The sequence below is a fragment of the Flavobacterium sp. NPDC079362 genome (assembly GCF_050267765.1).
Classification (GTDB): Bacteria; Bacteroidota; Bacteroidia; order Flavobacteriales; family Flavobacteriaceae; genus Flavobacterium; species Flavobacterium azizsancarii.
In genome coordinates this window covers 1-56,678 of the sequence record NZ_JBNNFM010000031.1, presented here as the reverse complement: position 1 = coordinate 56,678, position 56,678 = coordinate 1, and the positions used below count along the sequence as shown (strand labels likewise).

Genomic DNA, 56,678 nt, shown 5'->3' with positions numbered 1-56,678 from the left:
ACTTCCGTTGTTTTGCGGGGTGCAAATGTAACATCTGTTTTCAAATCTCACAAGCTTTTCAGAATCTTTTTTAGAAAATAAATTTTCGTTTTGATCAGTAAGGCTTGTCAGTATTTCAGTGAACGTCTGTCGTTGTTGCGGGTGCAAAAGTAGGTGGTTTGTTTACATTTACAAGCCTTTTTGTTGTATAATTTCAATGTTTTTACAAACTTTTTCTTAACACTCTGATAACACCAACCTTAACCATTGTCCTTTTTTTGACTTTATCGGAATTTTCGTAAGCACATTCTGCTTTTCATAATAACAACACTTGAAGAACTGCCATTTTTATGAACTTTACAGACTTATCGAGGTTTTTCTATTACTTTATAATAGCTACCTACCATTCATTTCAGCTCCTTTTAACAGATATACCTCATTATGCCACGAAGACACGAAGGTTCTTTTGCTTTGCCTTTTGAATAAGACACTAGGATTTGCTCCCCATACCTATATACACTACTTCTAATAAGAACAACTGCCCTAGCCCCGATAGAAATGGAAATCCTTTTGCTTTTTTCTTTAAAAAGCAAAAGATTAAAATGCATAGCGAGATGAAGCTCCTAATTCATATTTCAAAACCAGAATCTCACTTACTACAACTAAATAAGACACTCCTCATATACACCTAAAATTCATCCCGTATATTAAACACAAAGACAACAAGCCTGACAGTTTCCTAACACTATCAGGCTCACCCTAAAACCACTCTTATATATAGGTAAAAAAATCACAATACAAATACACATAAACCTAAACTCACACAACCGGGCTTCATTTTTACTGAGAAAAAATTAAGCGCACAAAAAAAGCCTTGAATTTCTTCAAGGCTTTAAATTTCTGGGTGGCTGACCGGGTTCGAACCGGCGACCCTCGGCACCACAAACCAATACTCTAACCAGCTGAGCTACAACCACCATTTTTCTTTGCGGTTGCAAATATACAATAAAGGTTTACTTCTACAAAGAAAAAAGATTTAAAACCGCAAATACAAAATACGAAAATGATTTTTCCGAAATAAAATGACACATAAACCAAACCATAACAACCAATAAACCTATACTTAAACGCCATCCTTTTTCAACTTACAAAAAAGCATATATATAATTATTGCAGGGATTTAGAATTTAGATCTATTAAAACCTAAAATTATAGGCACAAAAAAAGCCCTGAATTTCTTCAAGGCTTTAAATTTCTGGGTGGCTGACCGGGTTCGAACCGGCGACCCTCGGCACCACAAACCAATACTCTAACCAGCTGAGCTACAACCACCATTTTTCTTTGCGGTTGCAAATATACGACAAAGGTTTACTTCTCCAAAGAAAAAAATGAAAAATTTTCATCAAAATTACATCAAATTTCCTAAGCTATTGACTGCCAAACACCTTTCAACAGTGAACCCTTCAGCAAAATCTTTACCAACTAGTCTCCCTAAGTCTTGGGCACGATAATTTAGACTTTCAAAAAAGTTCTTACTCGTAATTGGCGTTACAGGTTCTTTTGAATTTGGGTCATAAAACTGGGTTTTATACGCCATAATTGCTTCTACTTTTTTCTCTTCAAAACCAGTAATATCAACTACAAAGTCAGGTTGGATATTTTTCCACTGAATATAATGATACACTACTCTTGGTCTCCAGGCTTCTTGGTTTTCTCCATCAACCGAAGTTTCAATTTTCATCAAACCTGATAAAAAGCAAGCATCAGAAACTAATTTACTTCCTTTACCGTGATCAATATGGCGGTCATCAATTGCATTACACAATACAATTTCAGGCTTATACTTTCGAATCATTTTAATAACTTCCAACTGATGTTTTTCGTCGTTCACAAAAAAACCATCTCTTAAACCTAGATTCTCACGTACTAAAACCCCTAAAATTGCAGCTGCATCATTCGCTTCCTTATCTCTGGTTTCTGCCGTTCCGCGCGTTCCTAATTCGCCACGTGTTAAATCAACGATACCTACTTTTTTGCCAAGAGATATTTCTTTTAAAATTGTTCCCGCACAACCCAATTCTACATCATCCGGATGTGCCCCAAAGGCTAATATATCTAATTTCATGTTTTTTGTTTGTTTTGTTTCAAGTTTTAGGTTTCACGTTCTGTCGGCAACTTGAAACCTAAAACTTAAAACCTTTTTTTAACTATTTTGAGTTCAACACTCTTTTCATCGTCATTGATTTATTGACGCTTTCCTCCCATTCGTTTTCAGGTATGCTTTCTTTTGTAATGCCACAACCCATATATAGAATGGCTTTGTTTTCCTGAATTTGCATACTGCGTAAATTTACAAATAAATCAGAACTAATGTCATTATTCGCAAAACTGCTGTTTAATTCACCGAGAAAACCAGAATAAAAAGTCCTGTCGTAATTTTCGTTTTCTATAATAAATGCTTTCGCCTTTTTCTTTGGCAAACCACAAACTGCAGGCGTTGGATGCAAAGTATCAATCACCTCTTCAAGCGTAGAATTGCCATTCAATACTCCTGAAATATCCGTTTTAATATGCCAGATTGATCCTGCCCTCAGACTATAAGGTTCTGTAACATTAACCGAAGCGGCAACTTCACGTAATCTTTTTACAATAAAATCAGTTACATATTGCTGTTCGTCTTTTTCTTTTTGCTGCCAGAGAATTTCAGTTTCAGTAGTTGCTTTTTGAGTTCCTGCCAAAGCCGTAGTTTCAAAAACATTTCCGTTCGCTTTTAATAATTGTTCCGGTGTTGCCCCCATCCAAAATCCAATTTCAGGATGAAAAAAGCAATATGTAAAAGTCGTTGGATACAATTCGATCAAATGCTGAAAAGTTTCGACAAAATCAAATGCTACCAAATCAACCTTTTCGCTTCTGGACAAAACTACTTTCTTGAATTCTTCGTTTTTGATCGCTGCAATTCCTTTCGAAACTAAATCTTCATATTGGGTTTTAGCATCCTCATCAAAGCTTAAATCTTCAATTTCGATAGCTTCAAAAGAAAGATCTTCCTGTTCTGCTGTTATAATTTCAGATTCATTCTCCGGAATCAAAACCAATTGTTTTTCATCAAAAGAAGCAAAAACAAAACCTTTTTCTTTATAATTGGAGATTTTATGTAAAGTATCATTTTGCTGTAAAAGCCCAAAAACACTTCTAGAATTAGGTTTAGAATACATCACAAAAGGCAAATGCTTGTTGTAATGATTTTTTATTTTAGAAAAAAAGTCATTCATGATCTATTCTGTTTTCTTTTTTTCCAAAACCATATTTGTTAGTTTGCAAAGCGAAATAAGATTTCCGGCTTCATCCGTGATTTTAATTTCCCAAAGATGAATACTTCTTCCCTTATGAATAATTCTTGCTGTACCAAAAACCCAGCCTTCACGAATACTTTTTAAGTGATTTGCCGAAATTTCAATTCCGCGCACTTCTTGTTCCTTTGGATCAATAAAAAAAAACGATGCCGCACTTCCTACACTTTCTGCCAAAGCTACAGAAGCACCTCCGTGCAAAAGCCCCATTGGTTGGTGAACAGACGGATTTACCGGCATTTTAGCGGTTAGAAAATCTTCACCAGCATCAATATATTCTATTTTTAGCGTTTCCATTAGCGTGTTTTTCGAAAATTCATTGCAACGCGCCAAGATTTGCTCCTTTGTATAATTCATTAAAATGGAATTTAAAATCGTAAAATTAAAGAAAAGAAGAGATACAAATTGGAAAATGCAATTCTAAATTAAAAATCAACTTTAATCATGTAAGTTTTTTGTTATTTTTACACAAACAATCAAGATCAATCTAAGGCTGAAATGCAATATCTTTTTACTACAGATTATACACATAGCTACGGATTAAATTTACATAGAAAGTGTAAAAAAACTATTTTAAATGCGTCAATACTTTATATTTTTCATTTTCGGAATACTTTTAACAACCAGCTCTTGCAGAACTGATTTTTATACTGTTGCCAGTTCCGGAAATTTAAAGTTTTCAAAAGATACTGTTTATTTAGATACTATTTTTAAAAATATTGGCTCGGCTACGTATCAACTTAAAGTATACAATAAAAGCAAAGATGACATTTCGATTCCAACGATTCAGCTTAAAAATGGTTTAAACTCTAAATACCGAATGACGGTTGACGGAATGAGCGGAAACAACGGTAAAATTTTTAAAGATGTAACACTTTTAGCTAAAGACAGTTTGTACATTTTTATAGAAACCACCGCCGATATTACAGATGCCAACCCAACTGATTTTTTATACACAGATCAGATTCAATTTGATAGCGGAGCTAATCTTCAGGAAGTTGCTTTAGTAACTTTAATTCAGGATGCTGTTTTCCTTTATCCAAAAATTAACTCTGATGGAACTAAAGAAAAAATTCAAATCGACGGTAAAAGTTTTGATGGTTTTTACCTGGATGAAAACGATCCTATTAACGGCAATGAATTACTATTTACAAATAAGAAACCTTATGTAATTTATGGATTCGCAGGAGTTCCCGTAGACAAAACAGTTACTTTTCAAGCAGGAACACGCATATTTTTCCATGCTAATTCCGGACTTTATGTAGATAATAAGGCATCCCTACAAATTAACGGAACTATATCTACAACAGATAAATTAGAAAATGAAATTATTTTTGAGGGAGATCGGCTAGAATCTCTTTATGCCAATATTCCCGGACAATGGAATTCTGTTATTCTCGCAAATGGAAGCAAAAATCATTCAATCAACCATCTTACTTTAAAAAATGCCATTACGGGTTTAAACATAAAAAGCCCTGACAACGCCACGATTCAAATCAAAAATACACAAATTTACAATTGTGCCGAATATGGAATCTTAGCTAAAAATGCGAATATTAACGGAGAGAACATAGTAATAAACTATGCCGGCTTATCAAGTTTATCCTGCATTTATGGCGGAAATTATGTTTTCACACATTGTACTTTCAATAATAACTGGCAGAACACTTCTCATTTCGCCGTTAATCTAAGCAACATTTTAGTCGGTGCTAATCCTGAAACTAACCCGCTAACACAAGCAACTTTTAACAATTGTATTATTTACGGATCCAGTACAAACGAATTCAATTTGAATAAAAGCACAAATGCTGAGTTTGTTTACCAGCTGAATAATTGCTTATTGAAATTTAGCAATTCTACTACCAATCCAGATTATCAGTTTAAAACTGATGCGGTTCATTATAATCAGATTATTCTAAATGAAAACCCTAAGTTCTTTAATGTTTCACAGAACAAGTTTAACATTGACAATGCTTCTGCTGCTTTCGCGAAAGGAAATCAGATATATGTTATTCCGATAGATATTATCGGAAAAAACAGAACTTCCCATCCGGATCTAGGAGCCTATCAGAGTGCAGCTTTCACTAAATAACTTTGTTTTTCCATCATATAAGTAATATAGTTAATTTAAGTTTTTTTGAACGCAGATTACGTGCTATTTGTAATTTCAACGAAGGAGAAATCACACTAGTTGATCTATAACGATTGTCGATATTCTTTGATGAGTTTCGTGTGCGATTTCTTGTTCCTCAAAATGATAAACTTAGCAGTAAAAAACCTTTGCGTCTTAGTGCCTTTGTGGCAAAAACCACCCGTAAGAAAATTTTTCCAAAATTAAACATCACTTAACGTAGCATATCCCTAAAAGTAGTATTTTTGATACAATAATAAATTAAAAACCTATATTTCAATTTATTAACAACCCAAATCTTAAACTACTATTTATGAAAAAAAATTACTCATTACTCTTATTGCTATTTGTTACGGTTGGTTTTTCGCAAATTCCTTCCGGTTATTACAATACAGCAACCGGAACTGGTTACACTTTAAAAACCCAATTGTACAACATCATAAAAGGACATACTGATAACGGATATGCAGGATTGTACACCACATATCAAACCTCTGATGTTGATAATTTTTATGAAAATGATGGAACTGTTTTAGACATGTATTCAGAGAATCCATCAGGAACAGATCCTTACAATTACTCTACCGGAAGCACGCAACGATGTGGGAATTATTCTGCAGAAGGCGATTGTTATAATAGAGAACACATTATTCCGCAATCGGTATTTAATGAGCAATCTCCAATGGTTGCAGACGCTCATTTTATCACTCCAACTGATGGAAAAGTAAACGGAATGCGCTCTAATTATCCACATGGAACTGTTAGTTCAACAACTTATACTTCTCAAAACGGAAGCAAATTAGGATCAAGTTCTGTATCTGGATATTCAGGAACTGTTTTCGAACCTGTAAATGAATTTAAAGGAGATATTGCCCGAATGTATTTCTACTTTGCAACCCGTTATGAAAATACGGTTGCAGGATATACGTATGCTATGTTTGATGGCTCAGGCAACAAAGTTTTTACAACGGCATTTTTGAATATTCTTTTGGCCTGGAATGCGCAAGATCCGGTAAGTGCGAGAGAAATTGCAAGAAACAATGCAATCTACGCCCGCCAAAATAACCGAAATCCGTATATTGATCATCCGGAATATATCAATCAAATTTGGGGTGGTACTGCTCCTTCCGGAGATACTCAGGCGCCAACTGCTCCAACGAGTTTAGCTTCAACAGCAACAACAGCAAGTTCTATTTCGGTTAGCTGGAATGCTTCAACAGATAATGTAGGTGTTACAGGTTACGATGTTTATGTCAACAGCGTTTTAAAAACTACTGTTTCTGGCATAACTGCTACAATTACCGGATTAACAGCTTCAACGAGTTATTCTATTTATGTAAAAGCAAAAGATGCAGCCGGAAATATTTCTTCGTCAAGCAACATTGTTTCTCCCACAACAAATGCAAGTGGCGGAACCGGAGGAACAGCAACAGAATTACTTTTCTCTGAATATGTTGAAGGATCAGGAAATAATAAAGCTTTAGAAATTGCTAATAATACAGGAAGTTCAGTGAGTTTATCAACGTACACCGTAAAAAAACAAACGAATGGCGACGGATCTTGGAGCACTGGTCTAGTTTTAAACGGAACATTAACATCAGGAAGTAAATTTACGATTGTAAACAGTTCAATGGCTGCAAGTTGTTATGCGACAACTTCAGCCAATATTTCTACGACCGCAACGGAACTGACTTTTAACGGAAATGATGCCGTAGGTTTATTCAAAAATGGAGTTTTAATTGACATCATCGGAACTTTCAACGGCGGAACTGCCAACTTTGCTGCTGATGTTACTTTAAGACGAAAATCAACTGTTACTTCTCCATCGACAACATTCAATATAAGTTCACAATGGGATTCATTTTCCGCAGACACTTGTTCAAATTTAGGAGCTAAAAAAGCTAAAGTTGAGTCTATCGAGACGGAAGAAGAGACGTTTACTGGATTAAACGGATTGGTTTTATATCCAAATCCAACCAACGGAAACTTCAACATTTACTTTGATATTATTAATTCACCTTATTCTATCGAGATAATTTCAATTTTAGGTCAAAAGGTATTTGAGAAATCGAATATTACTGATTCATTATCGACGATAAATAATTTGCCAAAAGGCATCTACATTGTTCGTATTAATAGCGGTTCTGAAACTTTTAATAAAAAGATCATTATCAACTAATTAAAAACGAGTGCTTACTACATTTAAAAGCGGCAATATTGCCGCTTTTTTTGTTTATATGTCATAAACACATAAGGATTTTTCCAGCCACGAAGACGCTAAGTCGCAAATTTATTCTCATTTTAATTCATTTCAAAAAAGGAGTCCCGAGTGGTCGCGAACAGGCGAAGCAAATCTCCGCAAGTAACTCCATAACGAAAGTCCAATCTTTGTCCAGCTTCGCGCGGAGATTTCTCCTGCGTCGAAAAATGACAAACAATACGATTAATCATTACTTTAATTAAAACTTTGTGCCTTTCTATCTTTGTGGCAAAAAGTTCAAAAGACTTTGTTTTCAAATTTGCGCTTGCTATTTATTTACACTAAATTTGCACCTCAATACAACAAACTACACAAAACAATGATCCATTTCTTTGAAAACCAAAGCAAAACTGTTTTTGCCGTACAAACGCAAAACGAAATTTCGGCTCAAGACATTTCAAAACTAAACTGGCTTTTTGCCAACTCTAATAAGATCGAAAAATCCGCAATGACGGATTTTTTTGTTGGTCCTCGTGCCACTATGATCACACCTTGGAGTACAAATGCTGTAGAAATCACTCAGAACATGGGTATTCCGGGCATTATCAGAATTGAAGAATTTCATCCCGCAACGGAAGATTTTACTGATTTTGATCCAATGCTTTCACAAAAATTTAATCAATTAGATCAGGAGATTTTCACTATCAATGTACAACCGGAACCAATTCTGGAAATCGATGATATTGCCACTTATAATAAAGTAGAAGGTTTGGCTTTAAGCCAGGAAGAAGTAGATTATTTAGATAATCTGGCTGTAAAACTGGGCAGAAAGTTAACCGATTCTGAAATTTTTGCTTTCTCACAAGCGAATTCAGAACACTGCCGTCACAAGATTTTCAACGGAACTTTTGTAATTGACGGTGAAGAGAAAGAAACTTCTCTTTTTAAATTAATCAAAAAAACATCACAGGAAAACCCTAACGATATCGTATCTGCTTACAAAGACAATGTTGCTTTTGTAAAAGGACCAAAAGTACAGCAATTTGCACCTAAATCAGCTGACAAACCTGATTATTACGAGGTAAAAGATTTTGATTCGGTTTTATCTCTAAAAGCAGAAACCCACAATTTTCCAACAACTGTAGAGCCTTTCAACGGAGCTGCAACAGGATCAGGAGGAGAAATTCGTGACCGTCTTGCAGGTGGTCAAGGTTCTTTGCCATTAGCAGGAACTGCAGTTTATATGACTTCTTACTCTCGTTTGAACGACGATAGAAAATGGGAAAATGCTGTTGAAGAAAGAAAATGGCTGTACCAAACTCCAATGGATATTTTGATCAAAGCTTCAAACGGAGCTTCTGATTTTGGAAATAAATTTGGTCAACCGCTTATTACAGGTTCGGTTTTAACTTTCGAACATTCAGAAAACGATCGCAAAATTGGTTATGATAAAGTAATCATGCAAGCGGGCGGAATTGGTTATGGAAAACTGGATCAGGCAATTAAAAAGAAACCACAAGAAGGTGATAAAATCGTAATTCTTGGTGGAGAAAATTATAGAATCGGGATGGGTGGAGCTGCGGTATCCTCTGCAGATACAGGAGCTTTTGGTTCAGGAATTGAATTAAACGCGATTCAACGTTCGAATCCTGAAATGCAAAAACGTGCTGCTAATGCCATTCGTGGTTTGGTAGAAAGCGATCATAACCCAATTGTTTCGATTCACGATCACGGAGCTGGAGGACATTTAAACTGTCTTTCTGAACTAGTTGAAGAAACTGGCGGATTAATCGACCTTGATAAATTGCCTGTTGGAGATCCTACACTTTCTGCAAAAGAAATTATTGGTAACGAATCTCAGGAAAGAATGGGATTGGTTATTGGTCAGAAAGATATTGCTATTTTGCAAAGAATCGCTGACAGAGAGCGTTCGCCAATGTATCAGGTTGGAGATGTTACGGGAGATCACCGTTTTACTTTTCAATCAAAATCAAATGGTTCAAAACCGATGGATTATGCTTTAGAAGATTTCTTCGGAAGTTCTCCTAAAACGGTTATGACAGATAAAACTATCGACAGAAAATATGCTGATATAACGTATTCAGCTAATGATTTTGAAAAATATTTACAAGACGTTTTACGTTTAGAAGCTGTTGGTTCAAAAGACTGGTTAACGAACAAAGTTGACCGTTGTGTGGGTGGAAAAGTAGCCAAACAACAAAACGCAGGACCTTTGCAATTGCCATTGAATAATGTTGGGGTTATGGCTCTGGATTATTTAGGTAAAGAAGGAATCGCAACTTCTATTGGCCACGCTCCTATCGCTGCTTTGATTGATCCGGTTGCAGGAAGCAGAAATGCTATTGCAGAATCGTTATCAAACATTGTTTGGGCACCAATTAAAGATGGTTTAAAAGGTATTTCATTATCTGCAAACTGGATGTGGGCTTGTAAAAACGAAGGTGAAGACGCTCGTTTGTACGCTGCTGTTGAAGGTTGTTCGGAATTTGCAATCGAATTGGGAATCAATATTCCAACAGGAAAAGATTCGCTTTCGATGAAACAAAAATATCCAAATGACGAAGTAATCGCACCGGGAACGGTTATTATTTCGGCTGGAGGAAACTGTACCGATATTAAAAAAGTGGTAGAACCTGTTTTACAGAAAAACGGAGATTCTATTTATTATATCAACTTATCTCAGGATGATTTCAAATTAGGAGGTTCTTCTTTTGCACAAATCAGAAATGTAATCGGAAAAGAAACTTCTACTATAAAAGATGCTTCTTTCTTCAAAAATGCATTTAATACCATTCAGGAATTAATTGGTAAAAACCAAATACTTGCAGGTCACGATATCGGAAGCGGTGGTTTAATCACTACTTTATTAGAATTGTGTTTTGCTGATGTAAACCTTGGAGCAAAAATTGATTTTAGCGCTTTCGCGGAAAAAGACTTATTAAAAATCCTTTTCGCTGAAAACATCGGAATCGTTTTTCAGGCTAAATCTGATGCAGCTGTTGAAGCTAAATTAAAAGCTAATAATATCGAATTCTTCAAAATTGGTTCAGTACAAGAAACTGCAAGTTTGGAATTTGGAATTTATAATTTGGATATTGCGAAGTATAGAGATATCTGGTTTGAAACTTCTTATTTATTAGATCAGAAACAATCTAAAAACGGAACTGCTAAAGCTCGTTTCGAAAACTATAAAAATCAGCCATTAGATTATACATTTCCAACTCATTTTACAGGAGAAAAACCAGTAATTGACGCTTCGAAGCCAAAACCTAAAGCAGCGATTATTCGTGAAAAAGGAAGTAATTCTGAGCGTGAAATGGCAAATGCTATGTATTTAGCCGGATTTGATGTAAAAGATGTTCACATGACGGATTTAATTTCTGGTCGTGAAACACTTGAAGACATTCAGTTTATTGGTGCTGTTGGAGGATTCTCTAACTCTGATGTTTTAGGTTCTGCAAAAGGTTGGGCCGGAGCATTTTTATACAACGAAAAAGCAAAAACAGCTTTGGATAATTTCTTTAAAAGAGAAGATACTTTATCTGTAGGTATTTGTAATGGTTGCCAATTGTTCATGGAACTTGAAGTAATTAATCCGGAGCATGAAGTACACGGAAAAATGCTGCATAATACAAGTCAGAAACACGAAAGTATTTTTACATCTGTAAAAGTTCAGGAGAATAATTCGGTTATGTTATCTACTTTAGCCGGAACTACTTTAGGAGTTTGGGTATCTCACGGAGAAGGAAAATTCAATTTACCAATGGCCGAAGAGAGTTATAACATCGTTTCTAAATATGGTTACGAAGGTTATCCTGCAAATCCTAATGGTTCACATTACGACGTAGCGATGATGTGTGATAAAACCGGAAGACATTTAGTGACTATGCCTCACATTGAGCGTTCGACTTTCCAATGGAACTGGGCACATTATCCAAAAGACAGAAACGACGAGGTTACGCCTTGGCACGAAGCTTTTGTTAACGCAAGAAAATGGATTGAGAAAATCTAAAAAATATATTTATTTATTACTAAAAACGCTCGAATTATTCGAGCGTTTTTTTGTTTTTTTATTGCCACTAATTTCACGAATTTTCGCGAATTATTTTTTTAATTGTTTGCTAATTGCAAACAATTAAGTTACATTTAAAATCATTTTAATTTCTTAATCTGTGGCTAATTTTAAAATTACAAATTAATTAATTCGTGAAAATTCGTGAAATTAGTGGCAAAAAAAACCTCAGCGAAAACCTTTACTTAATCAGCTCTAAGACTAATTTAATGATATCTTAAGGCACTTTTAGAAGCCTTTTTTGCTCGTATAAATATCTTTGTCTCATGAAAAAATGCAGACAAAATCTATCGCTTTTAATTCTCTTATTATCTATATGTCAATTTTCATTTGGACAAAACTCTTCTGTAAAAGGAATTGTTTCTGATGGAAAACTTCCTGTTGAATTTGTCGATGTTATTTTAAAGAATGCAAATGATTCTACAAAAGTTGTTGCATATTCTGTAACAGACGTTGCCGGAAATTTCTCTTTAGACAATGTAATTTCTGGCGATTATCAATTGCAATTCAAATTAATAGGTTTTAAAACTTTCACTCAAAAAATAAAAGTTACAACTGTTCCCATTACTATTGGAACTATAACTTTACAAAACGACACTAACTTACTGAATGCCGTTGTTGTCAATTCTCAGAGAAAACAAATTCAAAAAACTGATGAAGGCTTTGTTTTTAATGCGGTTTCGAATATCTCGCAATCCGGCGGAACTGCTACAGACATGCTAAAAAATATTCCAACAGTTGCCGTTGATGCTGACGGAGGAATAACCCTGAGAGGGAAATCGCCAATGATTTTAATTAACGGAAAAAACTCTGCGATTACCAATATGGATCAAATCGCAGCAAGCAGTATCGAAAGTATTGAGGTAATTAGTAACCCTACTGCAAAATATGATGCGAATGCAGAAAGCGGAATCATCAATATTAAACTAAAGAAAAACAATCAGAGCGGGATTAATGGCGCTGTAGTTTTAGGCAGCGGATTTGGTGCAAAAGGAAGATTGAACAGCTCGGTACTTTTGAATCAGAAAACCGAAAAATGGAATTTCGGTTTAGCTTATGACAATCGTTTCGCCGGAAGAACAAAAAAAATAAAAGGCGAAAGAACCAATAATTTTATTGATGATGAACATTTTATCAATCAAAATAGAAACGACGAACGAACTGAAGGATTACAAAATCTAAAATTTAATATTGATTTTTCTCCAAATGAAAGAAACAGTTTTTCATTTGAAGCTTTAGGAAATTTGGAAAGTCAGGATAATGATGAGACTTTGTACACACAAGTAAACACAAGTGCCAATCAGTTTTTCTCGAATAACAGGAGACATTCTCTGGAATTGGAACGTTCAAAAGTAGGCGAATTAGCTTTTAGTTATGACAGAAAATTTGCTGATGATCGCAAAAATCTGAATGCAAGTATTACTTCTTCTTTTAATAAACACAGAGAAAATACAGATATCGACACTTTTAACTATGATCAGTATAATACAAAAATTGGTGATGCTTTTTTGCAAAGAACACACAATTATGAGCAAGAAAACATTTCGAATGCTATTGTAAATTATGTCATTCCGGTTTCTGAAAAATCAGTTATAGAAACGGGATACAAAGGAACTTTCCGATTTTTTAATTCAGATTTTCAAAGTGCTGACATGACTAATGGCGAATATGTTATAAATCCTTTAGCCAGTAATGGTTTTAAATATAACGAACAAATCAATGCTGTTTACGGAATGCTAAACTCCTATATAGGCGATACAGAAAATCCAAAATGGAAATATAATCTGGGCGTGCGCGCAGAACAAGTTTCAAACAATGGAAAAACACAAAACAACAGTGATAATTTCTCTAATCATTACCTGAAATTTTTTCCGTCTGCATCATTACAAAGAAATTTAACCGCTGATGAATTTATAAAAATTGGTTATAGCAAACGGATCAATCGCCCGGATTTAGACGATTTGAATCCTTTTATAGATATTACAGACGCCTTGAATCCTCATGGCGGAAATCCGTATTTGAAACCTGAAATTATTCATATTGCCGAGATGAGTTATAATAAAGAGTGGTCGAAATATTCGTTTTCTATCAATGCTTTTTATAGAAATGCTACTGATGCCATTAGACAATATGCAGAACTACAAGACAATGGAGTTATCTTCCTGCAAACCAGAAATATAGGAACTACTGTAACTTATGGTTTAGAAACTATTTTTAGCCTGAAACCTATTGGTTTTTATGATGCAAATATTAGTGTAACTACTTTTCAGCAACATATTGATGCTTCTAATTTGGTGCAAAACACAGTCAATAATGCTTTTAGCTGGTACGGCAAAATCATTAATAATTTTGTTCCCTGGAAAGGCGGAAAACTACAAATTATTGGCAATTACAATTCGGCATTGGCTACCGCACAAGGAAAAAGGATTCCAATCTATAATGTCGATATGGGTTTTCAGCAAAAATTAGGTAAAGGAAATGCCCGTTTAGGAATGGTGGTTACAGATATGTTCAACACCCTGGAAAGCGGTTATAAAAACAACACATTACTTTTTACCAATAACCGAACTTCTAAGTCAGATACCCGTGCGTTGATGATTACTTTTGCCTATACTTTTAAATCTGATTTTAAAGAAAAACTATTGGAAAACCAATTTTCAACAGAGTAATATTTGATAAAAATAAAAACAATAAAAAAACACATTCTTGTAATTTGGATTCATTTTTCTATGGAAATTTTGAACTATATTCGCCAAAAAAATCGTCCCTGATTTTTTTGCCTCCAAAAATAATTAAACCTACATAGAATGAAATTTTTACATTTATTACTCACTACGTTATTTTTTGTTTTTACACAATCCTACTCCCAAGTTCACGTCGATCAGATTACATATAATGGCCGTGATCACTATATTACCACCACTATTGGTTACCCAGTTCCCGGAACTTATATTCCTACAGGACAAAAAGCACCAACTACAATTTTAAATCCTGATGGTAGCGGCGTTATTCAGGCCGACGATTTAAGCAAAAATAAGATCAACTGGGGAATTGAGTGTACAGATGAAGGAATTCCTGTTTTTAAGGAAGGATTTAATAGTGCATCATATACATTCTGGTTCAGATCAAATGATAGTGAAGCCTGGAGTTATTCTCAATTTTCTATTCACTTCGCCAAGAAAAAAATGTTTCTAATGGGAGAAAGAGTAAAAGAATATGTTGATTATAACGTTCAATAATTTTATCCTAAAATTTCTATTATAATATAAATTTTTCTCGGTATTTCGAAAAATTACTACAAAAAAGAAAACGTTTTCGTAGATTTTCTATTGTACCTATAATTTTTCCCATAAAATTGTATAAAATTAAAAATCATACCTTATTTTTAATTAATTTGCGGTAAAATTCAATATATTAAACATGGTTTCAATCACACGCCTTTTTGATTTTCCTTATTATCAACAAGAAACTTATAACCTTCAGGTTGCTTTAGCAACTAAAAAAAATGGAGTCTGGGAAAAAACATCTAGCCAGGAATATATTGCAAAAGCTAATGCTGTTTCGAGAGCATTATTACGTTTGGGCATTCAGAAAGATGACAAAATTGCCCTGATTACATCGAACAATCGTACGGAATGGAATATCATGGATATTGGTATTTTACAAACCGGTGCACAAAATGTTCCTGTTTATCCAACAATTTCAGAAGAAGATTACGAATATATATTAAACCATAGTGGCAGTATGTACTGCTTTGTTTCTGACAAGGAAGTACTTGACAAGGTGAATGCCATAAAAGCAAATGTACCAACCTTAAAAGAGATCTATTCGTTTGATGAAATCGAAGGTTGCAAACATTGGACTGATTTATTGGCCCTTGGCGAAGATGACAGTAATCAGAACGAAGTTGAAGCCAGAAAAGACAGTATTCATACAGACGATTTAGCTACAATTATTTATACTTCAGGAACCACCGGAAAACCTAAAGGTGTTATGCTATCGCACCAAAATATTGTATCGAATGTTTTAGACAGCGCACCAAGAATTCCGTTTGATCCGGGAAAAAGTACCGCTTTAAGTTTCTTGCCTATTTGCCATATTTTTGAAAGAATGATTTTGTATATCTATCAATTTTATGGTGTTTCTGTTTATTTTGGAGAATCAATTGACAAAATAAGCGATAACTTAAAAGAAGTACGTCCTACCGTTATTACTGCTGTACCAAGGCTTTTAGAAAAAGTTTACGATAAAATTTATGCAAAAGGTGGCGAATTAACCGGCATCAAGAAAAAATTATTTTTCTGGGCTATTGATTTAGGCTTAAAATATGAACCATACGGTGCCAATGGCTTCTGGTATGAATTTCAGTTAAAAATTGCCCGAAAACTTATTTTCAGCAAATGGAAAGAAGGTTTGGGAGGAAATCTTGAATTAATGGTTTCCGGAAGTGCCGCTTTGCAACCCCGTTTGACAAGGGTTTTTGCTGCTGCCGAAATTCCGGTTATGGAAGGTTACGGTTTATCTGAAACATCTCCGGTAATTGCTGTGAACGACCAAAGAAATAAAGGTTTCAAGATTGGAACTGTTGGTAAACCAATTCGCAACGTTGAAGTTAAAATTGCACAGGACGGAGAAATTCTTTGCAAAGGACCAAACGTAATGTTAGGTTATTTTAAAGATCCTGAAAAAACTGCTGAAGCATTACAAGACGGATATTTCCACACCGGAGATATTGGTGAAATTGACAGCGAAGGTTTCCTTAAAATTACAGATCGTAAAAAAGAAATGTTCAAGACTTCTGGCGGAAAATATATTGCTCCCCAACTTATTGAAAATGCAATGAAACAATCTCGTTTTATTGAACAAATCATGGTTATTGGTGATGGAGAAAAAATGCCTGCTGCTTTTATTCAGCCTAATTTTGAATTTGTAAAAGAATGGGCAAAACTGCATAAAATAACTTTAGGAAGTACGGATGCATCGATTAGCGAAAATGCTGATGTGATTAAACGTATTGACGAGGAAGTGGAGAAAATCAATGAAAAATTTGGCCACTGGGAAAAAATCAAACGTTTTGAATTAACTCCGGATGTCTGGTCTATTGATGGTGGACAATTAACTCCTACTTTAAAATTGAAACGTAAAATTATCAAAGAAATTTATAAAGATCTTTATCTTAAAATCTACGATCATAATTAATCAAAATAATATAACCAAATGAAAATGGCTGTCTTAGAAAGACAGCCATTTTTTATTTGACGAAGATTTCCTTCAATTGAACAATAGAGTGCTAGCCACTCGAAAACCGGATTCTTTTTTCCGGATATCCCTTCTGATCTCCTTTTTTAGAAAATAGAGTGGTGAAATTAGAAAAAAGACTTCTTTGTCTAGAATGCTCTCCTGGCTTTTCGTTTTCTATAAAACTAGCGGTTTCTCTAGTCTTTTTCTCTGTTTTAACAGTTGCCGTAGCTTTATAACTGCTTTCAATTTGTTTTGCATCTTCCATTCTACACATTTTATTAAAGTTTTTGAAAGGACGTGGTTGAAAATCAACCATAACTGCTGCTAAATTTATTGCATCAATATTAGACGGATCTGTTTCTCCTTTAAAGAAAGTTTCGATAGGTCTAAACTTATCTTTTTGTTCTTTAAATTTTTTCTTTTTGGTATGATCAAAATCTATAGAAAATAAATTTCTAAAAACATTTAAGTCATCCTGCGTTGCGCCATTCTCGAAAATAAGCCAGCAAAAATCACGTAACTTTCCACGAGAAGGACTGTACAAATAATCAAAGTATTCGCCCTCTTTTTCTATCTCGTATTTATTTCTAATCGCTTTTTTGTATTTATCTAATGTATTGTTGTTCATAATATTTTGTTTTATTTTATTAATTTTTAATTTGCTGCTAAGTCGCTAAACTTGCCACTAAGGCGCTAATGCACAAAGTTTTATTTTTATTCTTTTAATCATTCTTTTTTTTGCGTTATCAGCCTGCCGCAAAGGCATAAGTACGTTAAGTTTTTTACTTTGAGCCTTTGCGCCTATACGACTTTGCGCGAAAATCATTTCATACTTATCTTTTATATACTTTGTCAATCTCTCGCAAAGACGCCAAGTCGCCAAGTTTTTTTACTTTGAGCTTTTGCGCCTCTGCAACTTTGCGCGAAAATCATTTTACTCATTACTTTTTCAGTCTGCTACTAAGTCACTAATTTTTTAATTCAATTCTTTATAAAAAAATCTTTGTGTCTTCGCGCCTTTATGGCAAACCTAAATTTTAGGGCACAAAAAAAGCACCCGATTAAAGGTGCTTCATGAGATTCAATAAGACATATCTATCCTACTGCCGTTCATGCACCTGTATTGTAAAACATCCCGAAACGAATCCTGGGGCGTGTAATTCTGAGTTATATGAGTTATATTTAAAATCCATTTTATTTATTGTATTGTATTTTTAAATCATTATTGTTTGAAATTCAATCTTCAAATTTCTTCGACAAAGATATAGTGTAAAAGATCAATTATGCAAGTCATTTTTAATATTTATTTTCCTAACAATCAAATAGTTACCTCTAAATAAAATCATAAAAATGGCTGTCCGCATAATTGTGCAGATATTTCATTTTATCAAATGACTGTCTATCATCAGATTACTTTTCAAGAGTATATTTTGTTATTTAGTATTATCATGTTACATTTGGTCAATTATTTTTTTGATTCTTTTTGTCAAAATTCTTTTTCCGTCATACTGAACGAATTATAAGAACATTTTCTGTCATAATGAGTATCCTAATTATCAAACTTAGACTTTGCTAAGTCAGACAAAAACAAAAAAAGCGCCCCGAAAAGGACGCTTTTATATATTTATGTTGAGTTTGTAACTACAATTTACACTTCAATTCATTAAAATACATATTCCATCCTGAACCTTTAGCCGGAACAAATCCTGCTAAACGATCGCTATATGCTATTGCCGATAGACTGATATATATGCTTTTCTTTTCCATTTCAGGTACAAATGTACGTGTTTTCAGGAATATAATTTAACATTTACATACAATAATCCTGAAATATTTATAATAGAGATAAAAATTTTAACCTAAATTTTCCCTTAAAAATCCCCTAGCTTTTTTGTATAAAAACAAAATCGCCCTCATATTCAGGGCGATTTTTATTTTTTGAGGTTTATAAATTTTAAGCGTAAGTTTTATCAATCTGACTTAAAATTGTTGGATCTTGTATTTCATTGTCTTTTGCAAACAACAATACTTTTGACATTACCTCAGCCGATTTTGGATCATCGTCTGCAAATGGCAAGAACAAACGTCCTCTATGTTGTGAGTGAATTGGCAGCACCGATAAATATTTACCAGGCATCTGATGTACTACTGCGCTTCCTAAATGTACACTATAATCTGCCAGTTGCCCTTTTATTATCGCATGATTTTCTTTAATCTCTACATTTTTAACTTTAAACAAGCGTAACGTTTCTCTCAATAAAACAGCTCTCATTTCGATTGAAGAATGACTGGCTTCAGGATCAACACCTCCAACATGGGCAACACTTACAACCAAATCAATGTCGCGCATTACTTCTGAGAAAATCCTTGGATTAACATCTTCAAATGCTATGTTTTTATAATCCTTTAGCGAATGAAATTCAATTGTTTCCAATGTTGGACTTTCTACATCTGCGGGAGAGAACCAGTCTGCCATCGCATACATTTTTACCTGATAGCCTTCTTTATGAAAAACTTTCTGTAATCCTTCTTCATAATCTACCTTCCATCCTCTGGTTTTTAATAAAGCCAAAGTCTGGTTGGGTTGTACCTGATGTCCAGCATAACGTCTTGAAACCGATTTCTCTTTTAATTCATCCGGAGTTGGAACATACAATTCCCTGAATACTTGTTTAAAAGGCTGTTGCAATTTATTGTCAAAACAATATGTTTGATAATCTGTCCAGACACTATTTTTATGAAGGTCATAACAATGCGCAATTCTAAAAGTCTGTTTTTCGTTGAGCGAGATCACTTCTCCTAAAGCAGTTACCAGATTTCCATCAATATAAAAACCAATTTTATCATCACTAGATATAAAAACTAATTTTTCAAGATGCTTCGAAATTATTGGATGCTCAAAAAGATTCTGCATTTCGGCATAAAGAAACTCATCACCACGAATCATGCTTTCTTCCAATCCTTTTCTCGAACGCGTCCATTGTTCGCGCATGGTTTTGCGATAATTGGTTAATTCCAGAATTGCTTTTTCTTTTTTATACTTCGCCGGAATTGCTTTTATTTCTTTATCGCCTTTAAAAGTTACTAAATCTGCTTTTCCTTCTTTATTAATCACAAGGCTTATTGTTACATCATCAAGAGTAACTTCTGTTTCTTTTGATAAAATATTCTGAACTTGCTTGGTTTCCATCGCCCAGGTTAAGCGAACCGGATCCGGATAACCTGCATTTCGGGCTAAATTTTCGAGCGCAACACGAATTGCCAAAGCTTCGCTGGCTTGCTTCATAGAACCAAATTCCTTGCTTTCTTTTTTAAACTGCTGCAAATATTCATAACGTGACAAAATATCTTTTTCAGGACTTGCTTTACTTAAAGGCACTAATCCGTAAACCCTTAAATAATCCTGATCTCTTTTGTCTTTTACTTTGGCTGTAACTTCCCTGATTTTCAAATCTCCTGTGATCGTATCTGCATATAATCGTGCACGTCTGTGTCCGTTTCCATCCGTTACATATTTGGCTGATTCGTATAAAAGTTCCCATTTGGCTTTGCCTAATTTTTTATAAGCAGATATAAACCAGTCTTTGTCAACTGCACCATCTTTGAAATCCTGCAAATCTATTGACGAAAATTTAGCCATTTCGCTTTCCAGTTCTGAATTTACTGCGCTGTAGCTTGCCGTTTTTGTATGCGCGTGAAACCACCAGATTCCTTCGTCTAAACCGTTCCAGTCTAAATAATTACTGATTAACTTTTGCCATTGCGGTGCGTAAATAGCGGTTTGAATTAACCTTTCTTCTGATATCTTCGCTTTTTTAATCGCTTCGTTAAAAACTTCCTGCGTATCTGAAGGCAACGGATAACATCTTTTTAATAAGTAACTGAACAACTTTTGTTTGGTTAACTCTGTATAACTCCACGAATAAATATAGCCTTTGTATAAACTCGATTTGCCCAACGCTACAAGCATTTCGACCAAACGGTTAATACCAAATATCTTTTGGAAACTCTGAACCAAATGTGTAACGGACGTATTCGAATCTCCCCTTTTTACTTCTACATCTAAGAATGTTTCGCGAATTTTATTTATCATCGGAACAAAAAATGGAAATGTCTTGATTAACTCATCGCTTCCAAAATGTCTGTAATGTTTTGCTTCGCCTGTTAAAACAGAGATTCTTTCGCTTTCTAAAACACCTTCATACAACTCTCCTTCTGTAATTAAGTTTTTATCAAATGCCGTAGCATAAAAGTAAATAGGCGGTTTAGTTAGCGATTTATTTCTTTCTAATCCGTTTAGTTGTCTCCATCTGTACAAATTCCAAATTTTATTATTTTGCTCCTCTGTTAAATCAACTAAACTGATTTTGTTCAGATAGATATCGAAAAAATTCTGATTTTGCCAGCCATTCCCCTGATCTGAATTATAGTAAAATTCATCTTTTGACGGTTTGTACTCAAATTCTAATACAGATTCCGGAAGATCAGCATACAAAGTGCTACACGCATCAATCAGAAAATCTGTTTTTTCTTTAAAGGTATATTTTAATTGCAAAGCGTTCAAAATACCCAAAATAGCATTATCCCAGTCGTAACCTCTTTTGTTTTGGTGCGGTAATAATTCTTTAAAATAAAAAATATGTTTCTCCAGAAAATCGCGCCATACTTTTCGGTCACAACTGCTGATAAGAGTTAGCAAAAATAAATCTCTTTCGGCTAAACCTGAATTTTCAAACCAGCCGGACCAAATCTCGTACAACGGATAATTGACCGCAGCTGCTTCCGGATCTTTTTCGTCTTTCAGGTTTTTTACGCTTCTAAAAGTATTTCCCAATAAAACAGTTGATTTACTATTGTCATAGTTTTCGATTTCATACTCGTAGTTTCGATTTTCTTCGTACAATTGATACAATTTCGAAATTTCGGTTTTAATATGCGACATTGGTTTTGAGAAACCATATTGTTCCGCTTTTATTGCTTTGGCATACAAAGAATCTGCATCGGGTTTTGGCAATGCATAAGCCGAAATTTCGTTTGGAGTATAAAAACCAAATCCGTTTTCGGCACTCAGAATGTTCTTCTTTTTTGATGGTTCTAACTGCTCTAGAAATTTAGTTTCTTTCTCGGTAATTTTTGGCCTTGCCGAATATTCTTTGACCCAATCATTTACTTTTTCAGTCAGTTTATTATTTTTCTGAAGCTGCAGCATCAAATCCAAAATAGACATGCGCTGTTCCAGATCGCCTTTTTCTAAAGTTTTATCTACAAAAGATGTTATTTTTTCATCTTCTTGTTTTAGTAAAATTGCTGTTAGGTTTTTCTTTAAATTAGAGTTTTTACGTTTGAATAATTCCTGAAAAACACCAAGTTCCTCTTCGGTTAAATTCAAATTGTTTAAAGTAGAAATAGCCGAAGCGACAAGAGATTCTCCTCTGTCTTTTAAAATTCGTAAGGCAAAATTTCTTTGAAAATCCGTAGGTGTCTTTTTTTCTTTGCCACTATTGCTTTTATAGCTGTAGAAAGAATAACAATAATGATCGCCTAAAATTTGTCTGGTTAGTTTCTCTCTTAAATTGATCGAAAATCCTTCGAAATGATTTAAAACACGCTCTAATCTTTCGTCATTATCACCAACCAGATTAATCGCAGCCGAATAAAGCGTATCTCTTTCGAACTTTATATTTAGCCATGAAAACACTTTGCCTTCAAACGTTTTTTCTTTTACGGTTAAAGTCTGCGCCAGATGGTATACTTTTTCGAAGAAATCAGGATAGTCTTCATTCTCAACATAAAACTTAGATTTTGCATTAGCATCCAGCATCGCATTCAATCTGGGAAGGGCAAATGCCAAAACTTGTAGGTTTTCGTCGTTTAAAGCTTTAAAATAAAGTGGCATTTCGATATATGGATCTTCGGTTTCTCCGGCAAATTTCAACGCCAGGGATTTTTTTTCAATAGAACCTTTATCCAGTAATTCATGCAGATACGGAACCGTTTTTTCTACATCAAAAACACCCTGAACCCAAAGCGCCATATAGGCTTCATTATTATTCTTACTTTGAATTCCGGCCGGAATTGTTTCCGGATTCGAGAAATAACCTGAAGCAAGCTGAATGATATTTCGAACCGTTGTTTCTTTTTCAGCATCCCAACCCAAACCGGTCCAGGTGTCTATTGAACGTACAACTGACGAAAAACGGGTTAGTTTATTATCAACAATCACCTTAATCATGTATTGCAAAGCGCCAATACTGGTTTCGTCAAGTGCTTCTAAAACCGTCTGGCGCAAACCTTCCTGACGTTGTGCTGCCAGCAATAATTTTTCGACCAGTTCCCAGCTTTCTTTTTTCTCGCTGTTTAAAAGTGCTTTGATAATGTTGCGCGAAACTTTTCCTCTTGGGTCTTTGTTGAAAATAATATCTTCGAACAATTGAAACAGATTTTCTTTATCTAAATCTATCGCTGCGGACCAAAGCATAAACTGATTGGTTGAATTCGAAATTTCGGCATCAAAACGAATTTGATCTTCGATACTCAAATCATAATAAAAGGTACTACTATCCTGATAATTATAAATTTGCGGGCTGTGAACTAAAGATCGTAAGAAGTTGACCTGATTTACAAGCAAATATTTTTTATTATTGGGAGCTCTAAAAGAACGTCTTGTGTAACCGTACTGATACATTTTTTGTGGCAGCCTGTTCCATGCTTCTTTTACATAAAGGGCATTTTCTTCTCCAAAAAAGTAAATCAGCAGATCGTAGTAATTTTTATCTTCCCAGATCTCGTCTTTTACCCATTTTTCGAATTCTTTGACTTCTGTCGAACCCAAAGAAACATAAGTACCATAATAATTGTCTTTCAGTTTTAATAACTGCAAACCAAATTCGGCAACTTCTTTTGTAAGCTTTGTTTTTAATAATAATTTAGAAACTATATTGCTGTTTACAACTTCTTCCAGTTGCTTTTTAAATCTCGTAATTGGATTTTCAATTATCTTACTCTTCAAGAGATCTTCGATCGTCATAATATTTCTATTTATAAGTTATGGTAAAAATTTTGGCTGTATACTGTAAATATAATCCAACGGTAAACTGCACAAACTGATTTTAATTTGATTTGACATTTTCATTGAAATTGTCATTGAAATTGTCATTGAATTTTGAAAACTACCAATAGCTTCCTGCTAAAAAGGTAAGTCTGATAAATGTGATGGATTTGTTTTGGGATAAATCGATTTCTTCCGTTAAAGTTTCGAGTTGGTCATCGCCATAAAAAATGGCGTATAAACCATCTTCAAAAGCTAGAATAGCATTTTCCTGTGCCGTAACAATATTTACTTTGTTGTGATTGTAAATAGCGCCAAAACCTACCTTGCCGGTATCTGTAAGAATTGGCAAATAGTTTTCTTTTGGCAGATGAATTGTGTCTTCATCTTCCCACTCAAATGATGCCGAATGAAACAATTCGACCTGATGTTTTACGATTAATTCTAAGAAATTACGAACAGAAAGGATTGAAGTAGTATTATCTAAACTGATGATTGTTTCCTGAAGTATAGGGTGCTTTTTCCCTAATTGCTTGACAGATATGGTAATATTCATTACTAAACAGTGGCTTAAATTAAAAGTTTCTAAATTAGTAAATAAAAAGCTACAGACAAGTTGAACTTTGATTTTTTAATAAAAAATTAACCGACATATAATATGTGCCAAATTTTAATTAATTTTTAGTCTGTTTTGTTAGTCTTTTTTTTGATTGAATTAATTTTGATTAATAATTTTCAGTTGAAGTGTTGAATTTTAGACGCGGATTATACGGATTCGCTTTCGCGAAAACGCGGATTTAGTCGGATTTTTGAATTATTGTTTTTAATGATTTTCGCTTAGCATAACTTTGTTTTTATTAGCGCTCTTTCTTCACTTTTAATGTACTTGCCTCTTTAAGTCGTTTTGCTTGCGCTCTTGCTTGTTCTAAAGTTACAGGTCTTTGTTTTGCAAGTATTTCCATGCCTAACTCAGCTCTTTCTTTAAATGTTAATTTACAATTCATACGTTTTTATATTTAGCCTACTAAATTACAAAACATTTATTATAGTCTTTACCTGTAAAATACTGTTCTAATTAAAGTAAGAAAAAGCATATATTTACAGACACAAAAAACAACGGAAATTGTATTTTACCAAATTGATCTTGTTTTTTACCGATGAGTATTTTTTTAAAGAATTTTAAATACCTTTGAATTATGAGCACAGCAACTAAACCAAAACACATTGGCAGAAATATTAGCCGAATCAGAGAGCTTCGTGGTATGAAACAAGAAGCGCTTGCAGAAGCAATTGGACTAAGTCAACAAACTGTTTCGAGTATTGAAACCAGCGAAACTGTCGATTTCGAAAAATTGGTACAAATTGCAAAAGTACTTGGTGTTACCATAGAAGCTATTGAAAATTTTACAGAAGAGTCTGTTTTTAATTTCTTTAATAACTTTTACGACAATAGTGCTAATAATGGTGCTCAAGGAAATACAACTAATAATCATTGTAATTTCAATCCTCTTGATAAAGTTGTGGAGCTTTATGAACGTTTGGTTCAGTCTGAAAAAGAAAAGGTTGAGTATTTAGAGAAGTTGATGAAAGAGAAATAGGATTTTCTTTTTCTTTATATATAAAATGCGCAATGGGAATTGCGCATTTTTTTATTGGTATAATTCTTCACGAATTTTAATTAAAGTTTGAATTACTTTTTCTTCATCTGGTTTTTCAGGTAAAGTTGAAGTTTGATAATGATTTTCGATTGAAATAATTAAATTATCTGCCATTTCGAGTAAATCATCGTATTCTTTATTTCCTGCTTTTATATCCAGTAATTCATCCCGATTAGAAACTCTAATATTTAATTTTCCTGTTGACAGAATTTGCTCAGCCGTTTGCAAAAGCCGGATCGTGTGCATCATGTTTTTGCTGTCGTAATTTTTTCCGTGTTGCTGATTGGTGTTGTAACGATCTTCGTTTCGTTTCTCGATCCAGGACCAATATTCAGTGTATTCTTTGCAATACTTAGAATATCCGTCCTGATTGCAGGATAAATAACCTATTAGCTTTTCGTTTTTAGGAATTGATGAAAGCGAAACTTCATTAGAATTTTCTTTTTGAATAATTCCTTTATAGCCTAAGCTTTTATCATCATCATAAAAAAACGCAAACATTCCTTTTGAATTTGGCAAATTAACCAAACCGCATTGTTCCTGCTTTAAATTATTTTCTGCTAAAAAACTATTTGCAGCAACAGTTTCGTAACCTTTCAAAACATAACAAAAATCCAAAAGGCTTTTCTTTTCCTTTGGCATTGGGTTTACAATTTTCTTGTTTAAACCTCTCGCCTTTTTGATTTGCGTTACGGCATATCCCGCAAAAGAATCTTTGCACAATTTAGACAGAAAATCTTCTATCTTCAATTTCTCCATCAACGGATGTTTGTACAAAATACAATCTTCCGGCGAGGCCAAAATTTCCAAAATATTAGGATTATTTTTTATTAGCAATTCTACAAAACGACCAATTTCATAATAAACCTCATCATTGGTTTCATTACTTATCTGCGGAATATAATCTAACCCAAAGAATTTTTCTTTTGGCAGATAATAAACGCCTTTGATATCAGTATCTGATGTTGGTGTGTTTAACCCAAAAGATTTACTTCCTGAAATAACTTCGAAAAGGATTAGGTTTTGGGATTTTAGGTTTTGGATGGTCATAATCTATCTATTGATTCTTTATTCTTTTAATAACTTCATTTAAAAGAAAATCGGGGGGTAACGGCTTAAATTCTTTACTTGGGTTTATAGAAGATTTTACTCGTTGAAAATCTCTTAGTTTCTTAATATCAATTTCTCCTACTAAAATTGCATCATTAATTCCTCCTTTCAATCGTAAAATATCTTTTACAGCAGTTTCTTTAGGCTGGGTGAGTCTTGTATCTCCAAAATTACTAGTATTTACTTGCGCAACATAACAATGTAAATCCCTTGAAGCCGACTCAACAATATTGGAAAAATAAGGTATATCTCTATTCCATTCGATTCCAATTAATAAATCTATTTTACTCTTTAATTGTTCCCGATGACTAATATTAGCCATTTCAAAACAATAACAAACAGAAAAATAGATGTTTCTCCAATTTGTAATTTGAATTTTTTGTTTACTCTTTGGCACTAATAAATGATTCTTATTTATCATCAATTCTTCACCCGGTGAATAATTTTTTTTCAATCTTAGCACTATTGTAGCATCCTTTATTCCATTTACTTCAACCGGAATAATAGATACAACGAAATTAAATGAAGTATTATTTATGGTAATATGTTCCAAACCTGAAACTAATAATGATTGATTATCTGACGAATATCTGGCTAAAGTTGATAACAAATTAAATGGAACAAAACATTCAGGAAATAATAAAATATCAGCACTCTCTTCTCTAGCTTTTTTTAATATTAAAGCTAGTTTATTGTATCTTTCAGAAGTTAAATTAGGACTTCCTAAAACGCTTTTCAAAATATTATCTTCTAATATTTCTGTATTTGCAAAGGATATTTTAGGTATTTCTATTTTATTTTCTTTATCTATTTCAAATTTATTATTATTTAAAAAACTATAAAACTTGCTTTTCAATTCTTCATAGCTTTCATAATCATTTGAGTGGTTTGTATTTCCTTCTAAATAATACTCAAACGCGACATCTAAATAATTCTGTTTGATTATTTTCTCAATTTCCTCATATTCAAAACTTTCATCATTAAAAACAGCTTCTTTTTCTGTTTTTTCAATATCAAATAATATATCTGTTTCTATATATCCTTCGTTGTTTGCACATAAATTTTTTATCTGACTAAACTTGTAAAATTGTTGAAATGAAGATGCAATACAACATTCCCAAAACCTAATTGGTCTTGGAGAATTTTTCAATAATTTTTCATCTATTTCATAGGATTCAATATGCAATTTCTTATCAACTAAATTGATTTTTCCTTTCTTGCTTTGCTTTGTATAATTTAACAATGGTATTACGACATAGTGATGTCGAATCATGTTTGCTTTTCTATATCTCTCTGCAATAAATGAATTTGGTTTAATAAAATCCAGTTCAGAAAAAAACATTGTGTAGATATTATTTTTAAAGTGATTGGATTTAAATTCATATTCCCTAGAAATTCCATCATTAGTATTTAAAAAGTCTAAATTGAGTGATAAGGAAACTTCGTGAGCACAAAAAAGATAATTAATCATTGTCCCTTTTAAATTTGAGACAATTATATCTGAATATTTATGATTTGATTCTATCTTATCTATTTGCTCCATACAATGAAATAGAAAATTCATATAATCTTTAGGTTGCTTATTAATTAATAAAAGTGTTAATATTTTTTCCCACAATTTATATAATGTTAGACAGTTTTCTCCTCTAAAAAATTTAATTATTTTATCTTGTTCTTCTTTAGAAATCATCTTTTGATTTCGCAAAGCAAAATTTATTTTGTGAGACAGATAAACTGATAACCCAAACCTATCTTCTTTATAATCTTTTAAAGTTTTTATCTTTCCATCTGTACCGTCATATTGTAAATAATATGCACTCTCTTCAAAATTATTAGAGTCATCTTGCTCATTCGGCATATCTCTAAATTCGCTTGATTTTTCTTTTAACTCCTTTTTAAGCTTATCAATCACGATACTCGATTCATCTTTATCAAAATAATGTAAAAGCGTTTTACTACTTTGAAAAAATAAAGATGGATATCCATTTACTTTAAATATTCTCTCCCTTGTATCATCACAAATACAATCTTCATTATTCTTTTTACGATGAAACGGATTATCTACAAGACTTACAATCTTATTAAAGTTATTCAAAATGTATAACTCAATTTCTGACAGATTGCTTTCATTAAATTTTACATTATAAAATTTCTTTTTAGTTTCATTAATATTTTTTTTGTAATTATTAAATGAAAAATTAAAATCTGAAAAAAAATTATTTTGTGTAAAACTTAGGGGATTTGGTTCGGACAAAACAATTAATATATCATCAACATATCTTCCGTAATAGGCAGGTTTATATTTTTCAATTATTACTTGATCAAATTCCTTTAAATAGTCATTCGCTAATACATAAGATGAGAGTAAGCCTATTGGTAAAATAACTTTAGTCATATTCCCTTTTGCATCCATTACTTCGTCTACAAAATCATATGGAAGTTCAAACTCATTCGTTATCTTTAATGTGTAGTCTTTGTGAATATTTAATAAAATCTCATTTAAATTATACTCTTTACTTGTAATGCCCAATTTCTTTCTTATGGGAAATTTACCAACTTCTACTCTAACAGAATAAAAATAATCTTTAATATCTAAATTTAAAAAAAGTGCATTTTTATCTTGTGATAACAAATCTTTAGCCACATCAACAGCACCATCACGCCACTTTTGATATTGTTTAAAATATGGCTTAAATAATGAACTCCCCTTTAATACATTGTCTTTATTTTTATTCAACAAGAGTCTGTTACCAACACATTCTGGTTGCAAATTAGAATCAATTTTAACGCCTTGACTAAGAATCCATAGAACCGATAGTATATGAATTTCAATAGAGGTATCAATAAAAGCAGTCGCCTTTTCTAAAGTATATTTTTCTTTGACTCTTTGATTTGATACGATTTTATTTTGAATATCATTTGCAACAAATACTTTTGGAAAAATTTTCACATCAACTTCGTTAATGTACTTTTGGAAAAAATCAGGTTCAATATGATAATTATTAAGCCTATCAGTTATAACCTTAAGTTTCATTTCTAAAGTAATTTTTCCTTTGTAATTAGAAATAAAATTCCCCTCCTCGTCTTTTATATAATTAGAATAATCTTTATTTCTATATATTTTAAACAGATTATCAGCTGCATTTGACAAGCCAGTTTCAAAAACAACTATTTTTTCTCTTAACAATAATTCGCCAGAATCATAATAAATGTAGGCTCTTAATTTATTATATGCCTCCGTTACTTGTTCAATTGAATACTCCATATATTTTATAATTTTATCATAGTTCTAAAAAACAAATCCAACTCCGCATTCATCTTCTTACCACTTCCCAACTTACTAGCATTTTCCTGATTAAAATGTACCGTTTCTAATAAAAAATCAGTTATTAAAACCTCTTTTGGATGTAAATACTTTTCATTTTGGTTGGCTTTTATTTCTTGTAATTCTATTATTTTATCTTGTATGTTTTGTGGTGCGATTGGCAATAAATCAGCAAAAGCAACGGGCGGAAACGAATTGTTCTCTATAATCCATTTTCCGGCTAAAGCGGTTCTTAAGGCGTAGAAATAACTTTTTAGTTTTACTTCTTCCATTTCGCAAACTTCCATGAAATTTTTTGTCGTTCCCAAGTAATGATGTAAAGTCGCTATTGGCGAAAAACATTCTACGGCTAAGTCCTGCATTTGTTTTGCAAAATCATTATTTGCATAATACACTACAGGCGAAAACAACCACTCGATCAAAGGTGCGTTAGATTTTGCTAATAACTTTACGGCTTTCCGTAAATCCCAACCAGAACCGTCAAGATCATCATCGGTCATGAATTCGATTACGTCTGGTTTTTCCCAAAGCGATAAGTAATAATCGGGTTCGTATTTGTATATAAAACGGATATCATAATCGCTGTCCGGAGAAGCAAATCCCCAGGCACGACTTCCTGATTCTACAGCAAAAAGTATTTCTACATTCTTGCTTTTTTCTATTTCTTGTAATTTTTTAAGTATTTTTTCTTTCATCGTTGGTTTCAAATATAAATAAACAAAAAGCCTTTAAACTCAGTAAATATACCTGATTTAAAAGCCTACAAATAAAAATATCTAACACAATACCTAACAGGTTTTTAAAACCTGTTAGGAAACGCTAAATTCCAAAAAAGTCTTTAGCATTTTTCGTCGTTTCCTCCGCAACTATAATTCCTGAAATCCCTTTAAACTGCGCCACAGTCGCCGCAACAAAAGGCAGAAAAGCAGGTTCGCAACGGCGTTCGTGGTATTTTTTCAGGAGATTATTAGTTACGTTTTTTGGGAGCATGAATGGCGCATCGGTTTCTATCATCATTCGGTCCAGCGGTACGTATTGAATCACTTCTTTTAAATGCTCAAAACGTTTACTGTCGGATATTGCTCCCGTAAAACCAAGGTAGAATCCGTTATCGAGATAGGTTTTGGCTTCTTGCAAACTTCCTGTAAAACAATGCACAACCGCTTTTGGCAATTGTGGCAAATAGTCTTTTGTAATCTCCATAAACTTATTAAAAGCGGCTCTTTCGTGCAGGAACAAAGGTTTCCTGACTTCAATCGCCAACTCTAATTGGGCTTTGTAACAGCTTTCCTGTACATTTCTGGGCGAAAAATCACGATCAAAATCCAGTCCGCACTCGCCTACTGAAACTACGTGTTTCTGTTTTAATAAATTTCTTAGTTTCGAGATGCTTTGCGCATCAAAACTCTTCGCATCATGCGGGTGAATTCCTGCCGTGGCATATAATATTCCGGGATATTCTTTTGCTATTTGAGCCGAAGCTTCGCTGTTTTTTACGCTTGTTCCGGTAAGTATCATTTGCGATACATCAGCATCTAAAGCGTTTTGTATGACATCGTCTATGTCGTTTTGGAATTGCTTATTGGTTAAATTAATTCCTATGTCTATGTATTGTTTCATTTTTTTGTTTTTTGCCATTAAGGCGCTAAGACACAAAGTTTTCTATTCTTTGGTCTGGCTATTATTATTTTTTAAGCGTAATATTTGTCATTTCGACCGAAGGGAGAAATCTCCGCGAGAAACTCTACAAAGATTGGACTCACGTTGCGGAGCTACTTGCGGAGATTTCTCCTCCGTCGAAATGACATACGGTGTGGAAAAACCTTTGCGAACCTTGCGTATCCCAAGGCTTCGGGATTGCGTCCTTTGCGGTTAAAATCAGCACAAAGTGTTAGACGCACTGCTGTGCGCCTCTACACTGAAAACTGAGACTGAGACTGACAACTAAAAAGTGCGTCTATACACTGAAAACTGCCACTGAGACTGAATACTAAATTAGAACCTCTCTTTTAAAAATCCCCATAATAAACCTGAAAGCAAGGCAATTTTAAGTCGTTTCTCCAGGTATCAACTACTTGATTTCTATCGTCAAGAACAAATTCTACAAAGTATTTATCTTTGATAGATTCATTATAGATTTCGGTTTTTATGATCGAATCTTTTCGGTTGTCTTGGGTTTTACGCATGATTAATTCATCGTATTCGATTTCGTGTTTATCGAGAAAACGCAATGTTGGTACTTTGTATCGGTCTTCTCTTCCTGAAACTAATAAGATTTGATATCCCAATTTCTTGTAATTTCTCAACACATTTGCCACCGGATTATTGATTTCGTCTTCATCACATTTGCTTGCATCAAAAGGATTTCTTCCGTTCATTAAAGCCAGGGTTCCGTCAAGATCACAAATTATGGCTTTAGGCAAATCCGGGTTTTGAGCGCAGTATTCAAGATTTTTATTCACTTTCTTTATTGGTTTAAAATCAAACTTTTCTTTTGTTTTTTGCAATTGATGGTACATATTTTCAATCACTTTTTTTGGCACTTTTCGGTCTCTTTTTTCGTTTCGGATAAAGAGTTCTTCAAGTGGCAAATCAAACACCTTGAATTCGATATTTGCCATTTCAGAGAAATCTTTAATAGGTTGTTTGATGTATTCCAGCTTTGCGTTGCAAGTATCCAGAATAACATTCCATCCATTAGAAAGTAAGGTTTTAATTTGTCCATTGATCACTTTCGAAATCATGCTTTCGAATGCCGGATCCATAACTTCCTGAAATTGCGAAAACCTGATTTCATCACGACTTATTCGCATCGTTTTTGGTTCAGTTCTCACTTTCCACTCGGCGAAAGTACTTTTCCCTGATGCCGGACAACCTGTAAGTATCGTTAATGTTGGTATCTTTTTCATTTTATTATCTTGTTATAATCTTGGATCTAATGTTTTTTCTATTTCCTCGTTGTTGATTCGCTTTAAAAGCAACAAACGCATCAAATAATTTTCTTCTTCTAAATCTTTATACGGAATCTGAAGCATTTTCTGATTGATTTCCCAACCGTTTATCGATTGTTCCATCTTCTTTTTTACATTTCTTTTTTCTAAATAATGATCAAAATCCTGATGAAAATTCACTCCGTAAATCATCGTTAGATAATTGTTGTTTCTAACTTTAAAACACGGTGGTAAATTTTTAATATAATTTTGAACCGGCTTAATCATGATTCCCTCTTCATTCTCATTGGTCAGTTTTTCGAAAAACGAATAAATTTCCTGTAACTTTTCTTCTTTATTTAAAGCGGTAATTTCTAATTGCAAAAAAGCATCATCATTTACCAGTTTATAAGTCAAATTGCTGTTTGGCAATACTTCGCCACCAGAAATATTTACAATTTTTAAAATCGTAAAAGGTTTAAAATGCAATTCGGCTTCGTTTCCAAAAGTATCAATTTGATTATGAAACACTTTCAATGATTCTTCCTGCTTGGTTACATCTGGTATTTTTACAGCGGCCAAGGCTTCGTATTGACGAACAATGTGTGCTTTATGTTTATTGTTGAATTCTTTTTTAGTCAGCTGTTTTTTATCTAAAATATATTCTGTAAATGTATCCGATTCTCTCACACTTATCAGTTTTTCAAGTAATCCCGAAGATTTCAAATACTCATTGTGCGTTTTTAAAGCATCATAATATCCTGTAAATTCTTTCTCGATTAATCCGGCTCCCAAAACTTTCCAAGGCAATAATTCTGAAGCGATCAAAATGGTTTCGAAATCAGGAAAAGCAATTTCCATTTTGGCATGCAGATCCTTCAAACTATGTATTGTTTTTTCTACATCGATATGATCCATTTTAAAACCATTTCTGGAAACAAAATAGGTTTCTTCAAGGTTTCTTTTCAAGTAAATCGTGCAATACGAACCCATGTATTTTTTTTGAACCACAAATTCAGATACTCCTTTTTCTATATAATAGTTTACAGCTTCTTCGATGCTTTCTATCTCATTTTTTGTCTTGCTTTTTGGCGCCGGAGAAATAGTTGGCGAAAAATCGTTTATCTTATTTTTGCAAAACCACTCTATTCTGTTTCTTACTTTATAGTCTAACATTTTTACTTTTTTTGAATGATTACTGCACTTGTTGGATAAACTCCTTTTACACAATCTCCTACTCCATAATACGTTTTAGAGTTTGGAAAAATTTCGTTGATTAATGTTCTAAATTCTGAATTTGAAAGTTCAAAATCGTGATCGTCATGTCTGAATTCATCAGTCATTTCATAATTTACATTAAAATCTTTATCTGGCGTTGTTACAAATAATTGTGTGAAATTGGTATTGTCCCTGATCCAGATTAACAATGCTTTTGCTTCTTCTAAAGAATTGTGCTCAATTACTTCGCTCAAAATAACCTGACCTTCAAAACCTTTTATTTCTTCTGGATTTTCAACCCAATGCAGGTTATCTGCATTTTCTATTGCTGTGATTTTATCTGCAATGTGTTTAAAATCAACTTCATCATATGCATGATATTCCTTGGTAAATCCTTTTTTAAGCAATAATTTATAATATTGTAATTCGCCACAACCAAAATCTAAAACCGTTTCATCAAAATTGATTTTACTGCAAATAAATTCTTTTCTGGATTGATGCGTGTCTGTAAAAACAAATTGAACTTCGTTATCAAAATAGGCTTCTAATTGTGGTTTGAACTTTTCGAATTGTACGGGAGAACGCATGATTCTTTTTATAAAAAGATAAAACACAAAATACGGAATGCCCGAAATATTGGTTAACATCGTGATATGCTTCTGAATAAAATAGTCATCAATAAAAGTATAAACGGCATATTTATTAGTAAAATGCGAAAACAAAGCAACAAGCGAAAATTTCTGTACCGCTTCTCTAACGGTTTTTCCTTCGATCTTTAATTCGTAATTATTGCCTATTTTATTATTGAGTGAAATTCCGCCAATGTATTTTGACAAAAGATACTTTTCGTTTTTGTACCAGCCTGAATCGATAAAAAAAGTAGCAACTTCGATAGTACATTTTTCTGTATCAATTTCATTATAGTTTTTGTCTAACCAGGAAATTGTTGTTTCACCCAAACTTTTATCTTCTTTGTACAAATGATTAAAAAATTCAGTTGATATGTTCAAAGCTAATAATGGACTGCAATAACTTTGAAAATCAATTTGATTTCCTTCTTCCGGCAAGTAACTGTTTTTTCCGTCCAGAAAAACACAATGATATTCACTACTAGAAATTACATTTCCTATGATAATTCCGTTTTTTAATTCTTTCAAATACAAACCTTGATCTGTATTTGGATTTTTATAAAGAACATCTAAAAAGTATTTATTCTCTGATTTAAGTTTTATAATCATTGTGTTTATTTTTGTTGGACAAATATAGCTTTGCCTCTGCGCAGTTATTTTGCGCAGTTAAATTAAAATTTTATTCTTCTTCTTTATTAAAGGGTTTTTCAAAACTCGGACGAATCATTTTCCAGATAATTTCTGAATATTCTCTGTTATCCAGCATCGCAAATAATACGCTCGCATATTTGCAAGTCAGGAAATACAAAGCTGTTTCTTTACGGGAATCTAAAACTTTGAAATCTTTCTTGCATTGATTCTCAATCATCACATATTGATTTTCCAGATCGCTTTTGGTTTGTTTTACCCAATCGAAAAATTCATCAGGAACACGTTCCAGGATTTCTTCCATAGATTGGTTTGTTTTTAGGTATTCCCAAATGTTCACATTAGAAACCTCAGTGATTATTCGGTGTAAACGAAGGTATTCTTCAAATTTAATTTTAACCCTGAAATTGTTCGCGTATTTGATGATGAAACCTTCTTTATTCGCAATATTCATTTCTTTTAAAGTCAGAATATCTTTTATTCCGTCATATTTTGCCACTACAGGAAAACCAATATCTTCAAGCGGAAATTCTTCTCCGGATTTTGTATCAACAATCGCTAATAAAACCAGTTCTTCTGAAGTACCGTAATCTAAAACAATTCGGTTTTGAGGATAAATAATTTCAAACAAATAGGTTTTACTTCTATCCAAAAGCGACCACGAATTTCGATATTTTCCGTGCAGCATTTCATTCGCTTTATCCGATTGATCGCTCGAAAAAGAGCCTCGACTGGCCATAAAAGGAACATCATTTATCCAATACAAAATTCCTAATGAACCGTCCATTTTATCATAAACCTGAAAAGTTGTATCCGGAAGAATTTGATTTTCGATTTCGCCTAAATTGAAAAACTTAGGAAAAGGTCTTGCGATCACATTTCCATTTTCATCAAGGATTAAACCTCTGCACGCTAATGTAACATCGTTCCAAATTCTCTCGAATTGAGCATTTTGAGTATAGTTATAAATATATAAATTATGCTTAGGGTGTTTGTTTACCTTGACATATTTTTTTGCAATCATTTCTTTTAAAAGCGTTGTATTCATTAGTTCTTTTCTTTGAACAAAGATTCAAAAGTTAGTACGCAGTTATTTTGCGTAGTTTTAAAAAGGTGCAGAGGCTCAAAGGGACATTGGTTTTATTTAAACAATGATTAATTGTACTGTTTGTCATTTCGACCGAAGAGAGAAATCACACTAGAAACTCTGTACAGTATGTCGCCAATCTTTGTAGAGTTACGCGTGTGATTTCTCTCCCGAAGCTTCGGGAGAGAAATGACAAACTGTGCGAAGACGCACTGCAGTGCGCCTCTACAACAAAACTATGTCCTTTTACGCCTTTGCGCCTCTGAACGTTAAACCTTTGCACCTCTGTCCCGATGGCTATCGGGATTACCCCGTTCTCCCTAATCTATTAATAATTGTGTAACTGCCGCAGCATTTATCGCCCATTTTGCATCGTAAACCTCATCGGCATTTTGATCTTCGGTAATTGTTAAACCCTGGGCTTCTGCTTTGAGTTGTAACAAACTACCAATATTCAATTTACTGCTTAGTTTTGCCAATAATGCCTGAACTCCTTTAAAATCCAAACCTTGAACAACCTGACCTCCAAATGTCATCTCTAACCAAACGATTTCTCTTTTGGCTACATCCAACACTCCAAAAACCAAACCTTTGGCAACATTTTGCATCACACGAACCTGATGATCTACACACGACGGATCGTAAGCCACTCCGGTTTTTTCGGAGATTTTCATTGGGTGTTTACTATTCATCCAACCTACAATAAGATTTGGCGTAATACTTCCGTTGCTGTATGCATTACAAGTAAAAGTTACAAATTTGGCGTTGGCTTTCGCCAAGTCATCAATGTTGATGTTGATATATTCTGCCGTTCCAATTTTATTCGGAATACTTCTGATATCACCGCTATGTTGACAACCTATTGTTTCCAATCGGCTGTACGAACACATATCGGCTTTATCTTCATAGGCAATATGACAGCTCAAATCCATATCCAGGTGTTGTGCAGGCAAGTCTTTACCCCATTGCATGAACAATCGCACTTCGTTACCTTCAATCGGGAAACGTGTTCCCATTAAAGCCACCGGTAAATCCTGAACATTCTCGCTTCGATCTCCTATAGAAACTGGCATATTAAACAATTGCGGATCAATATAGATCGTTTTATTCGGGTTTGCAATTGCTGCAAATCTCTTTTTCATGGCCAATAAACACAACTCTTCGATTTGATTTTTCATCGCTTCTAATTGCGCGTCGTCGTACAAATTCAATAAACCATTTGGTGCAATTCGTTTGTTTGTTCCGCCCAAAGGTTTCACACTTCTTTGCATGTTTTTATCAAAATAATTTTGAGCATACATGTTTAATGTAAATACCAATCTTGCCGGAACTTTATCGATAATTTCTGTAAAATGCGCTAACGTTTCGTCTGCACCAAACCATAACATATTCGAGAATAAGGAACGCGCAAACAATCCCGGACGTTGTTTTAATAATGCAAATGTTTTATCAGCATCAAATTTCAATCTCGACGTGTTTACTTTACTTTGCCAAACATCATATACCTGATTGTAAAACACATCCATCAAAAAAGCCAATTTTTCAAAGCCTTTTCTTTTGCTATATTCTGCCAAACGCAACGCTCTGATAAAACGAACCCACATTCCTCTTTTCGGGTGCATGATTTCGCAGATTGTCTCCACATCCATATCAAGATTGTTCAACCAAGATGCAACCATTAAACATTCTTTTCGGGAATATTTAAGTTTCAAATCTTTTGTCGCTGCGATTTTAGATTGCGCACTTGTATCTAAGAATCCAACAAAATGCTGGGCATTTTTTGATGTTCTTTTGATAATCGTTTTTGGCTCGATAATTTGCAGCAATCCTGTATTCTTGAACCACAAATATCTTAAGATATCGGTTGGAGATTTAAAATACTGAGAAGCCTTTTCGGCCTGACCTTCTTCGATTAAAACATCGATTACCAACATCAAAGTTTCTTTGATCGCGATCTCTGTTTTTGGCAAAGGCAAATATTTTAATGCGATTTTTAAACTATCTGCTTGTGTAGCATCAAGAGCGGTTTTAGATTGTAATAACAATTTATAGAAATCTTCTAATTCTGTTTCTGTCCATAAATCCAATACTTTCAATTTACTTCCTTGTCCGTAATTTTCGATTTTACCAAATTCAAAGGGAGTTCCGCAAAACGGACAGCCATTGTATCGTTCTAAAGGAAATGTATTGTTTGGGATAATATGTCCGCATTGCAAAGTTGTTCCGTTATTCGTTTTAAAAACGTTGGCAAAAAAAGTTGCAACATGATCCAAAACAGTTTCTCCTGTTGGAATATGCCATTCTTTTACTAAAGGTGTCCAGTTTTTATCTGTTCCCAAAACTTCCTTTAGAACATCTAAAACTTCTATTTTATAATTTGGGTTTATATTATTTAAAGCGTGTAATAACGATTCGGAAAATGTAAATCCAAGTTTCGAAACATTGGCTACTAAAACCGATGTTGATCCTGATAATTTTTTAATATCATTCGCAATCATTTCTGATGGAATGAAAATAGCGTTTTGACGCAAACTGATTTTTAATAATTCTTGTGTTTTCATTTTTTTAATTTTTAAAATTTAGATAATTGTGTTTCTGATTCTACCAAAAAGATTTTGAAGTAAGAAACACTTGACCTGAAATTGGAGTGTAATTGATGAACTGTTTTATCAGATGGGTTTCCCCTAAGAAGTAAGTTAATCTTGATCCTCGTTTTTTTTATTAATGATGATTTTAAAACTTGCCGGACTCGAACCGGAAGTTACCAATGTTCTGAAGTAAGTTTTAATTGACCATTAATTGTGAAGCAGATGGGATTCGAACCCATGACCCGGACATTAAAAGTGTACGAAGTAAGTTTTGATTGACCTTTTATTGATAATTACAAAACTACCTGCTCTAACCGCTGAGCTACTGCCTCATTTTAAATTGTGTTAACCGGTAATGGTGTAAGTAGTACGTTGGAAAGTTTTAGAAGTAACTTAAACTTGACCTTGTTAACCCAATTTTTTATTTCAATGAACTTGTTTTATTTCTTAAACAAAGATTTCTATATTACTGCGCAATTATTCTGCGTAGTACAAATTTCTTTTTTTGTGACCCTGATGAGATTCGAACTCATATTCCCTTTCGGGCATTGCGGCTCTAAATACGCTTCCCTACTTTCCCTAACGATTTCGGTGCTTCTGTAAATTCTACCCATTAGTCCGCTCGGGTCTAACCGGAATATCCGCAAACTCTATAGTCAGTAATTTTTCTATAGGCTTTTCCTTTTAAGCTACAAGGTCTTTCGTTTTGACATTACAAAGATTTCAGAACTACTACGCAATTATTTTGCGCAGTAAAAAAAGAATTTTATATTTGAGTAAAGATTTATTTAGCAAAATCGTGTAAGTCCCATTAAGGACGGCACATTTATATTTTTTTTTAGATTTAATAAAACCAATAAAGTCCCAGAGGGACGAAATATTTATAGCAATTTTCCAAAAGCATTTCAAGAACCCCAGCAGGGTGACATATTTTATTGATAAAACATAAAAGCCGAAGTATCGCACCGCTGGAGCTTTTGATTCTCTTCTAATAAATTGCTATACATATTCCGCTCCGATGAAGCTTAATGCCGAACAATGTGAAATTAGCTATAAACATATTGCTCCGCTGGAGCTAATTACAATTCGAAATATAATTGTCTATAAATATTACGCTCCCGTAGACTTTTACAAAAGATTAAACAAAAAAACAATATGAATTTACAGAAAATTTATTCTGAATTACTCACAAATATTGGCTTTTCAGCAAATGAAATTCAACAGAATTGGACTGATTTAGAAAAGGCTTATTCCAATAAATCAAGACATTATCATAATCTAAAGCATTTAGAAGATATGATCGAATGTTATGAAACCTACTTTGACAAACTCAAATTGCCAAACGAAGTATTATTCTCTATTTTCTATCACGATTACATTTATAAGAGCAGTAAAAAAGACAATGAACTTAGAAGTGCCGAATATGCTTTGTCAATTTTGCCCGAAAATATCCAATTGGATAAACAATTGGTTTTTGATGCTATTTGTGCAACGCAACAACATCAACATAATACCAATGAAGATATCAATTGGTTAATAGATTTTGATTTAAAGATTCTCGCCCGCGATTGGGAAGAGTATAAAATCTACTTTGAACAAATCAGAAAAGAATACAGCATTTATCCTGATTTCCTCTACAAACCCGGAAGAGCGAAAGCTTTGAAACATTTTCTGGAAAATGAATTTATTTTTCAGACGGAAGAATTTAGGGATTTATATGAAGAGAAAGCGCGATTCAATATTGAAAAGGAAATTTTATTATTGACGTAGATATTCCCGTTGTTAAACCTGTCAGGTTTGCTTCGAGGAATTAATTGTGGTTACGATGTGTTAGACGCACTGCTGTGCGTCTCTACGATAATACGAACGAGAAAATTGGAATAAAAAAATTTAATAAAATAACGCAAAGTTTTGTTTCACGCAGATTTAGGAGATTTTTATCCTTTTAATCTTTTAATCTGTAGCATTAAAAAAACTTAGCGTCTTAGAGCCTTTGCAGCAAAAAAAACAAAAATTATGTCACAAAACAAAAATGCCTTAATACGGTACAAAACCATTGACAAATGCCTGCAGAATAAATACAGACAATGGACTTTAGACGATTTAATAGAATGCTGTTCTGAAGCTTTGTTTGAATATGAAGGCCGCGAAAACCCAATTAGCAAACGAACAATCCAAATGGATATTCAGCTAATGCGAAGTGAAAAACTGGGTTATAATGCGCCAATCGTAGTTTATGATAAGAAGTATTATAAATATGAAGACGAAGAATTTACGATAACCGATATTCCGCTGACGGAAACGGATATGAATGTTTTGACAGAAACGGTTTCGATGTTGAAACAGTTTAAGGATTTCTCTTTGTTTAGCGACGTATCGGATATTCTGCAGCGTTTAGAAGATAAAATCTATTCTGAGAAATCGCATACCAAACCGGTTATTTACCTGGACAAAAACGAAGGATTAAAAGGTTTGCATTATCTGGATGAAGTGTATCAGGCGATTATCAAGAAGATTGTTCTGGTGATTACGTATAAGTCTTTTAAATCGAGAGAGGAAAGTAAATTTCATTTTCATCCTTTTATCTTAAAGGAATTCAATAACAGGTGGTTTTTGATAGGCAAGAAAAAAGGTTCTCAGCCCATTAGTAATTTGGCTTTGGACAGAATTATAGCGATAGATTATGATTTTAATCTTCCTTATTTAGAAGAAGATTTTGATGCGGAACTCTTTTATAAAAATGTAATTGGTGTGACTGTAAACACAGGTTTGCAGCCCAGAAAAATCGAACTTTGGATAGACGCTGTAAACGCACCTTATGTTTTAACCAAGCCTTTGCACAATACTCAAAGATTAATTAAGGAAAATGAGGACAAAAGTATTATCGTGCATTTGTTGATTTCTCCTAATTATGAAATGGAGCGTATTTTATTGGGCTTTGGTGACGGAATCGAAGTTTTGAAGCCTGAAAACTTACGAAATCGTATGAAAAAGATCCTCCAGAAAGCATTTTCAAGATACGAGCCTGAAAATAACACTGAGTTAAACTCATGATTTTTTACAATATGTAGAATTTATTCCCAAATTAAAACCATAAAACAATTTTTACAGCATAAAATTTGTTAAAATCTCAAAAAAGAATAGTATATTTCAATTAATTTTAAACCATAAACCGCTCTAAATCAGAGATATTTTTTTACTAACCAAAAAATTATCACAAAATTATATGCATGCATAGTATTTTTTGATTATATTTGAAATCGATATAGTTACATATGAAAGAGAAAACAATAGATTATATTTTGAGAGCTACCTGGCAGGCTGTATCAAGAATGTACAACGAAGAAGCTGCGAAATACGATGCCACAATGGCCACCGGATTTGCGCTTTTGAGTATTGACAAAGAGGAAGGAACTCCGTCTACCGCTTTAGGACCAAGAATGGGAATGGAAGCGACGAGTCTGACCAGAACATTAAAATCAATGGAAGACAAAGGTTTGATTGTTCGCAAAAAAAATCCAACGGATGGCCGTGGTGTTTTAATATACCTGACCGAATTTGGAAAAGAAAAAAGAGATTTATCTAAAAATACGGTTCTGAAATTTAATGAAACAATCAGAAAACATGTTTCAGACGAAAAACTGAAACATTTTATTGAAGTTTCTGAAATCATCAATGAATTAATTCAGGACAAAAACATATTTAATCAAACAGAAAAATTAGAAAAAGAATAGACTGGGATATTTTTTATAAAGGTCTATTTCAAATTCAAATAAAAAACAAAATATTAACTCTATGAAACGCACAATTAAAAAAGTTGCTGTAATTGGATCCGGAATTATGGGTTCAGGAATAGCTTGTCATTTTGCCAATATTGGTGTTGAAGTTTTACTGCTTGACATCGTACCACGCGAGTTGACAGAAGCTGAAACTAAAAAAGGATTAACGCTTGAAAGTAAAGTTGTTCGCAACCGAGTTGTAAACGAGCACTTGGCGAATTCATTAAAATCGAAACCATCCCCTATTTACAGTCAGAAATTCGCAAACAGAATTACGACTGGAAATACTACTTATGATATAGCTAAAATTGCTACTGTAGACTGGATTATTGAGGTTGTAGTAGAGCGTTTGGATATTAAGAAACTAGTATTCGAACAAATCGAGAAATTCCGTAAACCGGGAACTTTGGTTACTTCAAACACTTCTGGTATTCCAATTCATTTTATGAGCGAAGGAAGAAGCGAAGATTTTCAACAACACTTTTGCGGAACTCACTTTTTTAACCCTGCGCGTTACTTAAAGTTATTTGAAATTATTCCTGGTCCAAAAACCTCAACTGAAGTATTGGATTTCTTAAACGAATACGGATCTAAATTTTTAGGAAAAACATCTGTTGTTGCTAAAGATACTCCGGCGTTTATTGGAAATAGAATTGGTATTTACGGAATCCAGAGTTTATTCCACTTGGTAAAAGAAATGGGATTAACGATTGAAGAAGTTGATAAATTGACTGGTCCTGTTATTGGTCGTCCAAAATCGGCTACTTTCCGTACTGTTGACGTTGTTGGATTAGATACTTTGGTGCACGTTGCCAATGGTATTTATGAAAACTGCCCGACAGACGAACAACACGAATTGTTTAAACTTCCTGATTTCATCACAAAAATGATGGAGAACAATTGGTTAGGAAGCAAAACAGGACAAGGTTTCTACAAAAAAGTAGACAAAGATATTCTTACGCTGGACTTAGATACACTAGAATATCGTGCTGCTAAAAAAGCAAACTTCGCTACTCTTGAACTAACAAAAACTATTGATAAACCTATCAACCGTTTTAAAGTTCTTGTAAAAGGGAAGGACAAAGCAGGAGAATTCTACCGTAAGAGTTTCGCTGGAATGTTTGCTTATGTGTCGAACAGAATTCCTGAAATCTCAGACGAATTATATAAAATTGATGATGCGATGAAAGCCGGTTTCGGATGGGAAAATGGTCCATTTGAAATTTGGGACGCCATAGGTGTTGCAAACGGAATCGAAATCATGAAAGCAGAAGGTTTAGAGCCAGCTGCATGGGTAAACGAAATGTTAGCTTCCGGAAGCGAAAGTTTCTACTCTGTAAAAGAAGGAGCAACTTATTTCTATAACATTCCAACAAAATCTCAAACTAAAGTTCCAGGACAAGATTCATTCATTATCCTGAACAACATTCGCGAAAGCAAAAAAGTTTGGAGCAATAGTGGTGCAATTATACAAGATTTAGGAGATGGAATCTTGAACTTAGAATTCCAATCAAAAATGAATACTATTGGTGGCGACGTACTTGCTGCTATCAATAAAGCAATCGACTTATCTGAAAAAGAATACCAAGGTTTAGTTATTGGAAACCAGGCAGCTAATTTCTCTGTTGGGGCTAATATCGGAATGATTTTCATGATGGCCGTTGAGCAGGAATACGACGAGTTGAACATGGCAATCAAAATGTTCCAGGACACAATGATGCGCGTTCGTTATTCTGGAATTCCGGTTGTAGTAGCACCTCACGGAATGACTTTTGGTGGTGGATGCGAAATGAGCTTACACGCTGATAAAGTGGTTGCTGCTGCAGAAACCTATATGGGATTAGTTGAGTTTGGTGTTGGTGTACTTCCTGGCGGTGGTGGATCTAAAGAAATGGCTTTGAGAGCTTCTGACTTATTTCACAAAAATGATGTGGAGTTGAATGTTCTTCAGGAGTATTTCTTAACTATCGCTATGGCAAAAGTGTCAACTTCAGCGTACGAAGCTTTTGACAATGGACTTTTACAACACGGTAAAGATATTGTAGTAGTAAACAAAGATCGTCAGATTGCTGAAGCTAAAAAACATGCATTATTAATGGCTGAAGCGGGTTATACACAACCTATCAGAAGAACTGATGTGAAAGTATTAGGAAAACAAGCATTAGGAATGTTCTTAGTAGGAACAGACCAAATGGAAGCTGGAAAATATATTTCTGAGCACGATAAAAAAATCGCTAACAAACTGGCTTATGTTATGGCTGGTGGTGATTTATCTGAAGCAACTTTAGTATCTGAACAATATTTATTAGATATCGAACGTGAAGCTTTCTTGAGTTTATGTACAGAACGTAAGACTTTAGAGAGAATTCAATACATGTTGACAAAAGGAAAACCACTTAGAAATTAGAAAATAGAACAAAGAGAATAGAATATAGATTTCAGACTTAGTAAAGTCTATACTCTATCTTCTATACTCTTAAAAAATAGAATAAAGAGAAAAGAATATAGATTTAAGACTGTGTTGAGTCTATTTTCTATAATCTATTTTCTATAATCTTAAAAAACAAAAACAAATGAAAACAGCATATATAGTAAAAGCTTACCGTACTGCGGTAGGAAAAGCACCAAAAGGGGTTTTTAGATTTAAAAGACCTGATGAATTAGCTGCAGAAACTATTCAGTTTATGATGGCTGAATTGCCTGATTTTGACAAAAAACGTATCGATGACGTTATGGTAGGAAATGCCATGCCGGAAGCAGAACAAGGTTTGAACGTTGGACGTTTAATCTCTCTGATGGGATTAAAAGTTGAAGATGTTCCTGGTGTAACCGTAAACCGTTATTGCGCATCTGGACTTGAAACTATCGGAATGGCAACTGCAAAAATCCAATCAGGAATGGCAGATTGTATCATCGCCGGTGGTGCCGAAAGTATGAGTTTTATTCCGATGGGAGGTTACAAACCAACTCCGGATTATAAAGTTGCTGCTGCAGGTCACGAAGATTATTACTGGGGAATGGGTTTAACTGCTGAAGCGGTTGCCAATCAATATAAAATATCCAGAGAAGATCAGGATGAGTTTGCTTATAACTCTCATATGAAAGCCTTGAAAGCACAAGCTGAAGGTAAATTCGATAAACAAATCGTTCCTATTACTGTTGAGCAGACTTTCGTTAATGAAAATGGTAAAAAAGAAACTAAATCATACGTTGTAAAACAAGACGAAGGCCCAAGAGCCGGAACTTCTGTTGCTGCTTTAGCAGGTTTAAGACCCGTTTTTGCTGCTGACGGAAGCGTAACTGCCGGTAACTCTTCTCAAATGAGTGATGGTGCCGCTTTTGTTTTGATCATGAGCGAGGATATGGTAAAAGAATTAAACCTTGAGCCAATTGCAAGACTGGTAAACTTTGCTTCTTCTGGTGTTGAACCAAGAATCATGGGTATTGGTCCTGTAAAAGCAATTCCGAAGGCGTTGAAACAAGCTGGTTTAGAGTTGAAAGATATTGATTTGGTTGAATTAAACGAGGCATTTGCTTCTCAGTCTTTGGCTGTAATTCGCGAGTTAGGCTTAAATCCTGATATCGTAAACGTAAACGGTGGAGCAATCGCACTAGGACATCCTCTGGGTTGTACCGGAGCTAAACTTTCTGTTCAGTTATTCGACGAGATGAAACGCAGAGGTAATAAATACGGAATCGTTTCTATGTGTGTGGGAACTGGACAAGGTTCTGCGGGGATTTACGAGGTTCTTTAAGAAGAGAATAGAAAATAGAGTATAGAATAAAGAGAATAGATGTTTTTTAGATGAAAGAGACAAGAGCAAAGATCTATTAAAAGTAATAAAAAACCTACTTTATGATTCTTTAGTTTCTTATCTTGGTAAAAAAACATGAGACATAATTATAAGAATTTGAAGATTTGGCAAATGGGAATTTCAATTGCTAATGATATTTCAGATTTATTGCTAGACTTTCCGAGACATGAAAGGTATGATTTAAGTTCACAAATAAGCAGATGTTCTGTTTCAATGTCTAGTAATATAGCTGAAGGTTCATCAAGAACTGATAAATCTTTCAGTCATTTTTTAGATATTTCTCTAGGTTCTTCATTTGAATTAATAACACAATTATTAATTGCAAAGTATAGAAAACATATAAACGAAACACAATTTAACCAATTAGAAATTAAAATAGAAGAATTTCAAAGAATGACAATGGGCTTCCAAAACGGATTAAAATAACGTTCAGTCTAAAATCTATTCTCTTTATTCTATTTTCTTTTCTCTAAAAAAAATAAAAATGGCAGATACAATCGAAAAAAACGTAACCCGTGGTGGTCAGTTTTTAGTTAAAGAAACAAAATGCGAAGATATCTTTACACCAGAAGATTTTTCGGAAGAGCAATTAATGATGCGTGACTCTGTAAAGGAGTTTGTAGACAAAGAAATTTGGCCTAACAAGAATCGTTTTGAGAAAAAAGATTACGCATTTACAGAAGAAAGCATGCGTAAAGCAGGTGAACTGGGACTTCTAGGAGTTGCTGTTCCGGAAGAATATGGCGGATTAGGAATGGGATTTGTATCTACAATGTTAGTTTGCGATTACATTTCTGGTGCTACAGGATCTTTCTCAACTGCTTTTGGTGCTCACACCGGAATTGGAACTATGCCAATTACACTTTATGGAACTGAAGAACAAAAGAAAAAATACGTTCCTAAATTAGCTACAGGAGAATGGTTTGGAGCTTATTGTTTGACTGAGCCAGGTGCAGGATCTGATGCAAACTCAGGAAAAACAAAAGCTGTTTTATCTGAAGATGGAAAATACTACTCTATTACAGGTCAAAAAATGTGGATTTCGAATGCAGGTTTCTGTAGCGTTTTCATCGTTTTTGCCCGTATTGGTGATGATAAAAATATTACAGGTTTCATCGTAGAAAATACTGCTGATAACGGAATTTCTATGAATGAAGAAGAGCATAAATTAGGAATCCGCGCTTCATCTACACGTCAGGTTTTCTTTAACGATACGAAAGTTCCTGTTGAAAACATGTTGTCTGAAAGAGGAAACGGTTTCAAAATTGCAATGAACGCATTAAACGTTGGTCGTATTAAATTAGCAGCAGCATGTCTTGATGCTCAAAGAAGAGTAACTTCCGGAGCTGTAAAATATGCTAATGAAAGAATCCAATTCAACACACCAATTTCAAGCTTTGGAGCCATCCGCTATAAATTAGCAGAAATGGCTACAAGTGCTTATGCAGGTGAAAGTGCTTCTTACCGTGCGGCAAAAAATATCGAAGACAGAATTATCGCTCGTGAAGCTGAAGGAACAACTCATCAGGAAGCTGAACTAAAAGGTGTTGAAGAATATGCTATCGAATGTTCTATCCTTAAGGTTGCTGTTTCTGAAGATGTTCAGAATTGTGCTGACGAAGGAATTCAGATTTTTGGTGGAATGGGATTCTCAGAAGATACTCCAATGGAAAGTGCCTGGAGAGATGCTCGTATTGCTCGTATTTACGAAGGTACAAATGAAATTAACAGAATGCTTTCTGTGGGAATGTTAATCAAAAAGGCAATGAAAGGTCATGTTGATTTATTAGGACCTGCGATGAAAGTTTCTGAAGAATTAATGGGTATCCCATCTTTTGACACTCCTGATTTCTCTGAATTATTTGCTGAAGAAAAAGGGATTGTTGCCAACCTGAAAAAAGTTTTCTTAATGGTTGCAGGAAGTGCAGTTCAAAAATATGGTCCGGATTTAGATGCTCACCAACAGTTATTAATGGCTGCTTCTGATATCTTAATCGAAATCTATATGGCTGAAAGTACTATTCTTAGAACTGAAAAATTAGCTAAAAATCAAGGTGAAGATAAAGTACAAGAGCAAATTGCTATGGCAAAATTGTACTTGTATAAAGCAGTAGATATTGTAACTCAAAAAGGAAAAGAAGGAATTATTTCTTTTGCCGAAGGTGACGAACAACGTATGATGTTAATGGGATTACGTCGTTTTACAAAATACACTAATATGCCAAATGTAGTGGCATTGAGAGAAACAATTACTAATAAATTAGTTGCAGAAAACGAATACTGCTTCTAATATAAAAATAGTTTTTAGCTTTTAATTTGTTTAAACCCGCACTTATCCGAAACAGTGCGGGTTTATTTTTTTATTTTTAACCTTAAAGTATTTTACCAGATAAACTACATAAGTTCACGTAAAAAATGAGAATGCTGTTTATCTTTTATTACGTCATTATATAACCCTACCTAAATTTATATTTAAAGTACACCACTTGTATTTTCTTATTCAAATAATTATAAGTTGCACAGCTTACTAAAACACAATACTTACGTTATCTTATATAACTAACATGTTTAAAACACGTACAGTTAGATTTTTTTTACAATTAACTATTAGGTTTCATAATCAAATCGTGATCGCCCTCGGAGCTAAGGTTTAAAAAACGTTCGTATTCTCTTAGAACATCTGATATAATTCCATCCTTAGTCAAATATTGAATATCATATCCTTTACGGTGGTCTCCAAAATAAGTAATCGGTTCAAAAACGAATTCCTTATCTATATCCGGAGTATTTTTCTCGTTCAGTAATGTTTCAGAAACAGTCTGAGGTTGTGCCATTACACCATATTTAAAATTTCGCAATTGATCGTATTTTATCTCTAACTCAATAGCTTGTTGTGGCGAAGAAAAAGTATTTATATGAGCTTCAATATTATTCTTCGCTAATTCCACCAATAATTCTTCAAAAGCCTTTTTCACCGTTTCATTTAGAAATTTATGAATGTCTTTCTTTTTAGAAACCGTTACAATCTTTTCTAAATGTTCTTTCCAATTGCTATTGTTCCAATTTAGGCTTCCATGCGAATATTTTTTCTCACTATATTCACTATCAACAACCAATGCTTTCCACAAATTATAACACAATAACGCCATAATAATTCCAAAAGGCAAAGCAGTAATCAATGTCATTGTCTGCAAAGAAGCCAAACCTCCGGAATGTAATAAACTTAGCGATAAAAGCGATAATAAAACACCCCAAAAGACACTTTGCCACTTCGGAAAACTTATGGCTCCTTTTGATGCAATACCATTCATTATAAAAATTCCAGAATCTGCTGACGTGATAAAAAACACGCAAATAATCAAAATCGACAAGATATTCAAAAAGGTAGTAAAGGGAAAATAGGTAAAGAAATTAAATAATAATGTATCCGGATTTTTAGCAAACTCGCTCAAAGCTCCATGTGCTACATGTTCATCAATCCATACTGCACTACTTCCAAAAACGGTCATCCATAGAAAATTAAAAAAAGCAGGAATAAATAATACTGCCAGAATAAACTCCCTTATAGTTCTTCCTTTAGAAATTTTTGCAATAAACAATCCAACATAAGGCGCCCATGAAATCCACCAGGCCCAATATAGAATAGTCCACTTTGAAAACCATTCCTGGCTTCCTTTTTCATAAGCATACGTATTAAAAGTAAGCGAAATAAAATGACTTATATAATGTCCCAAACCTTCAGTAAATGTACTTAAAATGTATATCGTTGGCCCAAAAACAAGTATAAACAACATTAACAAAACGGCCATAATAATGTTTAATTCACTTAATTTCTTAACCCCTTTTCCTAAACCAGAAATAGCAGAAGAAACTGCAATTACCATTACTACCAAAACAATAATAATCTGATAATTAAAACTGGATTCAGGAATTATATGAAGACTTAATAATCCTGCACTTAATTGAACAACACCAAAACCAAGCGTCGTAGCGATTCCAAAAAAGGTACTGCACAAACCAAAAACATCAACAATATTTCCAAACTTTCCGTGAATTCTATTTTTTAAAATCGGGTAAAATCCGCTTCGGATTGCAAGAGGCAAATTATGTCTGTAAGCAAAATACGCCAGTGACAGCCCAACTACCCCATATATCGACCAAGCATGAAAACCCCAATGAAAAAAGGTATACAATTGCGCTTCTTTTGCTCGTAAATTATCTGCTAAATTGGCATTTGCCGGCGTTGCATAATGTGACATCGTTTCTCCTACCCCAAAATACATCAAACCAATTCCCATTCCGGCGGCAAAAAGCATCGCTACCCAGGAAAAAAAAGAATATTCAGGCTCTGAATCGTCTGCACCTAATTTGATTTTACCAAATTTACTTATTGCCAATGTGATCAAAAACAGCACAAAAACTGTCACCAGCAATACATAAAGCCAGCTTAAATTCTTGAATATTATTTCTTTTACAATATTAAGTGCCTGCTCTGTATCCTTCGAAAAAAAAACACAAAATAATGATATTGCAATAATTATAGCTAAACTGGGTAATGCAACTGATTTTGTAAAATTGGTTTGAAAGACACTTGAGCTTTTAGTTTTATTCATGGTAAAATTGTTTGTCACTTATTATCAAAAGTTGTTCTGAATCTTAGATTCAGATAAAGGAGTTTTTTTTATTATAAAAATAACTTTGATAATCTATATAGAGATGTATTGTAAATTTAGTCAAAAAGAAAAAAAAATCCTATTTAAACACAATAAACTTGATTTTTGTAACCAGAAACGTAACAAATCAGCTTAAGACTGTTTGCCAATTTAGTTCATATTTCATTCGAAAAGTTCTATATTTAGCATTCTAAAAACTTTAAAAAACATAAAATGAAACAAATTAACCTGATTGCCCTGATTTTATTGTGCAGCTTTACGTCAAGTACATTTGCACAAAAAAACAAAAAGATCGACATCATTGCTTATTACACAGGCGATGATAAACTCATTAACGATTACGAAGTAAACAAGTTAGATCAGATTATCTTTAGTTTTTGTCACTTAAAAGACGGAAAACTAAGCGTTGATTCTCCTAAAGATTCAACTACAATTAAACATTTAGTTTCTTTGAAAGCATCTAATCCACAGCTTAAAATTCTTCTTTCGCTTGGTGGTTGGGCAGGTTGTGAGCCTTGTTCAGCGGCATTTTCTACAGCTGAAGGAAGATTAACTTTTGCTAAATCAGTAAAGGAAGTAAGCACTTATTTTAAAGTGGATGGTTTAGATTTAGATTGGGAATATCCGGCAATTGAGGGACTGCCAGGACATTTATACCAAGCTGCTGACAAACCTAACTTTACAGAATTAATCAAAATTTTACGTTCTACTTTAGGCAAAAAATATGAATTGAGTTTTGCTGCAGGAGGCTTCCAAAAATATTTAGATGAATCTGTTGACTGGAAAGCTGTTGCTCCACTAGTAAATCGTATCAACATTATGAGCTACGATTTAGTAAACGGATATTCTACGGTTACAGGACATCATACTCCTTTGTACAGTACAAATCCTAAAGAAGAATCTACAGACAGAGCTGTTGAATTTTTATTAAAGCAAGGGATTCCTGCTGAAAAATTAGTTATTGGTGGTGCATTTTATACCAGAACCTGGAAGAATGTAGAAAACGTAAACAATGGTTTATATCAGACAGGAGAACACATTCAGGGTGTTTCTTTCAAAAGCTTTGCAGACACTTATACAGAAGCAAATGGCTGGAAATATTTCTGGGATGATAAAGCTAAAGCTGCTTACTGGTACAATGAGAAAGAGAAAACATTTGCAACGGGAGACAACTTAACTTCTATAAAAGCAAAAGCTGAATATGCCAAAGCTAAAAAACTGGGCGGAATCATGTTCTGGGAACTTCCTTTGGATACGCCTCGTGACGGTATGGTTGATACTATTTATAAAGTTAAAACAGCTAAATAAATCATTAAAAAAAAGACAATAAAAAACGGCCAATACTTAAGTACTGGCCGTTTTTCTATTTACAGGAAAAGTTGATTAAACTTTTGATTTGTCTAATTCACCAATGAAAGGAATTGATTCGAGAATCTCAGCTCTAATTATGGTTTGCAAATACACTTCTAACTGAAGAAATTTAGCTGCATTTATTGCCCCAACTGCTTTTTTAGCCTGATTATAAGTTTTAGAGTATAATTTTTCATATCCTAAATGATTTTTCAAAGTTCCTTTTGCCAATTCATCTGCTTTTGCATCGGTCAGAGTAGCATAATTGACTGCATAATCATTAATAAGTTGAAATTTTGTTTGTCCAAGCGCTTTACGCTCGACTTCATAATTATCATACACTTTAGTAAAAGCTGCAGATTGCGTGTCAGACAAATTCATGTACTGTTTTACAAGATCACTTTTCGACTTACCATAAATACTTTGCAGAACATCTATATCTTCCTTAAACGAAGATTGAGCATAAGATGAAAACGAGGCAATTGCCATAATAAGAATAAGACTTAATTTTTTCATAGTTTTAAATTTTAATTTGTTACTAATTAAAGGATTCATGCATTATCAAATATACTAATTTTTCTGACAAAATATTTCAAGCTAAAAAACGAATATTTATAAAGAGACAGAATAAAACCATTAATTAGGGAATTCGCCCTTAAATAAAAAATTTATTTTTTAGTTTCTGCAGCTTTAGGAGCTTTAATTTCTCCATCATACGAGATTGATACCCGGTTATTGCTATTAACAGAAAGTGTTGCTCCACCATCAAAAAAGATAGAAAATATCAAATCATAAACATCATCTTTTCCTTTCACTGTTGCTCTCAAAGTATAATTTTTCTTTTTTTTCTCGACTTTTATATTTTCCGGAACACCTTCAAATTTTATTCCCCCGTCTCCACCATAAGGAACATTAAATGCACGTCCGAAAAATGGCAAATCACAAGTTGTTTTCTCTGTATTGAAATTTAAGAAGTAGCTGTTATTATTAAGAATAATTAATCTGCCGCCTTGCGGATTAACTTTTTGCGCTTCGAAAACAAAGTTTTTAGAATCAATCAAAGCTTCAATTTCGCTTTGCTTCTTAAGGTCACTTTCTGCCTTTAATTCTTTCTTCGTTTTTTGCTGTGCATAAACAGGAGCAGCTAAAAGGCATACTAACACTAATAAAAGCGATAATTTAGTTTTCATAAATATATTTTTATAGAATAAAAAAAGAAAATATTATTTTTTTGTAAATCGCATCATGGCAATATCTCCGGAAATAAAGTTTAAAGTTTTTCCGTCATCTGTAACATCATACGAAGTTATTTTTTGCAGCGTACTCATAAAAACCTGCTCTCCTTGCTGCGCATCCATACACATCATTTTGGTCATAGCCATTGGCTGCGTAAAATCAATTTTATTGCCGGTTACAACAAGTTTTCCTGTAAAAGAGTTACAACTACTATTTCCTGAAACCTGATTTTCTTTTACATTAAAATTTATGGTTGGTTTTTTGTTTGGATATAAACCATCAAAAGCAATTCTTGGACCGCTGATATAATTGAGCTCCCACGTTCCGTCGAGTTTAGAAACGGAATCATTTTTTTGAGTTTTAGTAGCATTACATGAAATTAAGGCAACTCCTAAAAAAAGCAAAACTAAAATATTCTTCCTCATAATTTTATATATTAAATTAAAAAATAATAAACATTTATTTATAGAATTTTGAATTTGAGGTTATACGAAATTACGCAATAATTTCTGGTTGTTTACTTAAAGAGGTATTAAATTACAACCAATAGTTTTGGATTTTTTTAACGATTAGGGTTAATCAATGTCGGAATTTTATGTTAAATTTACTTAATCTTTAATTTAAAAGCCTCACACATGAAAAAAATAATTGTTTCTTTCGCTATAATTACGGCCTTAATAGTTGGTTGTAAGACTAGTACAAAATCAAGTGACAGCAAAACGCTGACTGTCGCCCTGGAACCAAAAAGCAATAGTACTGTTGCAGGAACAGCTACTTTTACGGAGAAAAATGGTAAAGTAACATTTGTTGCAAAAATGTCTGGATTACAACCTGGAGTTCACGCTATACACATTCACGAGAAAGCAGATTGTAGTTCTGCGGACGGAAGTTCTGCTGGCGGACACTGGAATCCAACTTTCAAAAAACACGGAAAATGGGGTGTTGCAGAATATCATAAAGGTGATATTGGAAACTTTACCGCTGATACAAAAGGTAATGGATCTATAACATTAACTACTGACGAATGGTGCATTGGTTGTGGTGATGAGACTAAAGACATTCTTGGAAAAGGTTTAATTGTACATCAGGGAACTGATGATTTTACAACTCAGCCTACCGGAAATGCCGGCGGAAGAGTAGCTTGCGCAGGAATCATCAAGTAAAAAAACAAATAACCACTATTTTTCACAAAAATCTAGTGGTTATTTTATTTAAAATATATCCTAAAACGAGAAAAAGATATAGCTTTGCAGCTATAAATAAAAGTTAATGATTAACCCATCAGCATCAGGTTGGATAGACAAGTTTTTTAGCGAACAAAAGTTCTCAGAAGCAATTCCTTTTGAAACTACGGATTCGTTTTACTATAAAGTCAGAGAAACCGGTTTTATTTATGGACATATCATTACTATTGATTCCCGAATTCCAATTCCTATAAAAGGCTGGTTTAAAACCGAAATTTCTAAAGTTGCCCTATTAAATACTTTATACGGCGTTTTTTGTTTAGAAAAAAGAACATTTGAACCTACTGTTTTTATTACCGCAGTTTTAAAATTCTACAACGAAATGAATCCGGAAGGATTTAATCTCTTCAAAATTTTACTTCCAAAAGATACCCCTTCCCTATCTTTAGAAAACATAATCGATCAAAGGGTTCAGACCAATGATAGTATTATCAGTAAAAACTTTTCGCACTTAGTAACCAATGCCCTTTTGTTTATTGATGTCCTGGCTTTCAGACAATATCTGGAACATGGTGCAATTCCTGAAAAGTATCTAAAACGAATCGAAGAAACTGTTCTTGGTATTGTTGCTTTGGCTTTAAAAACCAAAACGATCAAATCGCAACACGATGATTTACTGATTAAACTTTTTGAAGCTTCGATACGTTATTCAAAATTTTCAAAAGTTACTGTTGATACCCTCGAAACATTACAGCTTGATTATTTTAGTAATAAACTCGAACAATATTATTTAATCGACATGGCCGGAATGGCTTTATGGAGCGATGGTGTTGTAGAAAATGAAGAGTCTTACTTTTTATATTCATTGGGATCAATGATGAACGTTTCTGATGATTTTGTAACCAAAAGTATTGATACAACCAATAGCTTTATTACCACTCATAAAAAGAAAATTCCATATTTTAATTATTCTAATCCGGTAAAACACTTTTACGATCAAATGACGCACAGCGTTGTAAAATTGATTGTAAGAAACAAAAACAGACTGGTTAAGGAAATTATACAGAGTAAGGAATTAATGATCCTGCTGGCTTACTCTACAACAAGAGATCTGGATGCCAAGGAAAAAAAGAAAGTAAAAAAACAACTCTTAGATATTTGCAAAACGATTCCGTCACTGACCATATTCTTACTTCCGGGCGGAAGTTTATTATTACCGATACTGATCAAGTTTATTCCAACTTTATTACCATCGGCCTTTAATGAAAATCTAGACGAAAACGAATAAAAAAAATCGCCCTTTTGAGGTAGTCATGGTCGGAAGATTTTTCTTCCGACTTTTTTTTGTCTTGTTCTTAACAAATTATTCTTAACAGGATTAATCTTGTTTGTATATTTATTGC

The 56,678-nt window shown here is 33.6% G+C and carries 37 protein-coding genes and 3 tRNA genes; 17 read left to right on the top strand and 23 right to left on the bottom strand.

Annotation, left to right across the window (positions count from 1 at the left end; genetic code table 11):
• Positions 1-882: 882 nt before the first annotated feature.
• The 5 genes from ACQKCJ_RS20180 to ACQKCJ_RS20160 all read right to left on the bottom strand — a co-directional run bounded on the left by ACQKCJ_RS20180 (position 883) and on the right by ACQKCJ_RS20160 (position 3,689).
• A tRNA-His gene (locus ACQKCJ_RS20180) sits at positions 883-956 on the bottom strand.
• A gap of 281 nt (positions 957-1,237) precedes the next feature.
• Positions 1,238-1,311 (bottom strand) — tRNA-His (locus ACQKCJ_RS20175).
• Positions 1,312-1,387: 76 nt separating this feature from the next.
• Positions 1,388-2,104 carry a bacillithiol biosynthesis deacetylase BshB1 gene (gene bshB1 / locus ACQKCJ_RS20170; protein WP_271338417.1) on the bottom strand — a complete coding sequence of 239 codons (717 nt, stop codon included), beginning with the start codon at positions 2,102-2,104 and terminating at the stop codon, positions 1,388-1,390.
• A gap of 82 nt (positions 2,105-2,186) precedes the next feature.
• Complete coding sequence (locus tag ACQKCJ_RS20165; RefSeq protein ID WP_427402806.1) at positions 2,187-3,254, bottom strand: chorismate-binding protein; 1,068 nt, start codon at positions 3,252-3,254, stop codon at positions 2,187-2,189.
• 3 nt (positions 3,255-3,257) lie between these two features.
• The gene (locus ACQKCJ_RS20160; RefSeq protein WP_083692961.1) at positions 3,258-3,689 is read right to left on the bottom strand and encodes a PaaI family thioesterase; all 432 of its coding nucleotides are present in this window, start codon (positions 3,687-3,689) and stop codon (positions 3,258-3,260) included.
• A gap of 220 nt (positions 3,690-3,909) precedes the next feature.
• Here ACQKCJ_RS20160 and ACQKCJ_RS20155 point away from each other — a divergent pair, with 220 nt between their 5' ends.
• The 6 genes from ACQKCJ_RS20155 (at position 3,910) to ACQKCJ_RS20130 (ending at position 16,955) form a co-directional block, all read left to right on the top strand.
• Positions 3,910-5,424, top strand: coding sequence for a hypothetical protein (locus ACQKCJ_RS20155; protein WP_427402805.1), 1,515 nt, complete (start codon positions 3,910-3,912; stop codon positions 5,422-5,424).
• A 352-nt stretch (positions 5,425-5,776) separates the two neighbouring features.
• The gene (locus ACQKCJ_RS20150; RefSeq protein WP_427402804.1) at positions 5,777-7,642 is read left to right on the top strand and encodes an endonuclease; all 1,866 of its coding nucleotides are present in this window, start codon (positions 5,777-5,779) and stop codon (positions 7,640-7,642) included.
• A 400-nt stretch (positions 7,643-8,042) separates the two neighbouring features.
• Positions 8,043-11,696 carry a phosphoribosylformylglycinamidine synthase gene (purL, locus tag ACQKCJ_RS20145; protein ID WP_414655403.1) on the top strand — a complete coding sequence of 1,218 codons (3,654 nt, stop codon included), beginning with the start codon at positions 8,043-8,045 and terminating at the stop codon, positions 11,694-11,696.
• 326 nt (positions 11,697-12,022) lie between these two features.
• The gene (locus ACQKCJ_RS20140) at positions 12,023-14,425 is read left to right on the top strand and encodes a TonB-dependent receptor domain-containing protein (RefSeq protein WP_427402803.1); all 2,403 of its coding nucleotides are present in this window, start codon (positions 12,023-12,025) and stop codon (positions 14,423-14,425) included.
• Between the two features lie 138 nt (positions 14,426-14,563).
• Positions 14,564-14,995, top strand: a complete 432-nt coding sequence (locus ACQKCJ_RS20135) for a hypothetical protein (protein WP_427402802.1) — start codon at positions 14,564-14,566, stop codon at positions 14,993-14,995.
• A gap of 181 nt (positions 14,996-15,176) precedes the next feature.
• Positions 15,177-16,955: an AMP-dependent synthetase/ligase gene (locus ACQKCJ_RS20130; protein WP_427402801.1), complete on the top strand. Its 1,779-nt coding sequence runs from the start codon at positions 15,177-15,179 to the stop codon at positions 16,953-16,955.
• A 91-nt stretch (positions 16,956-17,046) separates the two neighbouring features.
• Here the strand turns inward: ACQKCJ_RS20130 and ACQKCJ_RS20125 are convergent, their stop codons facing one another.
• From ACQKCJ_RS20125 to ACQKCJ_RS20110, 4 genes are all read right to left on the bottom strand, one after another.
• Positions 17,047-17,625, bottom strand: coding sequence for a hypothetical protein (locus tag ACQKCJ_RS20125; RefSeq protein ID WP_271338409.1), 579 nt, complete (start codon positions 17,623-17,625; stop codon positions 17,047-17,049).
• Between the two features lie 1,326 nt (positions 17,626-18,951).
• A complete protein-coding gene (locus tag ACQKCJ_RS20120) occupies positions 18,952-24,024 on the bottom strand; it encodes a DUF4132 domain-containing protein (RefSeq protein WP_427402800.1) in 5,073 nt (1,690 codons plus the stop codon).
• A 142-nt stretch (positions 24,025-24,166) separates the two neighbouring features.
• The gene (locus tag ACQKCJ_RS20115) at positions 24,167-24,601 is read right to left on the bottom strand and encodes a hypothetical protein (protein ID WP_427402799.1); all 435 of its coding nucleotides are present in this window, start codon (positions 24,599-24,601) and stop codon (positions 24,167-24,169) included.
• A 301-nt stretch (positions 24,602-24,902) separates the two neighbouring features.
• Positions 24,903-25,049, bottom strand: coding sequence for a hypothetical protein (locus ACQKCJ_RS20110; protein WP_427402798.1), 147 nt, complete (start codon positions 25,047-25,049; stop codon positions 24,903-24,905).
• A gap of 192 nt (positions 25,050-25,241) precedes the next feature.
• Here ACQKCJ_RS20110 and ACQKCJ_RS20105 point away from each other — a divergent pair, with 192 nt between their 5' ends.
• Entirely contained in the window at positions 25,242-25,643 is a 402-nt protein-coding gene (locus ACQKCJ_RS20105; RefSeq protein WP_427402797.1) for a helix-turn-helix domain-containing protein, read from the top strand.
• 51 nt (positions 25,644-25,694) lie between these two features.
• Here ACQKCJ_RS20105 and ACQKCJ_RS20100 read toward each other — a convergent pair whose 3' ends face one another.
• The 10 genes from ACQKCJ_RS20100 to ACQKCJ_RS20055 form a co-directional block, all read right to left on the bottom strand.
• The gene (locus ACQKCJ_RS20100; protein ID WP_427402796.1) at positions 25,695-26,753 is read right to left on the bottom strand and encodes a nucleotidyltransferase domain-containing protein; all 1,059 of its coding nucleotides are present in this window, start codon (positions 26,751-26,753) and stop codon (positions 25,695-25,697) included.
• A gap of 7 nt (positions 26,754-26,760) precedes the next feature.
• Entirely contained in the window at positions 26,761-30,078 is a 3,318-nt protein-coding gene (locus tag ACQKCJ_RS20095; protein ID WP_427402795.1) for a reverse transcriptase domain-containing protein, read from the bottom strand.
• A 5-nt stretch (positions 30,079-30,083) separates the two neighbouring features.
• A complete protein-coding gene (locus tag ACQKCJ_RS20090; RefSeq protein ID WP_427402794.1) occupies positions 30,084-30,833 on the bottom strand; it encodes a nucleotidyltransferase domain-containing protein in 750 nt (249 codons plus the stop codon).
• A 124-nt stretch (positions 30,834-30,957) separates the two neighbouring features.
• Positions 30,958-31,758 (bottom strand): TatD family hydrolase, encoded by an 801-nt coding sequence (locus ACQKCJ_RS20085; RefSeq protein WP_427402793.1) that lies wholly within the window; start codon positions 31,756-31,758, stop codon positions 30,958-30,960.
• Positions 31,759-32,147: 389 nt separating this feature from the next.
• A complete protein-coding gene (locus ACQKCJ_RS20080; RefSeq protein ID WP_427402792.1) occupies positions 32,148-33,047 on the bottom strand; it encodes an AAA family ATPase in 900 nt (299 codons plus the stop codon).
• Between the two features lie 12 nt (positions 33,048-33,059).
• On the bottom strand, positions 33,060-34,244 hold the full coding sequence (locus tag ACQKCJ_RS20075) for a hypothetical protein (protein WP_427402791.1): 1,185 nt from the start codon (positions 34,242-34,244) through the stop codon (positions 33,060-33,062).
• A gap of 2 nt (positions 34,245-34,246) precedes the next feature.
• On the bottom strand, positions 34,247-35,524 hold the full coding sequence (locus tag ACQKCJ_RS20070; RefSeq protein WP_427402790.1) for a hypothetical protein: 1,278 nt from the start codon (positions 35,522-35,524) through the stop codon (positions 34,247-34,249).
• A gap of 70 nt (positions 35,525-35,594) precedes the next feature.
• Entirely contained in the window at positions 35,595-36,611 is a 1,017-nt protein-coding gene (locus ACQKCJ_RS20065; protein ID WP_427402789.1) for an RNA ligase, read from the bottom strand.
• A 359-nt stretch (positions 36,612-36,970) separates the two neighbouring features.
• A complete protein-coding gene (locus ACQKCJ_RS20060; protein ID WP_427402788.1) occupies positions 36,971-39,211 on the bottom strand; it encodes a hypothetical protein in 2,241 nt (746 codons plus the stop codon).
• Between the two features lie 241 nt (positions 39,212-39,452).
• Positions 39,453-39,570, bottom strand: a tRNA-OTHER gene (locus tag ACQKCJ_RS20055).
• A gap of 823 nt (positions 39,571-40,393) precedes the next feature.
• Here ACQKCJ_RS20055 and ACQKCJ_RS20050 point away from each other — a divergent pair.
• The 7 genes from ACQKCJ_RS20050 to ACQKCJ_RS20020 all read left to right on the top strand — a co-directional run bounded on the left by ACQKCJ_RS20050 (position 40,394) and on the right by ACQKCJ_RS20020 (position 49,122).
• Positions 40,394-41,008, top strand: coding sequence for an HD domain-containing protein (locus ACQKCJ_RS20050; protein WP_427402787.1), 615 nt, complete (start codon positions 40,394-40,396; stop codon positions 41,006-41,008).
• Positions 41,009-41,254: 246 nt separating this feature from the next.
• Positions 41,255-42,292, top strand: coding sequence for a helix-turn-helix transcriptional regulator (locus ACQKCJ_RS20045; protein WP_427402786.1), 1,038 nt, complete (start codon positions 41,255-41,257; stop codon positions 42,290-42,292).
• Between the two features lie 221 nt (positions 42,293-42,513).
• Entirely contained in the window at positions 42,514-42,972 is a 459-nt protein-coding gene (locus ACQKCJ_RS20040) for a MarR family winged helix-turn-helix transcriptional regulator (protein ID WP_194615770.1), read from the top strand.
• Between the two features lie 61 nt (positions 42,973-43,033).
• A complete protein-coding gene (locus ACQKCJ_RS20035; protein WP_427402785.1) occupies positions 43,034-45,424 on the top strand; it encodes a 3-hydroxyacyl-CoA dehydrogenase/enoyl-CoA hydratase family protein in 2,391 nt (796 codons plus the stop codon).
• A gap of 166 nt (positions 45,425-45,590) precedes the next feature.
• Positions 45,591-46,772: an acetyl-CoA C-acyltransferase gene (locus tag ACQKCJ_RS20030; RefSeq protein ID WP_427402784.1), complete on the top strand. Its 1,182-nt coding sequence runs from the start codon at positions 45,591-45,593 to the stop codon at positions 46,770-46,772.
• A gap of 135 nt (positions 46,773-46,907) precedes the next feature.
• Positions 46,908-47,258 carry a four helix bundle protein gene (locus ACQKCJ_RS20025; protein WP_427402783.1) on the top strand — a complete coding sequence of 117 codons (351 nt, stop codon included), beginning with the start codon at positions 46,908-46,910 and terminating at the stop codon, positions 47,256-47,258.
• 58 nt (positions 47,259-47,316) lie between these two features.
• The gene (locus ACQKCJ_RS20020) at positions 47,317-49,122 is read left to right on the top strand and encodes an acyl-CoA dehydrogenase family protein (protein ID WP_427402782.1); all 1,806 of its coding nucleotides are present in this window, start codon (positions 47,317-47,319) and stop codon (positions 49,120-49,122) included.
• 310 nt (positions 49,123-49,432) lie between these two features.
• Here the strand turns inward: ACQKCJ_RS20020 and ACQKCJ_RS20015 are convergent, their stop codons facing one another.
• On the bottom strand, positions 49,433-51,445 hold the full coding sequence (locus tag ACQKCJ_RS20015; RefSeq protein ID WP_427402781.1) for a BCCT family transporter: 2,013 nt from the start codon (positions 51,443-51,445) through the stop codon (positions 49,433-49,435).
• Positions 51,446-51,718: 273 nt separating this feature from the next.
• On the opposite strand from ACQKCJ_RS20015, the gene ACQKCJ_RS20010 reads away from it, so the two are divergent.
• Positions 51,719-52,813 carry a glycoside hydrolase family 18 protein gene (locus ACQKCJ_RS20010; protein ID WP_427402780.1) on the top strand — a complete coding sequence of 365 codons (1,095 nt, stop codon included), beginning with the start codon at positions 51,719-51,721 and terminating at the stop codon, positions 52,811-52,813.
• Between the two features lie 75 nt (positions 52,814-52,888).
• On the opposite strand, the gene ACQKCJ_RS20005 is transcribed toward ACQKCJ_RS20010, so the two are convergent.
• The 3 genes from ACQKCJ_RS20005 to ACQKCJ_RS19995 form a co-directional block, all read right to left on the bottom strand.
• Complete coding sequence (locus ACQKCJ_RS20005) at positions 52,889-53,371, bottom strand: hypothetical protein (RefSeq protein WP_427402779.1); 483 nt, start codon at positions 53,369-53,371, stop codon at positions 52,889-52,891.
• Positions 53,372-53,523: 152 nt separating this feature from the next.
• Positions 53,524-54,045: a DUF4251 domain-containing protein gene (locus ACQKCJ_RS20000; RefSeq protein ID WP_427402778.1), complete on the bottom strand. Its 522-nt coding sequence runs from the start codon at positions 54,043-54,045 to the stop codon at positions 53,524-53,526.
• Positions 54,046-54,078: 33 nt separating this feature from the next.
• Positions 54,079-54,516, bottom strand: a complete 438-nt coding sequence (locus ACQKCJ_RS19995) for an META domain-containing protein (RefSeq protein ID WP_427402777.1) — start codon at positions 54,514-54,516, stop codon at positions 54,079-54,081.
• Positions 54,517-54,726: 210 nt separating this feature from the next.
• Between ACQKCJ_RS19995 and ACQKCJ_RS19990 the strand changes: the two genes are divergently transcribed.
• Positions 54,727-55,254, top strand: coding sequence for a superoxide dismutase family protein (locus ACQKCJ_RS19990; RefSeq protein ID WP_427402776.1), 528 nt, complete (start codon positions 54,727-54,729; stop codon positions 55,252-55,254).
• 106 nt (positions 55,255-55,360) lie between these two features.
• Positions 55,361-56,563 carry an LETM1-related biofilm-associated protein gene (locus ACQKCJ_RS19985; protein WP_271338675.1) on the top strand — a complete coding sequence of 401 codons (1,203 nt, stop codon included), beginning with the start codon at positions 55,361-55,363 and terminating at the stop codon, positions 56,561-56,563.
• Positions 56,564-56,678 lie beyond the last annotated feature (115 nt).

What these genes read in the sequence shown, in the direction of transcription:
- bshB1 (WP_271338417.1), bottom strand. Translation starts at nt 2,104, where the DNA reads ATGAAATTAGATATATTAGCCTTTGGGGCACATCCGGATGATGTAGAA.
- ACQKCJ_RS20165 (WP_427402806.1), bottom strand. Translation starts at nt 3,254, where the DNA reads ATGAATGACTTTTTTTCTAAAATAAAAAATCATTACAACAAGCATTTG.
- ACQKCJ_RS20160 (WP_083692961.1), bottom strand. Translation starts at nt 3,689, where the DNA reads ATGAATTATACAAAGGAGCAAATCTTGGCGCGTTGCAATGAATTTTCG.
- ACQKCJ_RS20155 (WP_427402805.1), top strand. Translation starts at nt 3,910, where the DNA reads ATGCGTCAATACTTTATATTTTTCATTTTCGGAATACTTTTAACAACC.
- ACQKCJ_RS20150 (WP_427402804.1), top strand. Translation starts at nt 5,777, where the DNA reads ATGAAAAAAAATTACTCATTACTCTTATTGCTATTTGTTACGGTTGGT.
- purL (WP_414655403.1), top strand. Translation starts at nt 8,043, where the DNA reads ATGATCCATTTCTTTGAAAACCAAAGCAAAACTGTTTTTGCCGTACAA.
- ACQKCJ_RS20140 (WP_427402803.1), top strand. Translation starts at nt 12,023, where the DNA reads ATGAAAAAATGCAGACAAAATCTATCGCTTTTAATTCTCTTATTATCT.
- ACQKCJ_RS20135 (WP_427402802.1), top strand. Translation starts at nt 14,564, where the DNA reads ATGAAATTTTTACATTTATTACTCACTACGTTATTTTTTGTTTTTACA.
- ACQKCJ_RS20130 (WP_427402801.1), top strand. Translation starts at nt 15,177, where the DNA reads ATGGTTTCAATCACACGCCTTTTTGATTTTCCTTATTATCAACAAGAA.
- ACQKCJ_RS20125 (WP_271338409.1), bottom strand. Translation starts at nt 17,625, where the DNA reads ATGAACAACAATACATTAGATAAATACAAAAAAGCGATTAGAAATAAA.
- ACQKCJ_RS20120 (WP_427402800.1), bottom strand. Translation starts at nt 24,024, where the DNA reads ATGACGATCGAAGATCTCTTGAAGAGTAAGATAATTGAAAATCCAATT.
- ACQKCJ_RS20115 (WP_427402799.1), bottom strand. Translation starts at nt 24,601, where the DNA reads ATGAATATTACCATATCTGTCAAGCAATTAGGGAAAAAGCACCCTATA.
- ACQKCJ_RS20110 (WP_427402798.1), bottom strand. Translation starts at nt 25,049, where the DNA reads ATGAATTGTAAATTAACATTTAAAGAAAGAGCTGAGTTAGGCATGGAA.
- ACQKCJ_RS20105 (WP_427402797.1), top strand. Translation starts at nt 25,242, where the DNA reads ATGAGCACAGCAACTAAACCAAAACACATTGGCAGAAATATTAGCCGA.
- ACQKCJ_RS20100 (WP_427402796.1), bottom strand. Translation starts at nt 26,753, where the DNA reads ATGACCATCCAAAACCTAAAATCCCAAAACCTAATCCTTTTCGAAGTT.
- ACQKCJ_RS20095 (WP_427402795.1), bottom strand. Translation starts at nt 30,078, where the DNA reads ATGGAGTATTCAATTGAACAAGTAACGGAGGCATATAATAAATTAAGA.
- ACQKCJ_RS20090 (WP_427402794.1), bottom strand. Translation starts at nt 30,833, where the DNA reads ATGAAAGAAAAAATACTTAAAAAATTACAAGAAATAGAAAAAAGCAAG.
- ACQKCJ_RS20085 (WP_427402793.1), bottom strand. Translation starts at nt 31,758, where the DNA reads ATGAAACAATACATAGACATAGGAATTAATTTAACCAATAAGCAATTC.
- ACQKCJ_RS20080 (WP_427402792.1), bottom strand. Translation starts at nt 33,047, where the DNA reads ATGAAAAAGATACCAACATTAACGATACTTACAGGTTGTCCGGCATCA.
- ACQKCJ_RS20075 (WP_427402791.1), bottom strand. Translation starts at nt 34,244, where the DNA reads ATGTTAGACTATAAAGTAAGAAACAGAATAGAGTGGTTTTGCAAAAAT.
- ACQKCJ_RS20070 (WP_427402790.1), bottom strand. Translation starts at nt 35,524, where the DNA reads ATGATTATAAAACTTAAATCAGAGAATAAATACTTTTTAGATGTTCTT.
- ACQKCJ_RS20065 (WP_427402789.1), bottom strand. Translation starts at nt 36,611, where the DNA reads ATGAATACAACGCTTTTAAAAGAAATGATTGCAAAAAAATATGTCAAG.
- ACQKCJ_RS20060 (WP_427402788.1), bottom strand. Translation starts at nt 39,211, where the DNA reads ATGAAAACACAAGAATTATTAAAAATCAGTTTGCGTCAAAACGCTATT.
- ACQKCJ_RS20050 (WP_427402787.1), top strand. Translation starts at nt 40,394, where the DNA reads ATGAATTTACAGAAAATTTATTCTGAATTACTCACAAATATTGGCTTT.
- ACQKCJ_RS20045 (WP_427402786.1), top strand. Translation starts at nt 41,255, where the DNA reads ATGTCACAAAACAAAAATGCCTTAATACGGTACAAAACCATTGACAAA.
- ACQKCJ_RS20040 (WP_194615770.1), top strand. Translation starts at nt 42,514, where the DNA reads ATGAAAGAGAAAACAATAGATTATATTTTGAGAGCTACCTGGCAGGCT.
- ACQKCJ_RS20035 (WP_427402785.1), top strand. Translation starts at nt 43,034, where the DNA reads ATGAAACGCACAATTAAAAAAGTTGCTGTAATTGGATCCGGAATTATG.
- ACQKCJ_RS20030 (WP_427402784.1), top strand. Translation starts at nt 45,591, where the DNA reads ATGAAAACAGCATATATAGTAAAAGCTTACCGTACTGCGGTAGGAAAA.
- ACQKCJ_RS20025 (WP_427402783.1), top strand. Translation starts at nt 46,908, where the DNA reads ATGAGACATAATTATAAGAATTTGAAGATTTGGCAAATGGGAATTTCA.
- ACQKCJ_RS20020 (WP_427402782.1), top strand. Translation starts at nt 47,317, where the DNA reads ATGGCAGATACAATCGAAAAAAACGTAACCCGTGGTGGTCAGTTTTTA.
- ACQKCJ_RS20015 (WP_427402781.1), bottom strand. Translation starts at nt 51,445, where the DNA reads ATGAATAAAACTAAAAGCTCAAGTGTCTTTCAAACCAATTTTACAAAA.
- ACQKCJ_RS20010 (WP_427402780.1), top strand. Translation starts at nt 51,719, where the DNA reads ATGAAACAAATTAACCTGATTGCCCTGATTTTATTGTGCAGCTTTACG.
- ACQKCJ_RS20005 (WP_427402779.1), bottom strand. Translation starts at nt 53,371, where the DNA reads ATGAAAAAATTAAGTCTTATTCTTATTATGGCAATTGCCTCGTTTTCA.
- ACQKCJ_RS20000 (WP_427402778.1), bottom strand. Translation starts at nt 54,045, where the DNA reads ATGAAAACTAAATTATCGCTTTTATTAGTGTTAGTATGCCTTTTAGCT.
- ACQKCJ_RS19995 (WP_427402777.1), bottom strand. Translation starts at nt 54,516, where the DNA reads ATGAGGAAGAATATTTTAGTTTTGCTTTTTTTAGGAGTTGCCTTAATT.
- ACQKCJ_RS19990 (WP_427402776.1), top strand. Translation starts at nt 54,727, where the DNA reads ATGAAAAAAATAATTGTTTCTTTCGCTATAATTACGGCCTTAATAGTT.
- ACQKCJ_RS19985 (WP_271338675.1), top strand. Translation starts at nt 55,361, where the DNA reads ATGATTAACCCATCAGCATCAGGTTGGATAGACAAGTTTTTTAGCGAA.